The organism is Mesorhizobium sp. B1-1-1, from assembly GCF_006442955.1.
In the GTDB taxonomy this organism is placed as follows: domain Bacteria; phylum Pseudomonadota; class Alphaproteobacteria; order Rhizobiales; family Rhizobiaceae; genus Mesorhizobium.
Window position 1 is genome coordinate 229,350 of the sequence record NZ_VFWW01000011.1, and the last position, 56,840, is coordinate 286,189.

Genomic DNA, 56,840 nt, shown 5'->3' on the forward strand with positions numbered 1-56,840 from the left:
CAAGCCGGTACGCCAGCCCGCGACATCCTTGGTATAGAACGTGAACCCGGTGGCATGTGCTCCCAAGCGAGCCAGCATGGGTGCGAGCGGAGCTGCATCAATCGCAGAGATCGAACAGTGCAGGGCGACGTTTCTTCCTCCCGACCAAATCTGGCCCGCATCGTCCAATCCGACCTCAGATGACCACACAATGGCGCCGGCCTCACCTGGGGAAAGTCCGATAATCAAAGGACCGGCGGCGCCCGGAGGCGCGAGAGGATCGGGCTCTGCAGCCGGCGCAGGAGCGAGACCGGCAAAGCGTGCCGCGGCGCTAGCTGTGAGCGAAGGTGACTCAGGACGGATCGCCGAAAGCGGCGGATTCATCGCACCAGGATAATTGGCAAGGATGTCTTTGAACGGCTCGAGATTGCTTACGGAATCTGGGCCGAGCCGGAGAAAACGGCGGAGCGGCTCGAAGGGAGCCTGACCAACAATTCGGATCTCGCCGCGCTTTGGTATGCCGCCGTCGAACTCAGCGCCTGTCGTGACGGTAATCGCGTTGTTCCCCATCTCGCGGTCAGCCTCGAGCACGAGATAGACGCCCAGCCGATTGTGCAGTGCGCTGGTTTTTCGAAGCAGGCGCGGCTCGCGGGTGTGAAAATGAACGTGGACGCCAGGGCGAAGCCGTCCAGCAATCTCCTGCCACACAAGAGCCGGTATGAGCGGTCCAAGACGGACCCGATACTCGGCGAGGAGATCCAGATCCGCTCCCGCAGCCCAGGCCTCGGTCTCAATCGCCTCCAACTCCGCCCGCGCTGGTCCGAGATCAAGATCCATCAGCATCGCGCCGATCTCGTGATGCTCAAGCGCATTGAACGCCGCCATCAGGAAGTCCACCAGCCCGCCATCACCGTTGCCGGACACGAACAGTATCGGATTTTGGAGCTGCGTATGGATAGGCGCAGCAAGGCCAGAAGGAGACCAATAGGACGGAGTCTCACCATCAAGATGAGCCTCCAGGCCGAAGCCAACGGCCAAAATTACGATATCGTAGATGCGTCCAACGGCTGAGCGTTTGTCGACAACGACTCGTATTGGCCCCAACCTGCTAGGTATGAGATTGGTGACATTATTGTCTGCATGGAGCGTGAGAACGGAATTGTGCCGCGTCGCTTCGAATTCCGCTCGCAGGCTTGCGGCGACGTTACCAGCTGGTCCCGCGGTCCAGTTCATGATCGGCAGCCCGGCAGCGTCCGCGTTAGATCCGACTGCGGGCCAATCGTAGAAGTGCGGATGAAGAAACCGCCTGCTCCCGTGCTGCAGGGCAAGGATGACTGGGCTGCGCTCAAAAAGATCCAGCTTGTCAAGACCGGGGCACGTCCGAGCCAGGGCCACGGCGGCTGTGATGCCAGCGGCTCCTCCTCCGATGATCGCCACCTTTCCGCCCTCAGGTCGAACCAAATTCTCCGAGAGCATGGCATCGACAAGGTTAAGCGCTCGCACCTGCTGCGCGTAGACGGTGACTCGCTTCTCGAAGCTCCCCAGCACGAGAATGCTTTGCGTGCCTGGAATTCTAGCATTGTCGATGATCTGCTGTGGCGTCATGCGCACCAAGCTCGAAAATGTTGGAAGCGGACGTGGGCGCCGGCACGCACTGCCGATGTCGTGTTAGTAGTGGCGTCTCTTTCCATTTTGGCTTGATAGCAAGATGTCACGATTAGTTGAAGGTAAACTTCATTGGATTTGATAGCGGAAGATATGGGTTGATCAAGTTGTGCTTCAGCCGAGAGCCGCCGTGTCGCTTGTCACCCCGTGGCAACCGTGTGGCGGAGGAGACGATAGAAGGGCCGTACGCTGGCTACGTTCTGCATAGCGAGCCAACAATTCGGACTTTCTCACACTGAACCATCGCCGCGAATTTCGCCGCGATAATGTCGGTTTTCGCCGGCGCGGCTGCATCCAGTGCGGCGGCCCAGACCATCCGCCTCCGCCCGATTGTCGCGATGCGCCCGCTATTCCTCGCGCGCTGGAACGATAGGAAAATTCCGGCCCAGCTGCCACGCTTCGAAACAGCGCGCGATTGTGTCGGATGGCGCACGATTCCAAACCGCACCGCAGCACGCGTGTTTCCTGACACCACCAAGGTCAGTTTGGCGGGGCACTGGCGTCTGACTTAATCGGTCTGAGGGCCAGAAAAACAGCTTTGACTGCTTCCGTGGTGCTTCCGTAACGTGTTTATCGACCTCTTCTCGGGGGGAAAAGGACTTGTTCTCGGGGGGAAAAGGACTTGCTAACTAGCTGTTTCCAAACTATAAAACTGGCGCACCGCACCGGGTGCAGATGATAACTACGTCTACGCTATAGCCCTCTAATCGAGGCACGAGCGAATCTCCTATGGGGTGGAAAGCGGTCTGTCCGCTTCCGTGCGCGGCCGGCCTGGCAGCGGAGAGCTGCATCGCCAACTTCAAGGCTTGCGCTCATAGCAATTGGCGGCAAGATTAACGCGAACTTCGCCGGTGCAGCGCTCTTGCCCGGTCAAGTCATCCGTCAACGCCGTCGCGCTGGGCTATGAGGTCGCGGACGAATGCGCGTAGCGCGCCGGAATAGGCAAGATAACCGTCCCGAACCGGCTCGGGATTCAACGCGAATAGATTTGCGGTCAGGGTTGATGCGTCGACCAACGCTTTCGCGATTTGGGCCTTGGGCCGGTCAGCATGAAGCCCGGCGTTCATCTCACTGACTACCCGGTCCACCTCTCGTCCCAAGGTCGACAATGTCGTCTCGTCGCCCACAGTCCGATCCTCGATGAACGCCCACAACCGGTTGCGATAAGCCGCTTGATCAAGGACGCGCTTTCCGCGCTTGGTCTTGATCGCCGGAAATAGCGTATCGGCTAGCTGCTCCAGATACCGTCGGCCGGAGAGCGCGACCTGCGCGATCTCCTCTTCGGTATCAGCATCACGCAGCCGCTCGGCTGCTGCGCCCAGCGCGTTGAACAATCGCGGATTGACGTCCTCGAGCAACATGACAAGCTGATGGGCACCGTCCTCGCCCCCCGGAAGCGCCTCGGCAAGCAAGCTCCGGAACGCGGCGACCCGCTCGAAATGGCGGGGGGTGTCATAGTCGTCGAGGATGGTCCTGCTGGCACCGGTGTCCTCCCAGCCAATGTCGCGGTATCCGTAGCGCCGCATCTGCTTCAGATCGCCATCGTCGCGGCCGTCAAGATTGCCCATCGAATAGAAGCCGCGCAGCCTTGTGCCCTCGATCCGGTATTCTGGTGGCAAACGATTTCTATAAAGCGCCAGATGCGGGCCATAATCGAGATGAACCGACAAGGCACCAACATACCCTTTGTGCGCGCGCAACGCGTCGTGAAGCTCGGCAGCGAGCTCGCGCGGCATGTTCTCGAAGACCATGCCGAAAATCGTTGGAAACCCTTCTTGGAGGCGATCTTCGTAAAACAGGCGAAATTCGCTGTTGTTGAACAGCGCATTGAAAAGTTTTTCTGGGTCTTGCCCGCGCTCAATTCCGACCAAAACGTCGCCGACCGACAGTTTCATGTGACGGCCCGATCGCTGCACGATGCCCGGCGCGAACACCGCTCGCCTGATCGCGTGCCAGTAATTGCCGCTTTGCGGATAGCGGGCCCAATTGAACAACAGGCCAATCATCATAGCTGCGCTTGCCTTTCGTCTGGTCGAGCGAGATGTTTTGGAAGGGTCGTCTGCGGTCAACCGATATCCGTCAGTTAATGTAGCGCACTCTAAGCATGACGCGGACGCCGGATTTCGTCCGCGTAACGTATTCTTCTAGGATGGACTTGGGTAGTTTGAGGCCACTCGCAAAGCTGGCGATCGATGGCAGCTCTTCGATACAAACCTGACTTTCGCTGCGCTAGGTATGAAGTTCTGCTTCCGCAGGCGTCATGACACCCCATCTCGTGAAGCCGAAATGTCGTGCTCCACGCCTCCTCCCAGGTACCGTGTGGGATTGGAAAGGGTAGACTAATGACCAACGACCTTGAGCCTTCGAAGACGGTCGTAGTCTTCAATTGTTGGCAGAGCGATCTTTGCGCTGACACACACCGCAATGCCATCCGCAACGCCCTTCGCAAGGCCGCAAAAGCGCTTCAAAATAAGCTGCCAGGTACAAAGATCGAGATTGATGAAGCTCTACGTGGCAGCAGTGGCGCGCCCAATATTGCCGTTAACGTCCGGGAAAAGATTGAGAAGGCCGATATCGTAGTCGCAGACATCACCACGATCACGCCAATTGGAGCCGAACGACCCTGTCCGAACCCGAACGTCACGTTTGAGTTGGGTCTGGGGGTTGCCACCGTTGGCTGGGCTCGAACGGTGCTGTTCTTCAATGGGCTGCCGCACAAGGGAGAAGTGCCGTTCGACATCGCGCAGAACCGCCTGTCCAGTTACACGATGACGAACAAGTCGGATCAGTCTGGGCGCGACGCGCTAGAGAAACTGGTCGAGAAGGCGCTTCGTGATATCATCGAGCAAGATCCCAAACGGCCAGTGGAGGAACGCGGGCTTTCGCGCCATGAGATCAAACATCAACGCGACGTTCAAATGGTCCGATGGCTCATGGAGCATCTTTACGTTCCAGCGGTATCCCAGACGATCTCAATGCTTCCGAAGCACGTCCTGCACAAACACCTCTGGTTCTACGAACACTTCCGCGGAGTAGCACTTAGCACCTCGTTCCATCTTTACGACGAACGCCTCGCTGAAGCCGTTGCAGCTCTGCGGATTGCGTGGGAGCAGGCTTTTTCGGAGGGCGAAGCCTACACGGACATGGCCGGCGGTAAGGGATACATGTTCAGTAACCAAGTGTCGGGCGGACACGGCGATGTCGGGTCCGCTCGTTGGGATCGCATCGAAGCCGCGAGACGAGACATGCACTCTGCCCTCGACGGCGTTCTTACGCGTATCCGGAAAGACTACATAGAGATCGATATCGATGAGACCGACAAGACTGCTTGGGAGACGTATCGGACCGAGATGGCGGAAATCGACGGTTGAAGGCTCGAAGCGGACATTCGCTTAAAGTCTTCAGTACGACCGCAATGGGATCGGGAGTTGCCGTTTGCTGCCCTTCAAAATTGATCGGGCTGTAGCGCGGAATCGGTGCCCTTCCCGAGAGATGGGTGACAGTTCATTCCGGATAGATTGGTTACACTTTCGGCCCTTTGCAAGGAGAGCAAGGTGCCTTGGAAGGAGTGTAACGTCATGGAAGAGCGGCTGAAGTTCGTCGCCCGGTTGCTGGACGGCGAGAAGATGGCGGTGCTTTGCCGGGAGTTCGATATCTCGCGCAAGACCGGCTACAAGATCCTCACGCGCTACAATGACAGCGGCCTTGAAGGGCTGACGGATCGATCGCGCCGGCCCTATCGCCACGCCAATCAGCTTCCGTTTCAAATCGAGAAGCTGATTGTGCGCCTGAAGCAAGATAAGCCGACATGGGGGGCGCCGAAGATACGCGAGCGGCTGGCCCGGCTGTATCCCGATGTGCACCGGCCCGCGATCTCGACAGTGCATGCGGTGCTCGACCGGCACGGCATGGTCGAGCACCGCAAGCGAAGGCGCAACAGGGCGACGGGGACACCGCTTTCAAACGGCTATCGACCCAACGATCTTTGGTGTGCCGACTACAAGGGCGAGTTCATGCTCGCCGACCGACGTTATTGCTATCCCCTGACCATCACCGACTTCGCCAGCCGCTATCTCATCGCCTGCGAGGCGCTGTCGACCACCAAGGAAGCCTTTGCCTTCACCGTGTTCGAAAGCGTTTTCAAAGAGTTCGGCCTGCCCAGCGCGATCAGGACCGACAATGGCGTTCCCTTCGCCAGCCCCAACGCGCTGTTCAACCTCAGCAAGCTGTCGGTCTGGTGGCTGCGCCTGGGCATCGACATCGAGCGCATCAAGCCGGGCTGCCCGCAGCAGAACGGGCGCCATGAACGCATGCACCTCACCCTGAAGAGGGAAGCCACCAAACCGGCAGGCGCCAATTTCCTTCAGCAGCAGGCCAGGTTCGATGACTTCATCGACGAGTTCAACTCAGAACGCCCGCATCAGGCACTCGGCATGGACTGTCCGGCTGAGCGCTACACGCCCTCAACGCGCCCCTACACCGGCCTGCCGGACCTCGACTATCCGTTTCACGACAAGGCTGTCACCGTCACCACCTGCGGCCGCATCTGCTACAATCGCAAGAAGATCAATCTCAGTCTCGTCTTCGCCGGCCAGACCGTCGGCATCAAACAGGTCGAGGACCATATCTGGCTGGCTACCTTCATGGACTATGATTTGGGATATTTCGACGATGAGACATGCAGGCTCGAACCACTCCAAAACCCTTTCGGGCCAAAAGTGTTACCCATGGCTCCGGTATAAACCGTAACCTACGTGTCCGGAACGGACCCGGCGGTATTTGGCGCACCCGACAGGATTCGAACCTGTGGCCTCTGCCTTCGGAGTCTGTTTCTAGTTGAAGGTTTCAACGTCTCCCAGCGATCACAAATGTATGCCGGGGAGGAATAGCAAACGTCACGCAGCTTCCTTGAATGTGGCTTTACGCTTCTTCTTCACCAGGATATCGCGGATAAACTTGTCCCACCGCGCCATGGCGGCACGCTTTTCCGGCATGTAATTCCAGCGATCGTAGCTCTTGGAACTGACGTCCTGCAGAGTGTGGTTCTGTAATCGGTCTCGGATCTCTTTTGAGAGCCCAGCCTGGCCGGCAAGCGTCTTCCAGGTTCGCCGGAGATCGCGGTTTGTCACGACGGGGATGACCTCACGATCGCGTTGGCGCCACATGAACGAATAGAGCGTGCCATGGCTGACCGGTTTGGACGGGTCGGTTGCGGATGGAAAAAACCAGCCAAATTCATTCGGCTTGATCGACCCGATAAGTTCCGCCGCCATCTTGGGCACGGGGATGGCGTGAGGCTTTCCATTCTTGGTCTTGGACCAATCGATAATGCGCTCGGCCGCATCCCATTGATCGACGTGTAGCCGAGCGATCTCCTCGACGCGCTGGCCGGTCAGCATAAGAATTCTTACCGCGCGCGTGTAAGGGGGGTGGACCGGCGCATCGGGAGATTCGAGCCAACGATAAAGACGGATAAATTCCTCCTCGCCCAACCAGCGCGTTCCAACTTTTTTCGGTTCGGTTGGAATGCCCGCAGCTGGATTGTAGACGAGACGAAAGCGCCGGACCGAGGTTGTGCGGTAGTCATTCTCGGATTTCAGCCCCCAACTGTATGCCGATCGAATATAGCTGCGAACATGATCGGCCATAGACCGTTTGCCTCGCTGATAAATCGGGCGAATGAGGTCCCTGATCTCGTCAGGCTCGATGTCGCGGGCGGGGCGGTTGCGACCGAGCGAATCGGCGATCTTGTTCAAGCCCTTTTCGGCTTCCTTCCAAGAGGGTTTTCCATCTGCCTTAAGCGACGCGACGTAAGCCTCGAACAGATCGGCGACCGTGCCGGGTCGCGTGTCGCCGGCTATCTTGATGCTGCGTCCCTTCTGGATCATGTCGGCGAAGTCGCGTCTGAAAATCTCACGAGCCTGGCTGAGGCTCATTGACGGATACGAGCCGAGCTTTTTCTTGAGCCGCTTTTGGTCTCGCCATTGCTGGGCCATCCAGTCCGCTGTTATGCGGGTCGGCATTGGCTTTATCACTAGAACGAGGCGGCCTGTTCCATGACCCTCGCCATCGACAAGGTTCTGTTGCTTCCCGGTCTCCTCGACCTGCTTCAAAGCGTGGCGAATCTCTCCATCGGTAAGGCTTGGCACTGGGGTCTCCCGTAGGCTTTCGAGTGGGATCGGCTGACGGGTAGTAGGGGGCTGTGGTTGGGTTCAAAACGGGCTTCGATCCCCCTAAAACCGACCCCAATATGCCACAATGTCCGACTCTACGACAAGTCGAAAAGACTATATGTATCAGTGTGCTAAAGCGTGATCGTGCGTGATTGAAAAGGGCCGAGTGGGATGATTGTGCACCAGGATGATTGCCGTCGCCGACAGTTCGAGAGCGCGCTTGACCACCTCACGCGGATAGACGGGCGTATGGTCAACAGTGCCGGTCTGCTGCACCTCGTCGGCAATCAGCGTGTTCTTCTTGTCGAGGAACAGGATGCGGAACTGCTCGCGCGCCTCGAAGGCCATGGCTGACCGGCAATAGTCGAGAAGCTGCTGCCAAGAGGAGAGGATTTCGCGGCCATGGACCTCGCTGCGCGCCATGCGCTGGGCCGTCGCCGCAATGACCTTCAGGTCGAGCGCTACCACCGGGCCCACGCCCTTGACCTCCTGGAGGAGGCCGACGGGCGCGCCAAGCACCTCGGCCAGGGTACCGAAGCGGAAGAGCAGCGCCTTGGCGACCGGCTTGGTGTCGGCGCGCGGGATCAGGCGGAAGAGCAGGAGTTCCAGAAGCTCATAGTCGGGCAGGGCGTCGGGACCTGCCGAGGCGAAGCGTTCGCGCAAACGGTCGCGATGGCCGAGATAATGCGGCTTCTCCTCGATCCCCTTGGTCCTCGCGGCAGGCCCGGCTGTCCCAGGAGAGTGCATGGTCGCGGAAAGCTGCGCAGGCTTTTCTGCAAAGAAACTGCGCTCGTCGTCGTCACCTGACATCTCGTCTGCCCCCCAGCTCCCCGACCGCGAGCGCCGGGAGAACGAAACATTAGGCTGGCAGGCCGGGGCGGTCGAGCTTTTTGGGGGAGAGCGTGAAGATCTCGCAGCCGGTGTCAGTCACGCCGATCGTGTGTTCGTATTGCGCCGACAGCGAGCGGTCGCGTGTCACCGCCGTCCAGCCGTCCGACAGGACTTTCACATGCGGCCGGCCGAGGTTGATCATCGGCTCGACGGTGAAGATCATGCCGGGCCGCATCTCGACGCCCTCATTGGCGCTGCCATAATGCAGGATATTGGGCGCGTCGTGGAACAACTGGCCGACGCCGTGGCCGCAGAAGTCGCGCACCACCGAGCAGCGCTCGCCCTCGGCATAGCTCTGGATGGCCGCGCCAATGGCGCCGGTGCGGGCGCCAGGCCTGATCGCGGCAATGCCGCGCATCAGGCATTCATGGGTGACTTCGAGCAGGCGTTCCGCCGCGCGTTTTATGGTGCCGACGGGGTACATGCGCGAGGAATCGCCGTGCCAGCCGTCGAGGATGTAGGTGACGTCGATGTTGACGATGTCGCCATCCTTCAGCGGCTTGTTGTCGGGGATGCCATGGCAGACGACATGATTGATCGAGGTGCAGGAAGACTTGGTGTAGCCGCGGTAGTTGAGCGTCGCCGGCAGCGCGCCATGATCCATGCCGAACTCGAAAACGAAACGATCTATGGTGTCGGTGGTGACGCCGGGCGCAACCATCGGCACCAGTTCGTCGAGGCAGCGCGCCGTGAGGTCGCATGCCTTGCGCATGCCGGCAAAACCTTCCTCGCCATAGAGGCGGATCTGGCCGGTGTTTCTGAGCGGTGCCGTGGCGGCGTCGAGATAAGTGACCATTGGTGTCCGTCTTGCCGGTGTGGCTCTGCAAGGGAGCCGGCGTGAAAATCTCCCCAGATTTGGCACTTGAGGGCAAAAGGTTCAAGGAAGAACTGCCCGGACACGACCAAGCGGCAGGGATATTCGGCGCGCCCCGGTGTCCTTGACGCCCTTGTTCCTTCCCTTTCAGTCGACCGTGCGGTAGGGCGAGGGAGGTTTTTGGAGATTTCATGAGCGTCGAGCACGCCAGATTGCCTGAAGCGCCGTTGAAGGCGGCCTGCTCATTGCTGATGAGCCTTGTGCTGCTGGCGATGCTGTCGCTTGGCCGGGCGGAGGTGCCCGTCTTTGCCGGAGCAGCCTCCGGTGTCGCCAGCGCCGGCGTGGAGCGGTCCGGCGAAGCGGCGGCGCTGCTGCGCATCACCGGCAAGGCGCAGGCGCTGGAAGTTCGTTCCGGCCGGCCGGCCCTGGTTAAGTTCGCCGGCGGCCATCCGGCCCTGCCGGCTCGGGACACCGTCTTTTCCTGGTTTGTTTCGGTTCCGCCGGCAGAGGTCGTCGCCGCCGACGGGGACGCCCGCACACCGTGGGCGACTGCCAATCAGCCGCGCGCGCCGCCATCGGTTCCGGCCTGAGCGGTTTCAACCGCTCCTTCACTCTAACCACTTCCTGTTCGCGCCTCGATCCGCGCGGCGGCTTCGGTCGCGCAGCGGTGCGTAGCGCGTCATTTCCGGATTGTTTCCATGCAACGTATCAAGACACTCAAGAGCCTTTCGCGCGCGGCCTGCGCCGCCATTTTCCTTTCCGTCCAGGCGCTCATCTGTATCGGAACCGTCTACTGGGCGCTGACGGAGACGCTCGGCCTTTCGGCGACAGGGGCACTTGTCCTTGGCGGGATTTTCGCTGTGCCGTCTGCTCTCGTGCTGCTTACGGCGGTGCGCATGGCCTTCGATGCGGAGACCGATCCCGCCAACCAGTAGCCGGACCGCCAAGGCGCCCGCGTTCGACAAGGCCGGGCGCCTTGGCGCTTGCTTGCGGCGGCTGCGGCAAAACGTCCATGACCGCGGAGACGCCACATTCCTGCGGTAGCGACCGGCCAGAGCAACTTTTTACGACGGATGGCGTTGCCGCTGGTGACGACAGTTCGGGAGATGGCGGATGGACAGACTGCAATTCGAGGTGCCGGTGCGTATCGCGCCCGGACCCGGCCTGCCTGTCGAGGAGATCTACAGCGTCGAACAGGCCCTTGATTTTCTCCAGGCCTGGCCGCTGCGCCGGCAAGGCCCGATTTACCAGAAGGCCTTCAACGCCTGCTTCGGCGCCACCGTGGACGTGGTCAAGACCGAGGATGCCTGCCGGGCGTTCATGGCGTTCTGCCGGGTGACCGGGCTGATGGCCCGGGACATGATGGCGCCGCGCAAGCGCGGTGGCCAGGCGAGAGGGCTGCAAGCCTGAGGTGCGCTGCGCTCTTCGTTCTCCTGGCCGAACGGCGCATCGATGCCGATGCCATTAAGCTTCCGTTTCCACTTTCGCGGCTACGCCATGCTTGTTCGGCAATGGTTGATTCGTTGCGTCAGTCTCGTGGTTCGGAAGATGTCCCCAGAAAAAATCCGTGCATTCCCGATCGACCGTCAGGCATTCCTGGTTCGGGAGGTGGCTGCCAGGCTCGACAGTTTGCATGGCGACAGCGCCACCTCGTTCTGGAGGGCCAAGGCGACGGAGTTGTTCGATCTCGTCGTCAGGTCAGGCAGGGACAGGGCGGCGGCCAGCGACGAGGTGCGCAGGTTCTTCTTCGCCGTGCAAAAAGAGATATCGGCCGGCGCGGCCGCTGAGCCGATGCCAATTCTTTCCGCCTGAAGTGCTCCGCAAGGCGTCCCACAGCCGGTCCATGCCACCGCTAGCGGAACAGATATTTTGAAACTTCGGGGTTGCCGCGTCGCCACATGACGTTGTCAAGGAAGTAGTGGTGCACGTTGATGAAGATCAGCACTATGAAGAAGAACAGCGACGAACCCAGGACTTCCTTGTCGTAAGGGATCAAGGCAGTCAGTGCCGCCGGGATCAGCCAGAAACCGAGACCGCCGAGGACCCCGCCGGCGACGACGAACCCCAGGACTCGCGTCCTGTAGATCGGACCAAGAACGGACAGGATTCTGGAGTCCGGAACCTTTTGTGCATCGGGACCGTCACGCTCGACATTGCTTTGATAGCGCCAGACCACGGCCAGGTACTGCAGCGAATGGAGAGCCGGCACCACGAGCAGCCACAGCGGGTTTATTCTCACGACCAGGATCCAAAGATATAGGGACGCGATATAAGCGACGACGCCGTTATACGGCAGGCTGCCGCCATTTTTACTCCAGCGATTGATCAGCATCACGACGGTGGCGGCCGTGGAAGCGGCCGCGGCCGACAGCGCAATCGTGTTGAGCCACGCAGGCGTGGCAAACGTATAATATTCCAAGCCGTAATATTTTGCTTGGCTGACCGCCGTGTTCGTCTGAAGCCATGCGAACAGCCATACGGCATAGCTGTTGACCAGCAAGATTTTCTTGTCCGGATTGGTGAAGAACCTGCCCTTCAACACGGCGTCCACCATCAACATGCCGTAGCCTTGCTTGACGTAGTGCCAGCCCACGAAAAAGAACATCGCGTTGGCTGCGTTTCCGAGCAGCCGGGCGTTCGCCGTTATCGAGCCGTAAGCAAAAAACCCGACCATGAGCAGGGGAACGACAATGCCGGCGAAAATGTAGCGGATCTGGAGGCCCCTGTCGTATCCCTCGCCGCGCACCTTGCTTCCAAAATTGCGATAGAAAAGTTGGTAAGAGTGGGCGAAATGCGGATAGTTTATCAAGTAGGCCAGGAAAAACATCGCCGCCGCAACAAGGCTGTCGTATTTGGTAGGCACGAAGAACAGGGCCGGCAAAATCAGGAATGCGCTGCCGCCAAGCATGAGGAAGTCGGCCAGCGGGCCAAAGAGATATCTTTGTGGCGGCGTCGCCGCAGGAGCTCGAGCATCCGCCGAAAGGTGAACTGCCATATTAGCATCCCCCTGGGAAAGCCGATTTAACCATCGAGCCTTGCCCTCGACAAGGTCGAGGCGGCGGAATGGTCAACACGTAAAATGACGTTCCGGAAGGGGGTGTTACCCTGTCCGGCGCAATAGCTCTTGACGCCGAAAGGAGCGGAGGGGACATCGAGTGAAGCTGGTACGCCCAAGGGGAATCGAACCCCTGTTACCGCCGTGAAAGGGCGGTGTCCTGACCGCTAGACGATGGGCGCGCTCAGATGAAAGCGGCTTATACTGGCGTTGTGCGCAACCGGCAACCCGTCAGGTGCCGGCTTGGACAACTTTTTTCCTGCCTGCCGAAGCGAGTGATTCACGCAGCGCCAGCGGCAATTTTTCTGGCGGCCGTCACCAGCCGCTGCGTGGATTTCCGGGCACTTTTCAGACGATTGCGGAAGCGGCCCGATGCAAATGCATGTCGCTCAAAAGTGAGCTCCGTTTCAGCGCGACGCGCTTTGGCGCGTCCAGCCGAGCCGGCCCTGGTCAGCCTTCGCCACCGCTGCGCCGGCGGCAGCGCCAGTTCCAGTCGCGCTCGGGGCCGACGTCGACGTGGACCGATTCGGTGTGGCAGTAGGTGCCGACGCCGCCGCGGCCGGGCATCGTCCTGACGTAGCTCGCCAGCTCCCATTTCGAGACGCCCGGCACCTGGATGTCGGCGGCGGCGCAATACATGTGCAGCGAATTCTTGGCGCCGTTGGCACGGCGGTTGCGGGCGGGGTCGCGATAGCCGGAGGTGACGACCATCTTGCGGCCGTAGTGGCCTTCGATCGTCTTGAGCACGCGCACCAGCGAGGGCTTGAGGCACGCCACGTCGACACTCTCGTTCTGCTTCAAGAGCCCGTTGGGCGCCAGGCGCGCCATGCCGGCGGCGGAAGCTACCTGGTAGAGGCCGCCCGAACCTTCATCCTCGTTGAGGTCGACGTCGCTTTCGTCGTCGAGGCCGGATTTGCGCTTGATCTCGAACAGCGCCGTCTGGCGGACGCCCGGCAGGGCATCGCTGCCGGTGATGTGACCTGAGTCGTCGCCGAGCGAAGCCAGCTGCACCGGTTTCGCCGTGGAATCGGCCGAGGCCAGTGTAATGATCGGCTTTGCCGCCGCCGGGGCGGGCTTGGCCTGCACAGCCGGCTGTTCGCCTGCGCGCGTGTTGACCAGTGGAGCGGGCTTCGCCGAAGCCGGCGTGGCGCCAAACATCGAGGCCAGGAAACCCCTTTTCTTCGGCGCCTCCGCTTGCTGCGCCTCGCCAGCGGTCACATAGACCGGATTGTTCATCGCCGGTGTGGCGGCCTGCTTCGGCGCCGTCACGGCCGCGTCGGCGGCGGCGATCTTCTGCGCCGCAGCATCGGTCTGCTGCGCCGTCTGCGGCTGTTGCTCCAGCGATTGCGGCGTGTTTCCGGCAATCGTTTCAGCTTCAGCCGGCGCGGTGAGCGGGAAGGCCGCCTGCGGCTTGGTAATCGGCACGTAGGCGACCGTCTCGGGCAGCGCTGTGTCGCCTTCCGCCATCACGGTGGTCTGCGTGGTCGCCGTCTGCGACGACGAATCGCCGGCCACGATCGGCTTGTTTGTCGAGGCTGCATTGATGTCCGACGCGGAGGCATTGTAGCCGGGCATGCCAACCGACATTGTGGGGTCGCCGGCCGAGGTGCAGGAGGCCAGGAGCACGGAGCAGAGCGCCGCCGCAATGGTGCGGCGTTCTCCCTTCGCGAGGCTCCACCCTGCTGATTTCAAAGTCAAATTCCCCCTCGATATCCGATCGGTATATCCTTGGCGCGGCGTCCGAACGGCTGCGTCGAGGTGCCCCTTGTCTCCGATCCGGAAACGAGACCTGTGTCAAATCAGCAAGCCTGGAAGTATTTTTGCGGCAATTGCCGAATTTAGGCGGCAAGATGGTTGACGACACCATTTCGCCCGCTTTTACGGGTCCGTCAACTCACCAGACATTACAGTCGGTTACACACGCACCTTGACATAGGTGCCGGGGGCATCACCAAAAGTTTTCATATGCTTGCCTGCTTTGCGGGCGGGCACGCGATTGTTGTCCTTGGCCTCTATCCAGCTCTGCCAGTGCGGCCACCAGGAGCCAGGATGGTCGGTGGCCCTTGCGATCCACTCGCCGAAGTCGCCCTCCGGCTTGCCGCCGGTCCAGTACTGGTACTTGCCCGATGCGGGCGGGTTGACGACGCCGGCGATATGACCGGAGCCCGCCATCACGTATTCGACCTCGCCACCGAAATATTTCGAGCCGAGGAAGACGGACAGCGCGGGAGCGATGTGGTCTTCCCTGGAGGCGAGGTTGTAGATGGGGATCTTGATATCGGCGAGCGAAACGGTGCGTCCGGCAAGTTCCATCCTGCCGCGCGAGAGGTTGTTCTCGAGATAGCAGTTGCGCAAATAGAAGGAGTGGTTGGCCGCCGCCATGCGTGTCGAATCGGCATTCCAGTAAAGCAGGTCGAAGGGCAGGGGATCCTTGCCGCGCATGTAGTTGTTGACGACATAGGGCCAGATCAGGTCGCCCGAGCGCAGCATGTTGAAGGCGGTCGCCATCTTGGTGCCGTCGAGATAGCCCTTTTCGTTCATCGCCTTTTCCACCGCCGCGACCTGTTCCTCGTCGACGAACACCTTGAGGTCGCCGGCATAGGTGAAATCGACCTGAGTGGTGAAGAAGGTCGCCGATTTGATGCGATCGTCACCCTCCTGCGCCAGCAGGGCAAGTGCCGCCGCCAGCAACGTGCCGCCGACGCAGTAGCCGATAGCGTTGACCTCTTTCTCGCCTGTGGCCTTCTCGATAGTGTCGAGGCCGTATTGCAGCCCCTCTCTTGTATAAGCCTCCCAGTTCTTCATGCCGTGGCGTTCATCAGGGTTGATCCAGGAGATGACGAACACGGTGTGGCCCTGTTCGATCGCCCAGCGGATGAAGGATTTCTGCGGGTTGAGGTCGAGTATGTAGAACTTGTTGATCCAGGGCGGGCAGATCAGCAGCGGCCGTTTCAGCACCGTCTCGGTGGCGGGATCGTATTGAATGATCTCGGCGACGTCGCTGCGGCCGACCACCTTGCCGGGGGTGGTGGCGATGTTGCGGCCGATCTCGAAGGGCGAGTAGTCGGCCTGACGCAGCTTCAGGTCGCCCTTGCCGGCCGCGATGTCCTCGGCCAGCATCTTCATGCCGCGCACAAGATTTTCGCCGTTCGAGGCGATGGTTTCGCGAAACAGTTCCGGATTGGTCAGGATGAAATTCGACGGCGAGATGGCGTTGGACACCTGCTTGACGTAGAAGCTCGCCTTGTGGCGGGTGTGGTCATCCAGGCCTTCGGCGTGCTCGACAAGATCAGCCGCCCAGCGCGAGGTGACGAGATAGGCCTGTTTCAAGAAATCGAAGAAGGCGTTGCGGCCCCATTCCGGATCCTGGAAACGCTTGTCGCCGCGCTCCGGCTTGACCGCGTCCTCGGTTCGCTCGGCATCGGCGCTGACGCGCTGGATGGCGTTCGCCCAAACCGTCATATAGCCGGCGAACAGCCGCGTCTGCGCTTCGAGCGCGCGTTGTGGGTCGGCAAGCCAGTATTCGCTGAGCTTGGAGAAGGTCTTCACCATGTCGACGACCGGTTCGGCGACATGGTCGCGCACTTCGCCCTTCTCGCGCGGCTCGGCCCAGGCGGAAGCCGCCTTGCCGGCCTGCTCGATCATGCGCGCCATGTTCAGGGCGAAGCGTTCCGGGTCCTTCACCAGATATTGCTCGACCGTCGAAGGTCCGCCATCTTCCGCTTTGCCCGAATCGGGTGTTTTGGACATGGTGCGCGGGGTTCCTCCCGAAGCGTTTTCTTGACATATTACCATGGGACATCCGACTGGGTCCAACCTCGCTCTACCCCGGCTGCCAAGGAAACAATATGACGATTAACATTGGCGAGACTGTTTTTTTCGGCGCCGGTCGTTTTTGCCGCATCGGTGCGGCAATTGCCCTGCTGTGCCTTGGGGCCTGCTCGAGCACCAATACCAGCGGCCCGGTGCCCATCGCCACATCAGCGGGACCGAAGGATACCGGCACCTTTCCGAACCTGAACATCCCGCCGAAAGTAGCGGCCAAACAGTTCACCGATGCCGAGAGGAATGCCAGGCTCGCGGAATTGAAGGGGGACGAAAGCGCGCAGGCAGCCAATGGCGGCGCCCCCAACGTCACCAATCAGGCGGCGCTGACGGACCTGGCCAGCAAGCATGGCGCGCAGACGCTGAAGCAGATCGAAGGCAAATGCGACCCCACCCTCGACCCTACCTGCAAATAAGTATATAGCGCGCGCCCAAGGCACTTGCCGACACGGCGCGCCTTGCCAAACGCCAAGTGATGTCTGGAACTGCCATGGAAGAGTTTCACAAGGTCCGCCGGCTTCCGCCCTATGTCTTCGAGCAGGTCAACCGGCTCAAGGCCAGCGCCCGCTCGCGCGGCGCCGACATCATCGACCTCGGCATGGGCAATCCGGACCTGCCGACGCCCAAGGCAATCGTCGACAAATTGTGCGAAGTGGTGCGCGATCCGCGCACCCATCGCTATTCCTCCTCGCGCGGCATTCCGGGCCTGCGCCGCGCCCAGGCCGCTTACTATCAGCGCCGCTTCGGCGTGAAGCTTGATCCCGATACGCAAGTGGTGGCAACGCTGGGTTCGAAAGAGGGCTTCGCCAACATGGCGCAGGCGATCACCGCCCCTGGCGACGTGATCCTGTGCCCGAATCCAACCTACCCGATCCATGCTTTCGGCTTCATCATGTCGGGCGGCGTCATCCGGTCGCTGCAGGTGGAACCCGATGACGGTTTCATCCCGGCGGTCGAGCGCGGCATCCGCCATTCGATTCCGAAGCCGCTGGCGCTGATCCTCAACTACCCGTCGAACCCGACGGCGCTGGTCGCCTCGCTCGATTTTTACAAGGACGTGGTGGCGTTCGCGAAGAAGAACGACATCATCATCCTGTCGGACCTTGCCTATTCGGAGATCTATTTCGACGGCAATCCGCCGCCTTCGGTGCTGCAGGTGCCGGGCGCGATCGACGTTTGCGTCGAGTTCACCTCCATGTCGAAGACCTTCTCCATGCCCGGCTGGCGCATGGGCTTTGCGGTCGGCAACGAGCGGCTTATCTCGGCGCTGACCCGGGTGAAATCCTATCTCGATTACGGTGCGTTCACCCCGATCCAGGTGGCGGCCGCACACGCCCTCAACGGCGATGGCGCCGACATCGCCGAAGTGCGCGACATCTACCACAAGCGGCGCGACGTGATGGTGGATGCCTTCGGCCGCGCGGGCTGGACCATTCCGGCTCCGGCTGCGTCCATGTTCGCCTGGGCGCCGATTCCCGAGCCGTTCCGCCATCTCGGCTCGCTCGAATTCTCCAAGCTGCTCATCGAACATGCCGACGTTGCGGTGGCGCCAGGCGTCGGCTTCGGCGAACATGGCGATGATTTCGTGCGTGTCGCGCTGGTCGAGAACGAGCACCGGATCCGGCAGGCGGCGCGCAACATCAAGCGCTTCCTGGCGACCAGTGCCAAACAACCCAACAATGTCGTGCCGCTTTCCGCCCATCGGTAAGCTTTCCGCACACAATTTCGTTTGATCTTTCGGGGGACATCGCCGGCCATGGCTGAAGCTCTGCGTGTTGGAATTGCCGGCCTCGGCACAGTCGGCGCCTCGGTGGCGCGCGTGCTGCGCGACAAGGTGGCGGAGCTGACACGGCAGTGTGGGCGCGACATCGTCGTGTCGGCGGTTTCGGCGCGTGATCCCAAGCGCGACCGCGGCGTCGATCTCAATGCCGCGAAATGGTTCGACGATCCGGTCAAGATGGCGCAGGCCGCCGAGATCGACGTTTTCGTCGAGCTGATCGGCGGCGACGAGGGGCCGGCGTTCGCGGCGGTCAGGGCGGCGCTCGAAGCCGGCCGCCATGTCGTTACCGCGAACAAGGCGCTGCTGGCCAAACATGGTGTCGTACTGGCCGAGATCGCCGAGAAGAAGGGCGTGCTGCTCAACTATGAGGCCGCGGTGGCGGGCGGCATTCCGGTTATCAAGACGATGCGCGAGGCGATGGCCGGCAACTCGGTCACCCGCGTCTTCGGTATTCTCAACGGTACCTGCAACTATATCCTGACCCGGATGGAGGCCGAAGGCATCTCGTTCGACGCCTGCCTCAAGGACGCGCAGCGGCTGGGCTATGCCGAGGCCGACCCGACCTTCGACATCGAAGGCCATGACACCGCGCACAAGCTGTCGATCCTGACCAGCCTGGCCTTCGGCACCAAGATCGCCGCCAACGACATCTACATGGAAGGCATCTCGAACATCACCCAGGCCGATATCCGTGCGGCCGGCGATCTCGGCTACCGGATCAAGCTGCTTGGCGTTGCCCAGCGCACCGAGAGCGGCATCGAGCAGCGCGTGCATCCGACCATGGTGCCGACGGCCTCGGTGATCGCGCAGGTCCACGGCGTCATCAATGCGGTGGCGATCGAAACCGACATCCTCGGCGAACTGCTGCTCTCCGGCCCCGGCGCCGGCGGCAATGCCACCGCCTCGGCCGTCATCGGCGACATCGCCGATATAGCAAAGAGCCGTCCCGGCTTCCAGCACGGCCCGGTCTTCGGCAGGCCGGCGAGGGAATTGAAGCCTTACAAGAAGGCGCAGATGCGCAGCCATGCCGGCGGCTATTTCATCCGGCTGACCGTGCATGACCGCATTGGCGTGTTCGCGGCCATCGCCAAGCGCATGGCCGACAACGATATCTCGCTGGAATCGATCGTCCAGCACGCGATCAGCGGCGAAGCGGCGGCGCAAAAGACGGTGATCCTCGTCACCCACGAGACCACCGAAGCCGCGGTGCGCAAGGCCGTGGACGGTATCACCAAGGATGGCCACCTGACCGACAAGCCGCAGGTCATCCGGATCGAACGGGCAGGATAGATATTTCCTTCCGTCGTGTACCACTGGATTGCTGCGACGATACTGTTGCGGCCGATGCCGCTGCCTGGCTCGCCGGAACCAATCCCGGCCAGCGCCGTTCTCCCGAGGTGCAAACCGAGGGAATGCCAATGGCCGAAACATCGAAATCCGACACCCCCCAGATCGACGACATCCAAAAGACGCTCGAAAAGCAGATCGCCGATCTGCGCAAGGAGATCACCAGGATCAACAAGAGCCTTTCGGAGCGAGGTGCGGAACTGGTTGACGAGGCCTCGGCTCAGGCATCCGATGTCTACGACAGCGCGGCGAGCCGTGCGTCGCGAACGGCTCAGCAGTTGCGCAGCCAGGCGCAGGCGGTCTCGGAGGTCGCGCGGGAAAATCCGGGCACGACGACGGCTGTGGTCGGCGTCATCGGGCTGCTGGGTTTTCTGGCCGGCCTCGCCGTTGGCCAATCGATGAATGACACCCAGCGCCGCTGGTATTGATCCGGTAACGACCGAACCGGGTTTGCCAGCTTACCTGTCCATCGAGCAATTTCCAGGGGAGCACCATGGCTTCTTCCGTCCTGATCGGTATTCTGATCACGTTCCTCGTGATCATTCTGGTGCTTTATCTCATTCAGCGATTGCCGCTGGATGCCAGGATGCGGCAGATCGCGCAGATCATCGTCATCACCATCGGCATCGTTTCGCTATTGAAATATCTGGCCGTGTTTTAGATCTCGATACCTACTTTGAAAGCGGCCCAAGTTCGCCGGAATCGTGCTATCCATAGTTTAATCGATTGATATTGCAGGCTTTTCGAGAAAACCTTCGAGAGGTCTTGCCGTTGTCATGCTCGTTTGACACAAGAGGCGCGCCTCCGGCGGGAGGCGGCATGCGAACGAGGATCGACCTGATGAACGTGGCCCACAACATTATCGCCGGACTTGACCGGATACTCACCATGGAACTGGTACGCGTCACCGAGCGCGCCGCCGTCGCGGCCGCCAGGCTGCGCGGACGCGGTGACGAAAAGGCCGCCGACCAGGTCGCGGTGGACGCCATGCGCCAGGAGCTCAATCGCCTCGCCATCAAGGGCACGGTGGTGATCGGCGAAGGCGAGCGGGACGAGGCGCCGATGCTCTATATCGGAGAGGAGGTCGGCACCGGCAAAGGCCCGGCGGTCGACATTGCGCTCGACCCGCTGGAAGGCACCACGATCTGCGCCAAGAACCTGCCCAACGCGCTGGCCGTGATCGCCATCGCCGAGAAGGGCAGCCTGCTGTTCGCGCCCGACGTCTACATGGACAAGATTGCCATCGGCCCGGGCTTTGCCGAGGGCGTCATCGACATCGATGCCTCGCCGGCCGAAAACATAGCCAGCCTGGCAAAGGCCAAGGGCGTCGCGGTGTCCGACGTTACCGCTTGCATCCTCGACCGTCCGCGCCACGGCAAGCTGATCGACGCCGTGCGCGCCACCGGGGCGGCAATCCGGCTGATCGGCGATGGCGACGTCGCCGGTGTCATCCACACCACCGATCCCGAGGAAACCGGCATCGACATCTATCTCGGCATTGGCGGCGCGCCGGAGGGGGTGCTGGCCGCCGCGGCGCTGCGCTGCACGGGTGGCCAGATGCAGGGCCGCTTGATCCTCGACACGCCCGAAAAGGTCGCCCGCGCCGGCAAGATGGGTATTGCCGACCCGAAGCGGGTCTACCGGGCCGAGGACATGGCGCGCGGCGATGTGTTGTTCGCGGCCACCGGCGTCACCGACGGCAACATGCTGGCAGGCGTCAAGTTCGGCCGCAACTACATCACAACGCACACGATCGTGCTGCGCTCGTCGTCGCGCACCGTGCGCGAGATCAAGGCCCGGCATCAGGACCTGGAAAAGTTTTGATGCATTCCTGACTGGCCGTCGCATATTGTGGGCAATGATCATCCGCAAACGTCGCCTCGCATGACGGGCGAGAGACGCCTTTTTCTCGATGTCCGACAGTCGGCCACCGGTGTTTCCTGGGAACATCGGCTGACCGAGCGGCAGGACATGGTCGCGCTTGCCATCGCACAGGGGCACGGCGTGCCCGATATCGTCGCGCGCGTGCTTGCCGGACGTGGCGTGACGGCGGAACAGGCGGAGCGCTTTCTCGACCCGACGATCCGCGACCTGCTGCCGGACCCGGCTTCGCTGACTGACATGGACAAGGCGGCCATTCGAATAGCCGCCGCGGTGATGGCCCGGGAGAAGGTGGCGATCTTCGGCGACTACGATGTCGATGGCGCCGCCTCGTCGGCCTTGCTCAAACGCTTCCTCGCGCATTTCTCGATATCGTCGGAAATCTACATTCCCGATCGTATCTTCGAGGGTTACGGTCCCAATCCCGAAGCCATGCGCGAGCTCGTCTCGCGCGGCGCGACGCTGATCGTCACCGTCGATTGCGGCACCAACAGCGCGGCTTCCATCGACGCGGCCAATGCCGCCGGTGCCGATGTCGTGGTGCTCGACCATCACCAGGTCGGCGGCGCCTTGCCGGCGGCACACGCGGTGGTCAACCCCAACCGCGACGACGACCTTTCCGGGCAGGGCCATCTCTGCGCCGCCGGAGTGGTTTTTCTCGCGCTGGTGCAGACGGCCAAGGTCCTGCGCGGCCGGCTGGCCGACGCCACGCCGCCGGACCTGCTCTCGCTGCTCGATCTCGTGGCGCTGGCCACGGTCTGCGATGTGGTGCCGCTCACCGGCGTCAACCGTGCCTTCGTCGTCAAGGGCTTGCAAGTGGCGCGCCAGCAGAAGAACGAGGGAATGTCTGCGCTGGCGCGGGTCTCGCGCGTCGGCGAGCCGCTCAGCACCTTCCATCTGGCCTACCTGATCGGACCGCGCATAAACGCCGGCGGGCGCATCGGCGACGCCGCCCTCGGCAGCCGGCTGCTTGCGACCGACGATCCGGTCGAGGCCCGCACCATCGCCGAGACGCTCGATCGGCTCAACCAGGAGCGGCAGCTGATGGAACACGAGATGCTGGCCGCGGCGCGTGCCGAGGCCGATGCCGAGCTTGCCGGCGGCAGCGGGCCGGCCATCGTCGTTACCGCTAGCACCAACTGGCATCCCGGCATCGTCGGCCTGCTTGCCTCCAGGCTCAAGGACCATGCCCGACGGCCGGCCTTCGCCATCGCCTTCAACGCCACCGGCACCGGCACCGGTTCAGGTCGCTCGGTGTCGGGCTTCGATCTCGGCCGGCTGGTGCGCGAAGCCGCAGATGCCGGGCTGATCGTCAAGGGCGGCGGCCATGGCATGGCAGCCGGCATTACCGTCGAGCGCACGCGGCTCGGCGAGCTCAGGGCATTTTTCGAGGAGCGCGCAGCAGCCGACGTGTTCCGATTGCAAGACGAGGAAAGCCTGGCGATCGACGGCGCGCTTGCCGCCGAGGGTGCGACGCTGGCCTTGCTGGATGCGCTGGAAAAGGCCGGCCCGTTCGGTGCAGGGCATGTCGCGCCTGTTTTCGCGCTGCCTCGCCATCGGCTGGCCGACGCCCGGCTGGTCGGCACCAACCACATCCGCGCCGACCTCCAGTCGGGCAGTGGCGGTCGCATCCAGGCGATCGCCTTTCGTGCCGTCGACACCGTGCTCGGCGACTTCCTGTTCAAGAACCGCGGTAAGACGATCCACGTCGCCGGCTCATTGTCGGGCAATTACTGGAACGGCAATCGCAGCGTGCAGTTCCGCATCGTCGACGCGGCACGCGCCTGATGCGTCTTTGATCAGGCGAGAACCGTCTGAAGCCGGGTCAGTTCGCCGATCTGTGCCATCGTTGCCCTATAGCCGATCTGGATCGCCTCATCGGCGCGGTGGAATTCGGTCAGACCGATGTGGCTGAGCTTGGGCTGCAGCGACATGTCCGGCGGATCGCCGGCAAGCCTGGCGCGCGAGATTCGGTCCTGGATGATGTTGAAGGCCTCGACCATGACGCCGGTGATGCCAAGCCGCGTCTGATGCGCCCGGTGCTCCGGGTCGAATTGGCCACTGCGCGGTGCATCGTTCTCGACGACCAGTTCGCCGGCGCTATGCTTGATGACGGCGGCACGGCCGAACAGGTCGTAATGAAGGTTGACCGCGACAACCAGCGGCTGCTCATAGGCACGGCAGACCGACACCGGCACCGGATTGACCAAAGCTCCGTCGACCAACACGCGGCCATTGCAAGTCACCGGCTCGAACACGCCAGGCAAGGCATAGGAAGCGCGCATGGCTGTTATCAGCGAGCCGTTCGACAGCCAGATCTCATGGCCGGTGCGGATTTCGGAAGCGACCGCGACGAACGGCTTGGACAAATCCTCAAAGCGAATGCCGGCCACATGCTCACGCAGGCGAGCATCCAGCTTCATGCCGCCGAACAGACCGCTGCCGCGCAGGTTTAGATCGAGCAGGCCGAAGATGCGCCGCCTGGTCAGGCTGCGGGCGAACTCTTCCAACTCGTCCAGTTTTCCGGCGAGGTAACAGCCGCCGACCAGCGCGCCGATCGAGGTGCCGGCAATCATCGAAACCTCGATGCCGGCTTCATCGAGCGCGCGCAGCACGCCGATATGCGCCCAGCCTCTTGCGCAACCGCCGCCCAGTGCAAGCGAGATGCCAGTTTTCTTTGGTGATGTTGTTTCGGACGCGCCGCCGGACGAAGCGGGACCATTCGCCTCTCGTACGTCCGCTCTGTTACGCAATGACGCCCACTCGAGCATCATGATCTCCCTTGTCCCACAGCTAATATATAGGCGGGCCGTATCGAAATGGTGAATCTATGTGGTTGGCTGCGGGCAAAAGGTTCAAGCTGGTCATTCACGGGAGCTTCCGATACGTTTTTTCCGCATCAAACAAGGGCTCGCTGCCATCGTCGGCAAGCATCGCCTTGCCGTCGATCAGCCCCACCGTCCGATAGAAGCAGGAACGCCGGCCTGTGTGACAAGTTGCGTCGTGGCCTAGCACTTTGACGCGCAACCATATGGCGTCCTGGTCACAATCCGTGAGCACCTCGATGACATGCTGGAGATTGCCTGACGTTTCGCCCTTCTTCCACAGCGCATTGCGCGAACGCGACCAGTAGTGGGCGATACCTGTTTCAAGCGTCAACGCCAGAGCCTGCGCATTCATGTGCGCGACCATCAAAAGCATGCCGTCTGCCGCATCGGTGACGACGACGGTGACCAGGCCGGCGGCATCGAAGCGCGGTGAAAACACCGCGCCTTCTTCCAGCGCTTTCTTGTCTGAGGGAGCCTTCGGAAATTCCAGTGCCGACATCGCCGGGCTATCTTCCTGTTTGACCATGATTATCCGAAAACCGGTAGCCACTTTCGGAATCATGGTCCGGCGATGCCGGGCGAGGCGGCTTACACCCCACCGCCACGCACCATGGTGACGAAACGAACCTGTTCTTCGGGAGTATCCTTGAACACGCCGGTGAAGGTCGAGGTCAGCGTCGTGGAGCCCTGCTTGCGGATGCCGCGCATGGCCATGCACATGTGCTCGGCCTCGATCATCACGGCAACGCCGCGCGGATTGAGCACATCCTGAATGACGCCGGCGATCTGCGCGGTCATGGCTTCCTGGGTCTGCAGGCGATGGGCGAAGATATCGACCACGCGCGCGATCTTGGACAGGCCGACGACCTTGCCGTCCGGCAGATAGCCGACATGGGCCTTGCCGATGATCGGCACCATGTGATGTTCGCAATGCGAATGGAACTGGATGTCCTTGACGATGACAAGGTCGTCGTAACCAGCCACTTCCTCGAAGGTGCGGCCAAGCTCTTCGGCCGGGCACATGTCGTAGCCGCCGAACATTTCCCGATAGGCCTTGGCCACCCGCTTGGGCGTGTCGACCAGCCCTTCGCGATCGGGGTTGTCGCCGGTCCAGCGCAAAAGCGTGCGTACCGCAGCCTCGACCTCGGCCTCGCTCGGCCGGTCGGTGACGGGCTTTTCCATGTAGGCCGACTGGGGCATGAACTTCTTGATAACGGCATCCATAAAGGCGTCTCCCGTAGTCCCTCTCTCAGGAGGAACGAGTTGAACGGACCACGACCTTTCGGCGTCGGAAACTCGCCCGGTTTCCAGCCCCGTAAGCGGCGTGAGCAAACTGCGGCAAAGACGTGGGCTTTTCGTCGCCTTGTCGATACCGGACTGCCAGCATTATATATGGTCATGACGAGCGAAAGAAAGACGCGTCAGCGGCAAACGCTGTTCGCTTGGCGGCGACGGACCGGAAAATAATGATCAACGACGTCTACAATGCGAAAATTCTCGGTTTTGCCGGAAATATCACACGGATCGGCCGGCTCGATCATCCCGACGCCAGCGCGAGGGCACATTCCAAATTGTGCGGCTCTACCGTTACCGTCGATCTCAATATGGCGGACGGCGTGGTTACCGATTTCGCACATGACGTGAAGGCCTGCGCGCTCGGCCAGGCCTCGTCCTCCATCATGGCGCAGCATGTGGTTGGCGCTACGGCCGACGAATTGCGCGCGGTGCGCGAGACCATGCTGAAAATGCTGAAAGAGAACGGAGCGCCGCCGGAAGGCCGCTTCGCCGATCTCAAATATCTGGAACCGGTGCGCGACTACAAGGCGCGCCATGCCTCGACCATGTTGACCTTCGACGCGGTGGTCGACGCGATCGGTCAGATCGAGAAGAAGCGCGCCGAAGAAGCCGCCTGATAGCCCCTTTGGCGGCCTATCGGGGCCGTCTGCTTTCGGCGAATTCGCTTCTCACCCAGTCGGCGAACGCGGCGGCTGGCTCGGGGAGATCGCGCAGGCTTCTGGCCACCAGCCAATAGGCGCCGGACGCGACGTCGATGTCGAACGGCTTGACCAACGTGCCGGAGGCGAGCTCTTCGCCGATCTGCAGGAGATCGCCCAGCGCCACGCCGTGTCCGAGCAGGGCGGCCTGCTTCGAAAGCGATGCATCCGCCAGCATGGGACCGCGCGCGGGCACGGCGTCGGCAGGCACACCAGCCGCCTCAAACCAGCGCGCCCAACCCTGTCGGTTTTCCTCATGCAACAGCGTATAGCGGCCAAGGTCGGCCGGCTTGTCGAGGGGAGGCCCCGCGGCAAGCAGCGCCGGCGACAGAACCGGTGAATCGACCGTCGAGGCAAGCTGCTCGGCCTCGCTGCGCGGCCACGAGGCAGCATGCGCACTGAAGCGTAACGCAAGTTCAGGCTGGTCGCCGCGAAACTCAATCAGCCTTGGATCGACTTCGAGCGCGACGTCGATGTCGGGCCGCAATTGGCGAAAACGGTTGAGCCGCGGCACCAGCCATACCGATGCCAGAGACGGCTCGACGCTGACGCGAACCACTGTCTGCGCGGGAGCCGCCACCAACTCGGAAAGCAGGGCGTCGATGGCGTCGAAACTCCTGACCAGCTGACTGAGCAGCCGGCGGCCCGCATCGGTCAGTTCGACGCGGCGATGGTGACGTTCGAACAGGGGCCGGCGCAGAAAGATCTCGAGCTCGCGGATCTGCCGGCTGATCGCTGCCTGCGAGACGAAAAGCTCCTCGGCCGCCCTGCTGAAACTCAGGTGCCGCCCGGCTGCTTCAAAGCTCCTCAAGGCCGTCAGCGGCAATCGCCCACGCTTCATTCGCATAACCCAGGATTATCCGAAGTGGAAATTATACTCGTTTGAAGGCGAAGGCCAGCGGCGGTCTACTCGTCGTCAAGGAGATACGGCCATGGTCCAGTTGCTAGAGATTTTTGGCGATGTGATGCGGATTGCAACCTATCAGTGGCGTGACGAAAGGACCCGTCGGAAGCACCACGAAGAGCAGTCTAGCCCCCGCCGATGGGCACTGCCGGCTGATCGGCAGCCACTTCGCCGCTTCCGCCCGTGAAAGCTCAGCAAGCAGGGGCGGGATTGCGTTCTCCCGATGAAGCCCACATCTATCGTGTGGAAAGACGGAGATCGCAGTGGGCGACCAGCATGGGCATACACATACAGCCGGGCCGCCGCGGCAAGGCCGCAACTGGTCCGGCCCGTGGCGCAAGACCCCCGGCCGGGTGTTGGGCACGTCGCTGGTGCGCCTCTATCAACTGACGCTGTCCAGCTTCATCGGCAATTCCTGCCGTCACCTGCCGACCTGCTCGGAATACGCGCATGAGGCGATCGCCCGCCATGGCCTTTGGGCCGGCGGCTGGATGGGATTTTTCAGGGTTCTGCGCTGCGGACCAATCGGCACCCATGGCGTCGACCTTGTTCCGGAGGTTCTGGCGGATCGGTATGTCTGGTTTACGCCGTGGCGATATTGGCGGATCGGCGGCAACCACGACGAGGCGCGAAGCTGACTGCCGGTCAGTTCTTCAAGGCAACCGTTTACGATCTGGTAGGGTTAACGGCAGCCTGCACAATAACTGCGAATTTGAGACAAAATCGAGACAAGAGACCTCGCTAAGCCGCTCGCCGAACCCCCTCTGGAGCGAGCATCCAATGCGCAATGTCGACCGTCTTCCCTTCATCCTTGCCGGAGTCCTGTTCCTGCTTGCCTGGCTTCTGGGATTTCCGATGCGCGCGCAGTCGGCGCCGCTCGGGGATGTGCAATGCACGCTGATCGCCGATGCGCAGAGCGGCAAGACGCTTTACCAAAACGGCGTCTGCGATCAGCGGTTCAGCCCGGCCTCGACGTTCAAGGTGCCGCTGTCGCTGATCGGTTACGATGCCGGCATACTAAGCGACGAGCACACGCCGAGCTGGGACTACAAACCTGAATTCAAGGCGGTCAAGCGGGACCACAAGACCGTCGATCCGATGATCTGGGAGCGGGACTCGGTGCTGTGGTATTCACGCGAGATCACCCGCCGGCTTGGACCGGAGAGCTTTGCCGGCTACGTCTCGAAGTTCGGCTATGGCAATGCGGACGTTTCCGGCGATCCCGGCAAGAATGACGGCCTGACTCATTCCTGGGTGAACTCCTCGCTCAAGATCACGCCGGTCGAGCAGGTCGATTTCCTGCGTAAGCTCCTCGCCGGCAAGATGCCGGTCTCGGCCAAGGCTCACGACATGACGAAAGCCATCCTACCCAGCTTCAAGGCCGGCGACTGGACCGTCCAGGGCAAGACGGGCAGCACCAGGGTCGGCGAGGGCGGCAAGGACAGGCGTTCACTCGGCTGGTTCGTCGGCTGGGCGCAGAAAAACGGCCGCCAGATCGTGTTTGCCCGGCTCGTCGTCGATACGAAGCGGAGCGATATGCCGAAGGGGCTCGCGACGCGCGCGGCCTTCCTGAAGGACCTGCCGCTGCTGATTAAATAGCCGAGGCTTTACGGCGGCGGCATCTGCCCATAAAAGACTGCCGCCGCCGGACGCCTCCGGCTATCTGGCAGGCCGCAGCCTCGAACGGCTGACGACCTGCATTTCACCACCCGCGCTCGTTTGCGGGACTGGATAGGAGAATACCTGATGCTGAATGCCGTTTCCCTGACATTTCCCGATGGCTCCGTGCGCGACTACGATGCGGCGATGACCGGTGCAGGCCTTGCCGAATCGATCTCCAAGTCGCTGGCCAAGAAGGCCGTGGCCTATGCCATCGACGGTACCGTGCGCGATCTCTCCGATCCGCTCGGCAAGTCCGGCAAGATCGAGATCATCACCCGCGACGATCCGCGCGCGCTGGAACTCATCCGCCATGACGCGGCACATGTGCTGGCGGAGGCCGTGCAGGAGATATGGCCGGGAACGCAGGTGACCATCGGGCCGGTGATCGAGAACGGATTCTACTACGACTTCGCCCGCAACGAGCCGTTCACTCCGGACGACTTCCCGGTGATCGAGAAGAAGATGCGCGAGATCATTGCGCGCAACAAGCCGTTCACGAAGGAAGTCTGGTCGCGCGACAAGGCCAAAAAGGTCTTTGCCGACAAGGGCGAGCGCTACAAGCTGGAACTGATCGACGCCATTCCTGACGATCAGGATCTCAAGATCTACGCGCAAGGCGACTGGTTCGACCTTTGCCGCGGTCCGCATATGGCCTCGACCGGGCAGATCGGCAATGCCTTCAAGCTGATGAAGGTGGCGGGCGCCTATTGGCGCGGAGATTCGAACAACCCGATGCTGACGCGCATCTACGGCACGGCGTGGGCTGATCAGGCGCAGCTCGACGCCTACCAGACAATGCTGGAGGAAGCCGAAAAGCGCGACCACAGGAAGCTCGGCCGCGAGATGGATTTGTTCCATTTCCAGGAAGAGGGGCCCGGTGTCGTCTTCTGGCATGCCAAGGGCTGGAAGATGTTCCAGAACCTGGTCAACTACATGCGCCGCCGCCTCGACGAGCAGGGCTACCAGGAGGTCAACGCACCGCAGGTGCTCGACAAGAGCCTGTGGGAGACGTCGGGCCATTGGGGCTGGTACCGCGACGCCATGTTCAAGGTCACGGTTGCCGGCGACGACACCGATGACGACCGCGTGTTCGCGCTGAAGCCGATGAACTGTCCTGGCCATGTGCAGATATTCAAGCACGGGTTGAAATCCTATCGCGACCTGCCGGTAAAGCTTGCGGAATTCGGCAATGTGCATCGCTATGAGCCGTCGGGCGCGCTACACGGGCTGATGCGCGTGCGCGGTTTCACGCAGGATGACGCGCATATTTTCTGCACCGAGGAGCAACTGGCGTCGGAGTGCCTGCGTATCAACGATCTGATTCTGTCGACCTATGCCGATTTCGGCTTCGACGAAATCAGCGTGAAGCTGTCGACCCGGCCGGACAAGCGCGTCGGCACCGACGAAGCCTGGGATCACGCCGAAGCGATCATGAGCGGCGTGCTGGAGACGATCAGGACGCGATCGGGCAACCGCATCAAGACCTCGATCAATCCTGGCGAGGGCGCCTTCTACGGGCCGAAGTTCGAATATGTGCTGAAGGATGCCATCGGCCGCGAATGGCAATGCGGCACCACGCAGGTCGACTTCAACCTGCCGGAGCGTTTCGGTGCCTTCTACATCGGCTCGGATTCCGAGAAGAAACAGCCTGTCATGGTGCACCGTGCCATCTGCGGCTCGATGGAGCGCTTCCTCGGCATCCTGATCGAGAACTATTCCGGCCATTTCCCGCTGTGGTTCGCGCCGCTGCAGGTGGTGGTGGCGACGATCACTTCGGACGCCGACGGCTATGCGAACGAAGTGGTGGCGAAGCTGAAAGCCGCGGGCTTGTCCGCCGAGGCGGATCTGCGCAACGAGAAGATCAACTATAAGGTCCGTGAGCACAGCCTAGCCAAGGTTCCGGTCATCCTCGTCTGCGGCAAGCGCGAGGCGGAAGAGCAGACGGTCAACATGCGCCGGCTCGGATCGCGCGATCAGGAGTCGCTGGGTCTCGCCCAAGCGGTCGCGCAGCTGACCGAAGAAGCGATCACGCCCGATCGCCGACGCAAACCTGCGGCCTGACCCGGTAGTATTTCAAGCGGAATGGCGGTGGAGCAGTCCACCGCCATTTCCATATCGCACCGTCTTCACATCCCTCCATTTTCACATCCCTGTCACGGCAGTCTTGTAACAAGCCCTCATGCTCAAGCTGAAATTGCGTGAAAAACCGTTTCCCGAGCTTTCCTATGCTAATCCCCGACAGCCAGCGCTGACGCGGTGGGTCATCCATTCCATCGAAGGCCTGTCCGGACGCGACCGTTTTGCAGCGCTTTATGATTTTTGGCGCCGCCAGGTGGTCCCGTCCGGCGAGCGCGTGTTCAGCCGCATGCTCGAATTGATCGATGTGCGGGTGCGAACCCCCGACCAATGGCCGCCGCAGACCCTGCCTGACACGCCGCTGGTGATCGTCGCCAATCATCCCTTTGGCATCGGCGACGGGATTGCCGTGCTGTCGCTGGCCGAGCAGCTTGGGCGGCCGTTCCGGGTCATGATCCACAAGGATCTGCTCAAGATCAGCGAGATGGAGCCCTACTCGCTGCCGATCGACTTTTCCGAGACCAAGGACGCTCTGAAGAACAACATGGCGGTGCGTCACGAGGCTGTGCGGCTCTTGAAAGAACGTGTCACCATCGTGGTGTTTCCGGCCGGCGGCGTCGCCACCGCGCCGAAAGGTTTTGGCCAGGCACGCGATCTGCCATGGAAGATGTTTCCGGCCCGTCTCGTGCAGGATGCCAAGGCTTCCGTAGTGCCGATGCATTTCTCCGGCCAGAACGGCAGGCTGTTCCATCTGGTCAGCGGCCCCATGAACATGGCCGAGCGCGACGGGCGCGTGGCGAAGTTCGTCGGCAAGGCATCGCTGACGCTGCGCATTTCGCTGCTTATCCACGAGTTCGCCCGGCTTTCCGGCAAGTCGATCGACGTGCGTGTCGGCGATGTGCTGAACTGGAACGAACTGGAGCCCGTGCGCGACCGCAAGGCGCTGCTCGAGCGCCTCTATAGAGGCGTCTTCGATCTGGCGCCGCCGGTTCCTCGCCGCCGGATTCCATTCCTGCCGGCACGAGCCAAGCTGGCGGCGTAGGTCCATTTCGTGGAGATCCGAAGGGAAAGCGGCTCGAGGCTTTCCGGAATTGACTAATCCGCGCCTTCTTCCGGATCCATCGCGGCTGCTTCCGTCGCGAGAACCTCGATTTCCTGGTTCTGTCCGGCCACGACAGTGAAATCCTTCTGGTAGATCCGGTCGCGGTTCTTGGCGATGATGGTGTAGTCGCCTTCGGCCAGCACCATGGAGGCGAAGGCGCCGACGGTTTCCTTGATCGGATCGCCAGATTCGTTGAGCAGCGACCACGACGTGTCGGCGATCGCTTCGCCGCCCGCTTCACGCACCAGCTTCAAGGTAATCTCGGCGGCGTGATGCTCGACGGTGGCTTCGGTCAGCTTGCCGGCCTCGACGCGGATGTCGGAGCGGATGACGGCATTGACCGCGCCATAGGTCGAGACCACGTGGTAGATGCCGGCATTGAGACGCACGACGCTGTTGGGCTCGACGTCGGGAATGATCAGCGCGCGATCGCCATTGGGTTCGGCATTGCCCTCATAGATCGAAAAGCGCAACTTCTTTGGCGGGATGCGCGCCCCTCCGGAAAGAACGGCGTCGAGCTTCAGGCCGCCGGCATCGAGCACGAGGCTCTCGCGTTTGGCGTCCTTGCCGACAGTGATGCGCTTGGTGGCACCGGCCCGGCCGTAGGAAGCGTGAACCAGATAGCTGCCGGGTTCGAGCTGGAAGACCGCCGTGCCGCCATGGGCGGAAGCCACCATCGGCAATTTGCCGTTGACGGCCTCCGGCTTGAAGACGCGCCAGACGATACCGCGAGTGATATCGCCTCCCTTGTCGGTCAATTGCGCGGACAAGGTGATGGCGCCGCCGCCACCAAGCGCCAGCGATGTCTCGCCTTTCGGCGTCGCGTAGCTCGAAATTCCGGGAAGCTTCAGGTCGCTGACGCCATCCACGTTCTGTGCCACGGCAACGGAAACCGGCGCCATGAGCAGCAGGGTGCAGACCCAGATCAGGAAAAGACGCAAAGCCCCCTCAAACATGCCTTGCGTTGAAGCCCATGGCGGTGGCAATTTCAAGGCTTAAGAGTCCGACGGATACGACTCTCCAGCCTGGCGCGCCCGCGTCGATGCCCGAGCCGCCCCGCATTCCCATGGCGCGCTTCAGCTCAAAATCGAACTTAGGAGACTTGCGCCCATGGCGTCCCCGATCATCGACTTCCTGCTGACCCGCAATTCAGCGCCGATACCGGACTTGAAGGAGCCCGCGCCCGGCGACGCCGAGATCGCCACGATGATCGCCGCGGCCACGCGCGTGCCCGATCATGGCCGGCTCGAGCCCTGGCGCTTCATTCTTTATCGCGGTGATGCCCGCATCGAAATCGGCAGGAAGCTGGCGGCCCTTGCCGAACAGCGGGAGGGACCTTTACCGGATGGCCGCCGCAACCAGGAGCTGGCGCGCTTCTCGCGCGCGCCGCTGGTCATCGGCGTGGTGTCGGTGCCGAAGGAAAATCCAAAAATCCCGCAATGGGAGATGTTCCTGTCCGGCGGCATGGCGGCGATGAACCTGATGATTGCTGCCAACGCACTGGGCTATGGCACCAACATGATCAGCAACTGGTATTCGGACGTGCCGGAAGGCAGGGCGATCCTGGGGCTGGCGCCGCAAGAGCGCGTCATCGGCTTCGTCCATATCGGCTCCTATGGCGGCCCGGCGCCGGAGCGGCCGCGCCCCGATCCGGCAAAGCTTTATGCGGACTATGCCGGGCCCTGGGCGGGCTAAGTGTTCTACGAGCCGTCAAAGGGGCACGGACTGCCGCACGATCCGTCGAAGGCGATCGTGGCGCCGCGCCCGATCGGCTGGATCTCGACCCTGAACGGGGCCGGCGAGATCAACCTCGCGCCCTATTCCTTCTTCAATGCCGTTTCGACAAGGCCCTTCATCGTCTGGTTTTCCTCCGAGGGCGAGAAGGACAGCGCCTCCTTCGCCCAGGAGACCGGCGAGTTCGTCGCCAATCTGGTCGGCCGCGATCTCGCCGAGAAGATGAACCGGACGTCGGTCGACGCGCCGCGCGGCGTCAACGAGTTCGTTTATGCCGATCTCGCCATGGCGCCGTCGCGTCTTGTCGCGCCGCCGCGCGTGGCGGCCGCACCCGCCGCACTCGAATGCAAGGTGACCGAAGTGTTCCGGCCAAAGGCCCTGGACGGAACGCCGACCAGCGCCGTCGTCGTGGCCGGCGAAGTGATCGGCGTGCATATTGACGATGCCTGCCTGAAAGACGGCCTGTTCGATATCAGCAAGGCCGGCAATGTCGCTCGCCTCGGCTACATGGATTATGCCAGCGTCAACGAAGTGTTTTCGATGCGCCGGCCGCGTTGGGGCAAGGATTAGCCCGCAAGGGGGCCCAGTCACTGTGCTTTCCTGACGGCGAGCCGTCATCACGACGCGCCCTGAGCTTGATGACGCGGCATGACGAAACCTTCTGCACACCAGGACCGTTTCGTCCAGGCGCGGGATGGGCGATAGTCCGCTGAGGGTCGGCGGTAGTCTGTTGCTGGTAAATGCCGACGGCAAATATCATGGAAGGTTGATCATGGTCTCGAGATTGATCCTCCAGACGTTCGTGTGGTTCGGCGCCATGGGCGCGCTGCTTTTCCTGACAGCGGGTACGCTGACCTGGCCGGGAGCCTGGGTATATCTGGCGGTGATGATCGGGCTGAGCCTGACCCTTGGCGTGACGCTGGCCCGGCGCGATCCCGGGCTGATGAACGAACGGCTGAGCTCTCCCATCCAGAAGGACCAGACCGCGGCCGACAAGGTTCTGTTGAGCATACTCCTGCTCGGCATATTTGCCTGGCTGACCTTCATGGGTTTCGACTACCGCTTCGGCTGGTCCGTCGTTCCGGTCTGGGTACAGGTGATCGGTGCGCTGGTTCTGCTGGTCGGACTATGGATCAGCTATCTGACGATGCTGGAGAACAGCTTCGCGGCGCCCGTCGTGAAGATCCAGGCCGAGCGCGGACAGCAAGTGATCACAACGGGTCCCTATAGCTATGTGCGCCATCCCATGTATGCCGGCGCCATCCTCTTCTTTGCCGGCACGGCTCTCCTGCTCGGCTCCTGGTGGGGGCTGGCACTGGTCGTCGTGTTCATCGTTCTCTTGGCCATCCGCACATTCATCGAGGAAAAAACGCTTCGCACCGGCCTGCGCGGCTATGACGACTATGCGGCCCATGTCCGCTACCGCCTGATCCCGCTGGTCTGGTAGCGGTCAGGCGGAGATTCCGGCTGCCCGGGCGCGTGCCAGAAGCCGCTCGGCCAGCCGCAGATGCGGCCGGTCATACATCTTGCCGTCGATGCCGACGACGCCGGGATTTCCCGCCGCCTGGAATGCCGCGACAATTGCCGCCGACTGTTGCACCGCTTCCACCGAGGGCGTGAAGGCGGCGTTTATGACCGGCACCTGATCAGGGTGGATCGCCATCTTGCCGGTGAAGCCGTCACGTTCGGCCTCCCTGCATTCGGCCTCGAAGGCCGCCATATCGCGGAAATTCGGGAAGACGGTGTCGATCGCCGCGACTTCCGCCGCGCCGGCGGCGAGAATGGTCATGGCGCGAGCGAAGCGGAATATTTCGGTGTAACGGCCATGTTGGTCGCGGGTGTTGCGCGCGCCGATCGCCGCCGACAGGTCTTCCGCGCCCCAGGTCAGCCCGGCAAGTCGCGCGCTTGCCCCGGCGTAGCTCGCCGCCGCCTGCACGGCCGCCGGTGTTTCGGTAATGATCGGCAGGATTTTTGTCGCGCCGTCGGCCAGGCCGTTCTCCGCTTCGCGCAGCCTGAGCTTTGCCGAGAGGTGCTGGACATCCTGGCCGCCAGCCGATTTGGGCAGCATGACGCCGTCGGGTTTTGCCGGGATAAGCGCCGCAAGATCGTCGTCCGTCAATCCCGTCGAAAGGTCGTTGACCCTGACGTAGATTGCCGACCTTGTTTTCGCCCTGTGGCTGGCGATGAAGCGCGCCGCGGTCATTCGCGCCGATGCCTTGTTTTGGGGCGCCACCGAATCCTCGAGGTCGACAATGACCACGTCTGCGCCGGCGCCAAAGCCCTTCTCCAGCTTCCTCTCGGAATCGCCGGGAACGAACAGCAGCGAACGCATCAGGCTACCTTCTTCAGCATCATGGCCTGTCTCGTGCATTTGGCGACGAGGTCGCCGTTCTGGTTATAGGCCCGATGTTCGAACTCGACGATGCCGCGATCGGGCTTCGACCTGGATTCGCGCACCGAGACGACAGTGGTCTCGACGCGGATGGTGTCGCCATGGAAGACCGGATGCGGAAACACCGTTTCCTTCATGCCGAGATTGGCGACCGTCGTACCGACGGTGATGTCGTTAACCGAAATGCCGATCATCAGGCCGAGCGTGAACAGCGAGTTGACCAGCGGCTTGCCCCATTCGCTCTTGGCGGCGAAATCGAAGTCGATATGCAGCGGCTGCGGGTTCAGCGTCATCACCGAGAACAGCATGTTGTCGCTTTCGGTGACAGTCTTGCGCAGCGTGTGCTGGAAGACATGGCCGACGACGAACTCCTCGAGATAAAGCCCAGCCATTTCATTCTCCTCCGCTGCTGGACGGTTGATAGGCGCTGCATCCAGCGCTCGCAAGCCAGTTAACGAACATGGTGAACGCTTCATAAACCAATTCGGCCTAACGTTCGGCACGGGGTCGGAAACCTTCCGGCAAGGGGCGAAGCAGGCGGTATGGTTGTTGTCTCGCATTTCCTGAAATGGATCTACACGGCCAGGGTATCGGAGCGCGCCGCGGCGGCAAGCGCGCTCGCCCGCGCCTATGTCGACGCGGAATTGCCGTTCGAGGATCGCTGCGCCGCCGAGGCGGCGCTGACCTTGCTGCTCGACGACGCATCGTCGAAGGTACGGCTGGCGATGGCCGAGCCGCTGTCCATGAGCCATCACGCACCGCCCCAGATCATCAGCGCGCTTGCTTCCGACCAGCCGGAAGTCGCCGGCGTCGTGCTGACGCGATCGCCACTGCTTACCGACGCAGACCTGATCAATCGCGTGGCTTCAGGTCCGAAGGCGACGCAAAAACTGATCGCCGATCGGCCATTGGTCTCGATGGCGCTGTCGGCGGCTATCGCAGAGATCGGCGAGGCGGAGGCCTGCGCCGTGCTTTTGGCCAACAGCGGCGCCGATATCGCTTCGTTGAGTTTCCGCCGCATGGCCGAGCGCCACGGCCATCTGCCGCTGGTGCGCGAGGCGCTTATATCGGATGCACGCCTGCCTGCCGACTGCCGGCACATGCTGCTCGTCAAGCTCGGTGAGATGCTAAAGACCTCGCCGCTGGTCATGGCCTTGATGGGAGCCGCCCGGGCCGACCGCGTCATGCGCGACGCCTGCGTTAAGGCCTGCGTGACGCTGATCGAGGGCACGCGCCAGGAAGAACATGCAGCACTGATCGAGCATCTCAGGCTACGCGGCGATCTCACCGCGAGCTTCCTCATTCGCACCATCGCGCATGGCAAGGTCGACTTCTTCGGCTCGGCGCTGGTCGCGCTCAGCCAGCAGTCCGCCCAAAGAGTGAGGGCGCTGCTGGCCGGCGGACACGACGTGGCCTTGCAGGCGCTGTTCCGCAGTGCCGGCCTGGCTGCCGCCACGCACGCGGTCATCTTGCGCGCGCTGAAAATCTGGCGAGAGGTCGCCAACGGCAAGCGCGTCGCCGGCGTGCAGGAAGTCAGCTGGCTGATGCTGAAGGAATTGGGCGGACAGTCCGCGGAAGGCGATCTCGCCGCGCTGATCAAGTCGATCCATCTCGCTGCGTTGCGTGAAAATGCGCGCGGCCATGCGCTGGCGATTGCCGCCGCTTAGCCCCTTTGGGCGGGCTTGATGCCATTGCGTTGTCGGCGCAAAAGAATGGTATTATGTTTCGCGCATGAGCCACTCGTCCTCAAAGCATCTTCCGGTGCCGATCGAGATCAGGCCGCTGATCGATGAAATCAGGATCCGCATGAATCCCGATTCTATTTGGCTGTTTGGAAGCCGAGCACGCGGCGACAATCGACCTGACAGCGACTGGGATATCCTCGTGGCTTTGCCAGATGATGCCAGACCAGAACTTCTCGACCCACTCATTGGCTGGACCATTCAGCACGAAATCGGAATTCCGGCGACAATCCTTTCCACGACATCGGGCGCTTTGGCTGCAAGTTGGGATTCGCGAAATACGATCGCGTATGACATCGCTCGGGACGGACGTCGATTAGATGTCTGATCAGTGGACTATCGCCAGCGCGCTTCGGTTGGCGAACGGCTGTATGAGTGATGCGCGTATTCTGGTCGCAACAGGGTCTCGCAACGCCGCTTATCTCAGCCAACAGGCCGTTGAGCAGATCATCAGGGCGCTGGCGACGTCGGAGGCCATTCACATCGAACGTCATGATGCACACCAACTCGACAAGATTCTAAGACGCTTTCCGGACGACCACGCCGAGAAAACGGCGTTGGGATCACTCGTTTGGCTGGAGGCTTATGCCACCACTTTCAGATATACATTGCCTTCGGGCCAGATACCTCGTGCGCCTGACAGGGAAAAACTTCAGAAAGCCATCGACGATATCGCAGCCCTTATCTCGCGGGCCGCGGGGCACTTCAAAGTCGATCTTGCCGATGATGCAAAGCCCGCCCAAGCAGTGACGCCCATGCGCAGGTCCAAACCGCGTTGAGGTTCGCCTAAGCTCTGCCCCTGGAAAAAAAATCCGGAAAATCCTCCATCGCCGCCGCGACAATCCGTAGTGACGCCGCAATCTGGAGCATTTCACCAGTGGCGTTTCGCTGGGCGATGCCGGCGGCATACTGCCGGGCGACGGCAATGGTGGCTGTCTGCGGGTCGCCCGGGGCGCGGAAGAGCAGTTCGCGTGCCAGTCCACGCAGGAAGTTGGCGATCGAAAGCGACGTCTCGGCCGGAACGGCGTGCGCCTGCTGCGCGGCACGCAGCCGCAGGATCTCCAGACCGACGGTGACGGCGGCGACACTGCCGCCCAGAACCGCTTCACCCTTCCTGCCGCTGGTCTGGACCAGCGGCATCAGCTGGTTGATGCGGTCATAGGCGAGGCTCTCGAAGGCTGAACGCCGCGGCACGCGCTCGTGCAGGCAAAGCCGCGCCAGATCCTCGCGCATGGCCCGCACGATGCGGTGCGCCGCGAGCCATGGGTCGGCGGGCAGCACGATGATGAAGACGCCGATTGCCAAAAGGATGCCGACCAGGATCGAGGCCGAGCCGGCGAAGAACGGGCCCGGGTCGTAGGTCATCGCCTGGTGCGGGCTGAGGAAAGCAAGAAAATTGATGGCGAAGGCCGTCGCCACGCCGACATAGCGGGGATTGGCCATGGCGAGCGCCGCCGGCACCAGGATCGGTACGACGAACAGCATGAACCAGCCGAAACCAGGAAAAACGGGAAGCGCGATCTGGCCGACGAGAAAGGCAAAGGGCAGAGCCAACAGCGTTCCCTGGAAGAACCCCCAGGCTACCCGCACCGGATCGGGGCGGGCGGCAAACAAGCTCGACACGACGGCGACCAGAATGACCGTGCCGGCGGCTTCCGACCATCTCATCGTCAGCCAGAAAGCGGCGACCAGCAGCGTTGCAAGTGCCGCGCGGATCGCGTTGCGGCTCGCCCCGTGATAGTCGCGATGTACAACCAGCGCCGGGGGGCTGCGTTCGCGTGAAGGCCGCGTGACGGGCGCACGCAAGGCATCGAGACCGCGCAGCGTCTGCTTCAGCGCTTCGGCGAAATCGGCGGCGATGGTGAGCCGGGTGACGGTGCCGACTCTGTCGCCGTCCTGGTCGGCCAAGGCGTCGGGCATCTGCGTCGCTTTGGCGCCGATCGCGTCGAGCCGTGCCAGCCAGGGCGCCGTGTCGTCGAGCGCGCCCGGCGTCGCCGCCATTTCAGTGACGAGGGCTTGCAGCTCCGAGCGCACCGGAATGAGCGCCGCGTTCTTCGGTGCGGCGTGTGAATGCAGCGCGCGGGCCGCGGACAGGGCTGAAAGCAGTTGTCCGATGGTGCGCCGGACCGGATGGGCGCGCGGCGCGAAGCTCGGGGCCTCCAGCCTGGCATAGGCGCGCATCTCGGCGAGCGTCTGGGTGTCGGCGACCAGCTTCCGGTGCAGGCCGGAAAGCATTGCCGTGTCGCCACCGGAAAAGGCGCCGCCGGCATAGGTGGCAAGGTCGAGAATGCTGCGCTTCAGCCGCGAGATGATGGCCTCGCTGGCCAATTTGGGCAGGATCAGCCGACTGGTCAGGCCGGCGCAGACAATGCCGAGTACGATCTCGGCACAGCGCGCGACCGCGAGGTCGACGACGAGATGCGGCTGGCCAAACGCCGGCAAGCCGATGATCATCGCGGTATAGCCGGCCAGCGCCGCCCCGTAGGCTTCCGGGTTACGCAGCAGCGACGAGACGAAGGTGCAGAGGCCGATCCATAGGGCAAGCACCGTCACCAGCACCCAGGGATTCGTGCCGAAGACAGTGGCGATGGCAATTGCGGCAACACCGCCCGCCAGCGTGCCGAGCAACCGATAAAAGCCTTTCGCCAACACCATGCCGGCGACCGGCTGGGCAACGATGAACACCGTCATCATCGCCCATTGCGGGTGATCGAGCTTGAGGGCGTAGGCGGCCATAAGCGCGATCAGGCCGGCCGAGACCGTGCGCAAGGCGAAGATCCAGTCCGACCGGGTCGGCTGTGTCAGCCCGGCAAGAGCCGCTTCGAAATAGTCTTTCAGCCGTTGCCAGCTCACACGCGCGTCTCCGCAAGCCTTGATCGACCGGCCTGCGCTCAGATATCCAGCACTTCCGTTTCCGCGAATTCGGCGCGTTCCTGGATGAACCGAAAACGAGCCTCCGGCTTGGTGCCCATCAGCGCATCGATCGCGTCCTTGGTGGCGGCCTCGGCATCGATCACATCGACCCGGAGCAGCGTACGCTTCCTCGGGTCCATTGTGGTCTCCTTGAGCTGCGCGGCCATCATTTCGCCCAGGCCCTTGAAGCGACCGATCTCGACCTTGCCGCGCCCGGTGAACTCGGTGCGCAGCAATTCGTCCTTGTGCGCGTCGTCACGCGCATAAGCGACCTTGCCGCCCTGCCGGATCGAGTAGAGCGGCGGCACCGCCAGATAGAGATGTCCGCCGCGAACCAGGTTCGGCATCTCCTGGTAGAAGAAGGTGATCAGCAGCGAGGCGATGTGAGCGCCGTCGACGTCGGCGTCGGTCATGATGATGACGCGGTCGTAGCGAAGATCCTCGTCGCGGTATTTCGACCGCGTGCCGCAACCAAGCGCCTGGATCAGATCGGAAATCTGCTGGTTGGCGGCCAGCTTGTCGTTGCCGGCGCTGGCGACGTTGAGAATCTTGCCGCGCAGCGGCAGCACCGCCTGGCTGGCGCGGTCGCGCGCCTGCTTGGCAGAGCCGCCGGCCGAATCGCCTTCGACGATGAAGAGTTCGGCGCCGGCGGCCGCATTCTGCGTGCAATCGGCAAGCTTGCCCGGCAGGCGCAGCTTGCGCACCGCACTCTTGCGCGACACTTCCTTTTCCTGGCGGCGTCGTACCCGCTCGTCGGCGCGTGCGATAACCCATTCGAGCAGCTTCGACGCTTCCTGCGGATTGTCGGCCAGCCAATGGTCGAACGGGTCGCGGATCGCCGTCTCGACTATGCGGATCGCCTCGATCGTCGCCAGCCTGTCCTTGGTCTGGCCGACGAATTCAGGCTCGCGGATGAACACCGACAGCATGCCCGCCGCCGAGATCATGACATCCTCCGACGTGACGATCGAGGCGCGCTTGTTGCCGACGAGGTCGGCATAGGCGCGCAGGCCGCGCGTCAAGACGTTGCGGAAGCCGGCCTCGTGGGTGCCACCTTCGCCGGTCGGGATGGTGTTGCAGTAGGAGTTGATGAAGCCGTCGCCGCCGAACCAGGTCACTGCCCATTCCAGCGAGCCATGGCCGCCTTGCCTGTCGCTCTTGCCGGCGAAGATTTCGCGCGTCACCTGGAATTCGTCGCCAAGCGACGCTTTCAGATAGTCCTTGAGGCCGCCGGGAAAATGGAATTCGGCCTTGGCCGGAGTGGTGTCCTTTTCCTTGATCAGGGAGGGATCGCAGGTCCAGCGGATTTCGACGCCGCCGAACAGATAGGCTTTCGAGCGCGTCATGCGGTAGAGCCGCGCCGGTTCGAACGCGGCGCCCTTGCCGAAGATCTGCTCGTCGGGGTGGAAACGGGTCCTGGTGCCGCGCCGGTTGTGAACTTCGCCAAGATGCTCGAGGCCGCTGACCGGAATGCCGCGCGAGAAGCGCTGCCGGTAAAGTTGCCGTCCGCGCGCGACTTCGACTTCGAGATGATCCGACAGCGCATTGACCACGGAGACGCCGACGCCGTGCAGGCCGCCCGAGGTTTCATAGACCTTGCTATCGAACTTACCGCCCGAATGCAGCGTCGTCATGATCACTTCGAGCGCCGGCTTCTTGAACTTCGGATGCGGATCGACGGGAATGCCGCGGCCATTGTCGGTGACGGTGAGAAAGCCGTCAGCCGAAAGCTCGACATCGATGAATGTGGCATGGCCGGCAACCGCCTCGTCCATCGAGTTGTCGATGACCTCGGCGAACAGATGGTGCATGGCCTTGTCGTCGGTGCCGCCAATATACATGCCCGGACGGCGCCGCACCGGCTCCAGGCCTTCGAGTACCTCGATATCGGCGGCGCTGTAGCCCTCTGAGCCGTCACGAGACGCCGCCGCCGGACGCTTGGCTGCCGCCTGCACCAGCGGATCGGCCGGACGCGCCGGTGTGCGAACCGGTTGCGGCTGCTTCTCCAGATTGCCGAAAAGATCGTTGTTGTCGTCCATGCCTGCCATAGAGCCCAAGCTGCGAATCACCCGCCGATACTGCCACGCTTTTCAGCGCCAAGCGACGGAGGTTCCTGTTACGTTCGGGGATTAACCCCCTCTTATCCTAAAACCATTCGATAACCAAGCCGGCGGAAATCAGGCGGATAGCCAGCGAGAAGATTCCTGATTCTTTAACAATGCCGCCTAGCGTGAGCCAACATAACAAGAAACTACGGGCATCAGGGGTTTGGGCGTGAGGGGCAAGGCCATAACGATGATCGGCATCGCCGCCGTTTTCGGCGCGATCTCGATCTTTGCCGCGGATTTCTGGGTCAAGCGCCAGGCCAGGGCCGACGCCGAGGAGAAAACCGCGTCGATCGCGGCGCCCGCCGCGCCGACGGTCGAATTCAAGACCATCGTGGTGGCGAATGCACCGTTGCGGTACGGCATGGATCTCGACCGCGCGAAACTCAGCGAAATTCCGTGGCCGCAGGATTCGCTGCCGCAGGGCGCCTTCGCCACCATCGATGGACTGCTCGGGGACGGCAACCGCGTGGTGCTGTCGCCGATCGAGGTCAACGAACCGGTGCTGCTTACAAAGCTGTCCGGCCCGAATGGCCGCGCCACGCTCTCCAACATGCTGACGCCCGGCATGCGGGCCGTCACCATCCGCACCGACGAGATCGCGGGCGTCGGCGGCTTCGTCACGCCGGGCGACCGGGTCGATGTCGTGCTGACGCGCGATGCCGGCGAAATCCAGGAAGTGGCCAAGAATGCGCAAGGCGCCGCCGGTTCGACCATCACCTCAGAGATCGTCGTTGCCGACGCGAAGGTGCTGAGCGTCGGGCAGGGCGCCGACGAGCGCCAAACGACGCCGCAGGTGGCCAATTCCATAACCATCGAGGTGACCACCGAAGGCGCGCAGAAAGTGGCGCTGGCCCGCACTGTCGGCACGCTGTCGCTGTCGCTTCGCTCCGCCAGCGAGGGCGGCGAGGGCAAGGACGGTGTCACCACCATCTCCTCCTTTGGCGGATCGGTGGCGGGCAAGGCGCAGGCCGCGGCCGGCTCGCTGTTCGACGCCATGGCAAAGGAGCCTGAGAAGCCGAAATTCAAGACGGTCATCGTGACGCGTGGAACGACGGCCGAGGAATATCAGGTTCCTGCGCGGGACCAGAAATAGGAATATCAGGTTCCTGAGTGGAACCAGAGCAGGACCGGTGGGGACCGGACGGGACGGGAACAATGTTCAGGCAACTTCAATATCGAACGACAGGCCGGTTGCACGTCGCGCAGGCGATGGCGATGGCGGTGACGATGGCGGCGGCCGGCATCTTCGCCGGCCCGGCCAGGGCGGACAACGACATCGTCTATGTCTCGGCGACCAAGAACGCCTCGATCAAGGTCGCCAAGGGCAAGCCAAAGACGATCATGACGAGCGCGGCCTTCTACCAGATCGTCATCGGCGATCCGGAGATCGCCAACGTCAACCCGTTGACCGACAAATCCTTCTATGTGCTGGGCAACAATCTCGGCACCACTGGCATTGCGCTGTTCGACGAGAACAAGCAGCTCGTCGGCACCGTAGACATCGAAGTGACGCTCGATACCGACCAGTTGGCCGACACCATCCGCGCCAGCGTGCCGGACGCCAAGATCAAGGTCGGCTCCGCCAATGGCCGCGTCGTGCTGTCGGGCGAGGCGGATGACGCGGTCGCCGCCGAAAAGGCAAACAAGATCGCCACCCGCTTCTCCGGCAATGAGGAGGTGATCAATTCGGTCAACATCTCGTCCTCGCAGCAGGTCCAGCTCAATGTCCGCTTCGTCGAGATCAACCGCCAGGCGGGGCAGGATCTCGGCGCCAAATACAGTGCCAATTTCGCTTATGGCATGGGCGGACGCGACGTTACGATTGCTCCCGGCACCATTGAGCCGGCGGGGACCGGCGAGATCATCGGCAAGCTGCTGTCGAACGGCGTTTCCATCGACATCGCCATCAAGGCACTGGAAGAGCGCGGCCTGGCTCGTCGGCTGGCCGAGCCGAACCTGATCGCCCGGTCCGGCGAGACGGCGAGCTTCCTGGCCGGCGGCGAGTTTCCGATCCCGGTTTCCGAAGACAACGGCAAGATTTCCGTCAGCTACAAGAAGTACGGCGTCAGCCTGGATTTCACGCCCACCGTTCTGAAGGACGGGCTGGTCAGCCTCGACATCGCGCCGGAAGTCTCCTCGATCGACGCGTCGGCTTCCTACAATATCGGCAGCATCTCGGTGCCCGGCTTCATCGTGCGCCGCGCCAGGACGTCGGTCGACCTGAAGAACGGCCAGAGCTTCATGATCGCGGGGCTGCTGCAGTCGCAGAACGACATCACCACCTCGCGCATACCGGGCCTCGGCAAGATGCCTGTGCTCGGGGCCCTGTTCTCGTCGAAATCCTACCAGCGGCGCGAGACGGACCTGGTGATCATCGTCACGCCTTACCTGGTCAAGCCGGTGGATCCATCGAAGAAAATGGCCGAGCCGACCGATGGCACGCAGCCTGCCAGCAATGTCGACTATTTTCTCAACAACACCGAGGAGGTGAGGGCGTCGGACACCAATCGCGCATTGGCGCTGGCTGACGGCAGCGCCGCGCGTGCCGCTCCCGCCACCAAAGTCGGGCATTTCCTCGACCTGCCGAAGGACTGAAGCCATGCGTCTGGTCTTGAGCTCGAGCGTCGCCTTGCTGCTTGCCGGCTTCACCGCCGGCTGCACGAGCGACGATTATGTGCGCAGCGAAGGCGTGACGAGCGGCGCCGGGGATGCCCAGGCCGCCAACACCGTCATGCAGATGGTTGATCCCTGGAAATACGGCGTCCAGAACACCAGGCTTCTCGTGCCTGCCCAGCGCGGCAGCACGGAACCCGCCACCGCCGAGCAGGCGGCCAGCGCCAAGGCATCGCAAGCCAGCGCCGACAATTGATCCGAGATCATAGGCTGACAAGTAATGGCAAACCGCATCAAGACCAGGAAAATCCTGCTCATATCGACGGACAGAACCTTCGCGCAGGACACCCGGACGGCGTTTGCCGCCTCGGAGATCATCCAGCTCTCGACGGTGGAAAAGAACATCACCGAACTTCGCGGCGAGGTCCAGGAGGCCGATCTCGGCGCGATCATCGTCGATATGGACGCAGCGAAGCTTGAGGAGATCGATGCGCTGCAACGCGTCATGCGTCGGCTGGAAGGCAAGGCGCCGGTCGTGGTCGTCACCCAGGAATTCAACGCCGCCGCCGCGCGCATCCTCGTGCAGCTCAAGGTCGCGGATTTCCTGGTCAAGCCGATCACCACGGCCGATCTCGTACGTTCGGTGGTGCGTGCGCTGCAAGGGCCGGGGCGCGAGGAAAACACCGAGTCGCAGATCTACACCTTCATGCCCGCGGCTGGCGGCGTTGGCACCACGACGCTGGCTTTGCAGACCGCGTTCCAGCTGCATCATTCAGTGACGCGCGGCGCCTCGACCTGCGTGGTGGACCTCAATTTCCAGCAGGGCGCCTGCGCCGAATATCTCGACCTGGAGCCGCGTTTCGACATCACCGAAATCGAGAACCAGCCGGAGCGTCTCGACAGGCAATTGCTCGACGTGATGCTGTCCAAGCATGCCAGCGGGCTTTGTGTTCTGGCCGCACCGACGCAGCCGGCGGAGATGCGCTCGTTCAAGACCGATGTCGTGGTGCGGATGCTGGACCTCGTCTCGGCCTATTTCGACAATGTCGTCATCGACATGCCGCGCACCTGGTTTCCGTGGACGGAGACGGTGCTGCTCGGCTCCAACAAGCTCTACATCGTCGCCGAAATGACGGTACCGTGCCTGCGCCACACGCAACGCCTGATCCAGGCGGTCTACGAGACCGCCGGCAAGGAAGTGAAGCCGAACGTCATCGTCAACCGTTTCGAGCAGAAGATGTTTGACAGCGGCATCAAGCAGGCGGACGTCCAGGAAATCCTCGGCGAGCATTTCGTCGGCGGCATCGCCAACAATTACCGGCTGGTGCGCGAGGCCGTCGATCGCGGCGTGCCGCTGCACGAGATCGATGCCAATGCCAACGTCGTCAACGACCTCAAGAGGATCATCCTTCCGGAGGAAGTGGCGGCGGCGCCGGGCAAATCGAAATCGCTGTTCGGCTTCGGCAAGAGCCTTTTGAAGAGGAAGGCCGGATGAGCAGCCGCTTTTCCACCTTGCAGAACCGCGATGCGCGTCCGCAGCGCTCCGCCGAGCCGACGGCGGTTGCGCACCACGCGGTCGTCATCCCGACGAGCCGGAAGGTCTTGCCGGCGAAAGTCGAAGCCGTGCCGGGCAAGAGCGCCAACAAGGTGCTCGATGCGCGCGTGCGCATCCACCGGTTGCTGCTCGAGGAGATCAATCTTGTCGCGCTGGAGCGGCTGCCCAGGGACGAGATGCGCCGGCAGGTGCATGATTTCGTGTCGGAAAAGACGCGCGAAGAGCGGATGGCGATCAACACCGTCGAACTCGATGCCCTGGTCGACGACATCGTCGACGAGATGGTCGGGCTCGGCCCGCTCGAGCCGCTGCTCAAGGACCCCGATATCAACGATATCCTGATCAACGGCCATCAGAACTGCTTCGTCGAAAAGAAGGGCAAGCTGCAGCAGGTCCACATTCCGTTCAAGGATGAGGCGCATCTGCTTAGAATCATAAACAAAATCGTTGCCGCGGTCGGCCGCCGCGTCGACGAATCGCAGCCGATGGTCGACGCCCGCATGCTGGATGGCTCGCGTTTCAACGCCGCCATCCGTCCGGTGGCGGTCGACGGGCCGCTGGTGTCGATCCGCAAATTTTCCAAGAACAAGCTCGGCCTGCACCGGCTGGTCGAATTCGGCGCCATCACCCAGAACATGGCCGAAGTGCTTGCTGCGGCAGTACATGCCCGCAAGACGACGATCATTTCGGGCGGCACCGGTACCGGCAAGACGACCATGCTCAACGCGCTGTCGGCCTTCATTCCCGAGGACGAGCGGCTGATCACCATCGAGGACGCGGCGGAGCTTCAGTTGCAGCAGCCGCATGTCGCGCGCATGGAAACCCGGCCGGCCAACATCGAAGGCCATGGCGAGCTCAAGCAGCGCGACCTCGTCAAGAACGCGCTGCGCATGCGGCCTGATCGCGTCATCCTCGGCGAGTGCCGCGGCGAGGAGGCCTTCGACATGCTGCAGGCCATGAACACCGGCCATGAAGGGTCGATGGCCACCATTCACGCCAATACGCCGCGCGATGCCATTTCGCGGCTCGAGCAGATGCTGGGCATGACCGGCATGCCGATGACGGTGCAGTCGATCCGCAGCCAGATCGCCAGCGCCATCGACATCATCGTCCAGTTGACCCGGCTCTCCGACGGCAAGCGCAAGGTGACGAGCGTCGCCGAGGTGACGGGCATGGAAGGCGACGTCATCCAGATGCAGGAGATCTTCCGCTTCGTGCGCACCGGCATGGACGCCGATGGCACGATCCTCGGCCATTTCGAAGCGACCGGGATCCGGCCGCGCTTCCTGGAGGATCTTCGCGCCATGGGCATCGAGTTTCCCGGGCGTTATTTCGAACCCGGCCGGCCGCAGGAGTAACCAGGTGTTGGATGGGTTCAGCGCGATCTATGTCGTCTATGCCGGGGCTGCATTGACCGGCATCATGATCGCCGAGGCCGTTTACCTGCTCTATGCCGGCCGCAGCGACAGGCGCACCGCCATAAACCGGCGCATGAAGCTGCAGGAAAACAGGATCAGTCAGGAACAGGTGCTGATCCAATTGCGTAAGGAGCGTGGTCTCGATGCGGGCACGTCGCTGTTCTCGCCTGACCGTTTTCGCGCGCTGCGCGCTCAGTCGGGCATGATCATGCCGCTTTCGAAGTTCCTGATGATCACTTCGGGGATGGCGTTGGCAGCGGCCCTTGTCGCCATCTGGTATGGCTTGCCGCTGCTGATGGGCGCCATTCTGTTTGTCGTCGTGGTGCCGGTGCTGCCGGTGATGGCGATGCGCTCCATGCGCAAGCGCAGGCTGAAGCGGTTCGGCATGCAGTTGCCGGAAGCGCTGGAACTGATTACGCGCGGCCTCAAGGCCGGCCATCCGGTGCCGGTGGCCATCGCCATGGTGTCGCGCGAAATGCCCGACCCGATCGGCACCGAGTTCGGCGTGATTGCCGATGAGGTGACCTTTGGTTCGGATCTGGTTTCGGCGCTGAATTCGCTGTTCGACAGGGTCGGCCATGAGGATCTGCCGCTGTTCGTCACCGCCGTGTCGATCCAGACGAGTTCTGGCGGCAATCTGCGCGAAATCCTCGACGGACTGTCGACGACGATCCGCGAACGCGGCAAGCTGCGCCGCAAGGTGCGCGCCATTTCAACCGAAGGCCGTCTGTCGGCCTATATCCTGACGGCCGTGCCGGCGCTGCTGTTCACGACCATCATGGCATTCATGCCTGGGTATTACAGCGACGTCTGGGGCGTGCCTAAGACGTGGTACATGGTTGGTGGCTCGGTCACCTGGCTGATGCTGGGCAATCTGATCATGTTCAAAATGTCGAACTTCAAATTCTGACATGCAGAAGGTCGTCGAATTCCTCGCCTCGCTCGCGCCGACCTCGCTGATGCCGGTGGCTGTCCTGCTGCTGGCCGTGGGCGCTGCCGCTTTTGCCTGGCCGATGGTGGTGGCAAAGGGCGATCGCAACGAAGTCAGGCGCAGACTCAAGGTCGACGAGGGTCCAGTGGCCGCCAGGCCGGAACCGGCCCAGAAGAAGAATACCGGTGTCGTTCGCGAGAAGGCGGTGAAGAAGGCGCAGGAGTTCTACGCCAAGAGCGATCCGGAAAATGTCGCCCGCCTGCGCTTGAAACTCATCCAGGCGGGCTACATGGAGCCGCGCGCCGTCGGCATGTTCTTCCTCATCCGTTTCACGGCGATGGTGGGCATCGCGCTCGCCGTCTTCGTGCTCAACCGCTGGATGGCCAGTCCCGACGCCACGGTGACCAGCCGCTGGGCCTTCGTCGTGTTGTCGGGCGTGGCCGGCTATTTCCTGCCAGGGCTGGTGCTGACCCAGAAGATACGGGAAAAGATGCGCGAATACCGCAACGGCTTCCCCGATTTCATGGACCTGATGATCGTCTGTTCGGATGCCGGCATGAGCATGGAAGCGGGCGTCGAGCGCGTCTCGAAGGAACTCGCAAAGACCTACCCGTCGCTCAGCCAGAACCTGCAGCTCGTGTCGCTGGAGTTGCGGGCCGGGCGCGGCCTCGACGATGCACTGAAGGCGCTCGCCGATCGCCTGAGCCTGGACGAGGTGCGCTCCTTCGCCACGCTGCTGCAACAGTCCAAGGAGCTTGGCACCAGCCTGTCGGGGGCGCTGCGCGTCTTTTCCGACGAGATGCGCCACAAGCGCATGTCGCTGGCCGAGGAAAAGGCGCATGCCTTGCCGGCCAAGATGTCGGTGCCGGTCGTGGTTTGCATCCTGCCGGTGGTGCTGATGATCGCGGTCATTCCGATCATCGTCAAAATGACCGGCCACTAGGATTTGCTGATATTCAGTGAGGCCGGCCTGAGCGACCTGCGAAGTCCGTAAATGAGTGAGAAGTCCATGCGAATGCTGTTGCTCGTCCTCGGCCTTGCCGGGGCCAGTCTGTCGCCCGCCTGGGCTGCGGCCGATGATTGCGGCGATGCCGCTGCCCTGGTGCAGCAGGCCTATCCCAACGCCCGCAAAAGCGCTGACGGTGCCTCGTTCACGCTCGAACCCTACACCAGCATCGCCCTGACGTCTGCATTTGGCGACCCGCCGGGGCTGGTCTGCAAGATATGGCCCGCCCATGACGACCTGCTGTTGGTCGCGGTGCCGCTGATGGACAGCTCGCAACCCAGCGACTACGCGCATGCCGGCGATATCGAGCTTCTGGTCATCGACAGGAAGAGCCGGCAGGTGCGCCAGCGCCTGCTGCAGCCCGGGCTGATGAATGATGATGCCATCGCCATCCGCAAGGTCGAACTCGATACCGGCCGGTATGCGCTGGCGCCCGATGTCTCCGCCTTCGGCCTGCGCATCGAAATGGCGAACAATTCGCTGCCTAACCCTTTCAGTGAAATCGACCTGCGGCTCTATGCCATCGACAACGATGCCCTGCGGATGGTTCTCGATGGCCTGGTCGTGGCCGGCAATGGCGGCGAGGGCGATACCAATTGCGCCGGATCCTTCCATACCAGTCAGGTGAGCCTGGCGATGAGCCCGGCCAAACATCATGGCTACCACGACATGGTGGTGGTCGAACGGATGGACACCGACAATCCGTTGCCCGACAACAATGGCGAGTGCCAGTCCCATCCCGGCAAGTCCGTGAGCCAAACCTACCGGCTGCGCTATGACGGCAGCCGGTATACGGTTCCGGCGGGGCTCAAGGCCCTGGAACCGTGAGAACGCCGCTGGCCATGGCTGAGGCGTTGCGGCCTGGTGGTTAATAGGTGGTGTACCCAAGGCCTAATTTTGGCGGCGTTTCGGCACCTAAGTTTAATTGCTTCGGTATAGTGTGTTTCCTGAAGAACGACCCGGCAAAAACCGGGCGATGGGGCAGGGGCATGCGTCACAGTAATTTCACGGCAATGGCCGCGATGGCGGCCGTCTTGATGATGTCTGGTTGTACGACGAGTGGCGTCGACACCACCAAAACCACCGGCATTCAACCGGCCGCGAAGGACGTCAGCACATCCGATCTGGCGGAAGGCAAGGCGCAATTTCGCGACGCGAATTACGGTCTTGCCGAACAGCATTTCCGCAAGGCCGTCGAGTTGAAGGCCGACAATCCGGAAGCCTGGATGGGCCTCGCCGCTTCCTATGACGAACTCGGCCGCTTCGACTTCGCCGATCGTGCCTACGATCAGTTGCTCAAGGTCGCCGGGCGCAAGCCGCAGATCGTCAACAATATGGGCTATTCGCAATTGCTGCGCGGCAACAGGAAAAAGGCAAGGGCGCTGCTGCTCGAAGCCAAGGCCGGCATGGCCGACCCCACGGTCGTCGATGCCAATCTTGCCCTCCTGAACAAGGGCTGACGGCTGTCTGGTGGCCACGATCGTCGCGAGGACGATTTTGGGACACTCGGCGTCGACGCTTTGTAAACTCTATCCGAAGGTCTCAGCCGGAAGATCAGTTGAAAATCATGTCTGATGGCTGTCGTTGACCTAGAATGCAGCGGTAAGGCCGACGCTCAGGGAACCCCCGCCCAATATGCTGGATTTCAGTTCGCTCCTGCTCGCAGCCGCGCTGTCGGGCATCTGCCTCAGCATCACCATGTTCGCGATCTGGTTCGCCGCGCCCCGGGCCAGCTTCGTGCTGACGGTGGGGTGCGGCATTCTCGTGCTCGTTGTGCATGTCATCCTGTTCTGGCGATACACGAAGGAGCCTGATCCGCTGCTTTGCCAGGTCGCGCTTGCATTGCTCAGCCTCGGTTTCCTGGTCATCTGCCTCTCGGCCATGCAGTATCTCGGCGTGCCGGATTACCGGCGTGCCATTTTGCCGACATTGGCCGCCATGACGATCTGCGCGGCGGTGACTTCCCTCGGTCTCGACGGGGTAGGCTTCATCGTTACCTATGTAACGGTGACTGTGCTGCTCTCGGCGATCGGAACCATGTTCTGGCTCAACGGCAGTCATGATCGCAAAATCCTGCTGGTGGTTTCGTTCCTAGGCGGCACCTGTGCGGTGTCGTTTGCACTTTGCGCGGTCGTCCTGGTGGCCAAGGGGCAATGGACGCTCGGGGCAGCCCCCGATAACTGGGCCGAACGCCTGAATTCGGTCGTGGCCGTGGCCTGCATGACCGGTCTCGGCGCATTGACGCTTTCCCTGCATCACCTGCAGGCGCAGATCGAGCTGAAGGCCGAGACGATGACCGATCCGTTGACCGGGCTGATGAACCGCCGGGGATTGATGTCGCTCCATGGCGAACGTGCCTTCGGTCCGTTCATGGCTGTCGTCATGTTCGACCTCGATCATTTCAAGAAGACGAACGACATCTATGGTCACCCGGTGGGGGATCAGGTTCTGTGCCGCTTCGCCGCAGTCATCAGAAAATATGCCAGAACGGGCGTCGACGCCTTTCGTCTCGGCGGCGAGGAATTCGCGATCGTCATGTCCCGGGTGACCGAAGAGAGGGCTTACGAGCTCGCAAGCAAGATCGGCGTCGCCTTCGGCACCGAGATCGTTGCGACCTCCCACGGTCCCTTGCGCAGCACTGTCAGCGGAGGCATCGGCTTTGGCGGCGCCAACGGCAACAGCCTCGGCGAGGTGCTGGCCGAGGCGGACGCAGCGCTCTATGCCGCCAAGCGCGCGGGCCGCAATTGCGTCGTCAGCCACAAAAGGATGGGCAAGGCCGAGCCGATCAAGCCGGCCTTGCGCTCAGCATAGTTTGCGAGACTATTCGGCCGCGCCCAAATAGTCCGACAGCGGCGGGCATGAACAGACCAGGTTGCGGTCGCCGGCGACATTGTCGATGCGCGATACCGGCGGCCAGTATTTCGCCGCCATGTCGGCGTCTCCGGCGGGGTAGGCCGCTTCCAGGCGCGAATAGGGATGGCTCCACTGGCCGGCCAGCGCCTCCGCGGCGGTGTGCGGCGCATTGACCAGCGGATTGTCAGCCAGGGGCCACTCGCCCCTCGCAACCTTGGCCGCTTCGCCCGCGATGGCGATCATCGCCTCGCAGAAGCGGTCGAGCTCGCCCTTGGGCTCGGATTCGGTCGGCTCCACCATCAGCGTGCCGGCGACCGGGAACGACATGGTCGGCGCATGGAAACCGTAGTCGATCAACCGTTTGGCGATGTCCTCGACACTGATGCCGGCGCTCTCCTTGAGCACGCGGGTGTCGAGGATGCACTCATGGGCAACGCGGTCGCTCCTGCCCTTGTAAAGGAGCGGGAAGTGTGGGGCGAGCCGCGTCGCGACGTAGTTGGCCGAAACGATCGCCGTCTCGGTCGCCTGCTTCAGGCCGGAAGCGCCCATCATGCGGATGTACATCCAGGTGATGGGCAGGATAGAGGCACTCCCGAAAGGGGCGGCGGCCACGGCATGCGCGGAGCCTTCGGTGACATGGCCCGGCAGATAGGGCTTCAGATGCGCCCTGACGCCGATCGGGCCGACACCCGGGCCGCCGCCGCCATGGGGGATGCAGAAGGTCTTGTGCAGGTTCATGTGGCAGACGTCGGCGCCGATGTCGCCCGGGCGGGCGAGGCCGACCAGAGCGTTGAGGTTGGCGCCGTCGAAATAGACCTGGCCGCCATGCTCATGGATGAGGGCGCAGAGATGTCGCGCGCCCTCTTCATAGACGCCATGCGTCGAGGGATAGGTGAACATCAGCGCCGCGAGATTCCTGGAATGCTCGTTGGCCTTGGCCCTCATGTCGTCCATGTCGATATTGCCGTCCTCCAGGCAGCGAACGACGACCACGCTCATGCCGGCCATCGCCGCGCTCGCCGGATTGGTGCCGTGCGCGGAGGACGGGATCAGACAGACCGTGCGATGGCCCTCGCCGCGCGAGCGGTGATAGGCGCGGATGGCCAGCAATCCGGCATATTCGCCCTGGCTGCCGGCGTTGGGCTGGAGGCTTACCGCATCGAAGCCGGTAATCTCCGAAAGCCAGCCTTCCAGATCGTCGATCATGGCGCGGTAGCCTGCCGAGTGCGCGGCCGGCGCGAAGGGATGCATGTTGGCGATTTCAGGCCAACTCACAGGCATCATCTCGGCCGCGGCATTGAGCTTCATGGTGCAGGACCCCAGCGGGATCATCGCGCGGTCGAGGGCCAGGTCCTTGTCGGCCAGCCGGCGTAGGAAGCGCATCATCTCGGTTTCCGACTTGTTCTCGTGGAAGACGGGCTGGGTGAGAAACTCCTTGCCGCGCGGCTTGCCGGGCGTGGTGGCGGCGGCCTCCGCGCTTGGCTTGGCCCCAAACAAGGCGGCAATGGCTTCCAGGTCGGTTTCGTCAGAGGTCTCGTCGAAGGCGATGCCGACACGGTCGGCATCGACGACGCGCAGAAGCCGGCCGCCCTTTTCGGCGGCGGCGGCAATCTGCGCGGCCTTTCCCTTCGTCTCCACCGTCACCGTGTCGAAGCGGCTCGTGCCGATCACCGGCAAGCCTGCCGCCTTGAGCCCGGCTGCCAGGCGGCTGGCCAGCGCGTGGATGCGCCCGGCGATTGCCTGAAGGCCGGCGGGGCCGTGCCAGATGGCGTAGGCTGTCGCCATGTTGGCAAGCAGCGCCTGGGCGGTGCAGATGTTGGACGTTGCCTTGTCGCGGCGGATGTGCTGCTCGCGCGTCTGTAGGGCAAGCCTGTAGCCTGGACGGCCCTTGCTGTCGGTCGACTGGCCGACCAGGCGGCCGGGCATCAATCGGGTCAATTTGTCGGCAACCGCGCAGTAGGCGGCGTGCGGGCCTCCAAAGCCCATCGGCACGCCAAAGCGCTGCATTGGACCGACGGCAATGTCGGCGCCGAGCCTTGCCGGCGTGTCGGTCAGTGTCAGGCCGAGCGGGTCGGCGATGAAGACGACCAGAGCGCCGGCCGCGCGCGCCTTGTCGATGGCCGCCTTGTGATCACCATAGACGCCGAAAGTGTCCGGCCAGGAGACGAGCAGGGCGGCTGTGTTGTCGTCGATCGTCTCGCCGTCAATCTCGATGCCGAGCGGCTCGGCGCGGGTGCGCGCCACATCCAGCGTCTGCGGGTGCGGCGTGCCGGCGAGAGCCACCTTGGTGCGCTTGTCGCGGTGATGGCGCAATGCGATGCCGATCGCTTCGGCGACCGCTGTCGCTTCGTCGAGCAACGAAGCCGATGCCACAGGCAGGCCGGTCAGTTCCGCAACCAATGTCTGGAAATTGAACAGCATTTCCAGGCGGCCCTGGCTGATCTCCGCCTGGTAGGGCGTATAGGCCGTGTACCAGGCCGGGTTCTCGAACATGTTGCGCTGGATGACCGGCGGCACGTGCACGCCGTGATATCCGGCGCCGATGAAGCTCTTCAGAACCGTATTCCGGGCCATGGTCGCCGACAATTCGGCCAGCGCTTCGGCTTCGCTGGCCGGCGCGGGCAGGGACAGCGGCTGGTCGAGGCGGATCGATCTCGGCACGGCCTGGCTGATTAACGTCTCCACTGAGGGCACGCCGATGACGGCCAGCATGGCTCTCACATCGGCAATGCCGGGTCCGATATGGCGGGCCGAGAAGGGGTAGGGTGCTGCGGTCATGTCAATGCGTCCTGATTTCAGCCGATATGGGCTTTGTAGGCGGCCTCATCCATGAGGCTGGCGAGCTGGCTTTCGTCGGCAAGCTTCATTTTCCACAGCCATCCGGCGCCGGTCGCCGCCGAATTGACCAGCGACGGGTCGGACGACAGCATCGCGTTGGCCTCGGTGATCTCGCCGTCGACCGGCGCGTACACGTCGGAGGCCGCCTTGACGGATTCGACCACGACGGCGGTGTCGCCCTTGGCGAGCTTCTTGCCTGTTTCCGGCAGTTCGACGAAGACGAGGTCGCCCAGCTGCTCCTGCGCGTAGTCGGTGATGCCGACGGTGGCGATGCCGCCCTCGACGCTGAGCCACTCGTGATCGGCGGTGAAATAGGTCTTTGCCATCTGAAAATTATCCTTTGCGGTAGCGATGCGGGAGGAAGGGCAGGGAAGAAACGTCGACAGGTATCTTCGTTCCGCGCACGTCGGCGAAAACCCGAGTTCCGGGTTTTGCCAGCGGTGTCGGGACATAACCCATGGCGACGGGATGGCCGGCAGACGGACCGAAGCCGCCCGAGGTGACGTGGCCGGCGGGATTGCCGTCGGCATCGAAGAGCGTGGCGCCGGCGCGCACCGGCTGGCGGGAATCCGGCCTCAGGCCGACGCGCTTCTGGGCGGAGCCGCGCTCGACGGCGGCGCGCAGCGTGTCGGCACCGATGAAAGTGCCGTTGGCGCGGATGTCCTTCGGGATGGCCCACATCAGCGCCGCGCTTGCGGGATCGGTTTGCGTGGTGATGTCCTGGCCGTGTAGGCACAGGCCGGCTTCCAGCCGCAGACTGT

Annotated in this window: 54 protein-coding genes and 1 tRNA gene (2 of these 55 cut by a window edge); 34 read left to right on the plus strand and 21 right to left on the minus strand. The window is 62.6% G+C overall.

All coding sequences use genetic code 11. The annotated features are described in order from the left end of the window. Positions 1 to 1,584, minus strand: partial view of an ABC-three component system protein gene (locus tag FJ986_RS23550; protein ID WP_140675920.1) — the 5' portion only. Its footprint begins 846 nt before the window's first position; 1,584 of the gene's 2,430 nt are visible here — the first part of the coding sequence; it begins with the start codon at positions 1,582 to 1,584; the stop codon falls past the left edge of the window. Between the two features lie 935 nt (positions 1,585 to 2,519). After that, positions 2,520 to 3,653, minus strand: a complete 1,134-nt coding sequence (locus tag FJ986_RS23555) for a hypothetical protein (RefSeq protein WP_140675923.1) — start codon at positions 3,651 to 3,653, stop codon at positions 2,520 to 2,522. A 333-nt stretch (positions 3,654 to 3,986) separates the two neighbouring features. Between FJ986_RS23555 and FJ986_RS23560 the strand changes: the two genes are divergently transcribed. Both FJ986_RS23560 and FJ986_RS23565 read left to right on the plus strand, forming a co-directional pair. Then, the gene (locus FJ986_RS23560; protein WP_140675927.1) at positions 3,987 to 5,015 is read left to right on the plus strand and encodes a hypothetical protein; all 1,029 of its coding nucleotides are present in this window, start codon (positions 3,987 to 3,989) and stop codon (positions 5,013 to 5,015) included. 207 nt (positions 5,016 to 5,222) lie between these two features. Then, positions 5,223 to 6,386, plus strand: coding sequence for an IS481 family transposase (locus FJ986_RS23565; RefSeq protein WP_140675930.1), 1,164 nt, complete (start codon positions 5,223 to 5,225; stop codon positions 6,384 to 6,386). Between the two features lie 153 nt (positions 6,387 to 6,539). Here the strand turns inward: FJ986_RS23565 and FJ986_RS23570 are convergent, their stop codons facing one another. From FJ986_RS23570 to map, 3 genes are all read right to left on the minus strand, one after another. Further along, the gene (locus tag FJ986_RS23570; protein ID WP_140675933.1) at positions 6,540 to 7,793 is read right to left on the minus strand and encodes a site-specific integrase; all 1,254 of its coding nucleotides are present in this window, start codon (positions 7,791 to 7,793) and stop codon (positions 6,540 to 6,542) included. Positions 7,794 to 7,940: 147 nt separating this feature from the next. Beyond that, positions 7,941 to 8,627, minus strand: a complete 687-nt coding sequence (radC, locus tag FJ986_RS23575; RefSeq protein ID WP_140675936.1) for a DNA repair protein RadC — start codon at positions 8,625 to 8,627, stop codon at positions 7,941 to 7,943. Positions 8,628 to 8,676: 49 nt separating this feature from the next. Beyond that, positions 8,677 to 9,504 carry a type I methionyl aminopeptidase gene (gene map, locus FJ986_RS23580; protein ID WP_140517079.1) on the minus strand — a complete coding sequence of 276 codons (828 nt, stop codon included), beginning with the start codon at positions 9,502 to 9,504 and terminating at the stop codon, positions 8,677 to 8,679. Between the two features lie 209 nt (positions 9,505 to 9,713). Here map and FJ986_RS23585 point away from each other — a divergent pair, with 209 nt between their 5' ends. The 4 genes from FJ986_RS23585 (at position 9,714) to FJ986_RS23600 (ending at position 11,334) form a co-directional block, all read left to right on the plus strand. Beyond that, the gene (locus FJ986_RS23585) at positions 9,714 to 10,112 is read left to right on the plus strand and encodes a hypothetical protein (protein WP_140564083.1); all 399 of its coding nucleotides are present in this window, start codon (positions 9,714 to 9,716) and stop codon (positions 10,110 to 10,112) included. Between the two features lie 108 nt (positions 10,113 to 10,220). After that, complete coding sequence (locus FJ986_RS23590) at positions 10,221 to 10,457, plus strand: hypothetical protein (protein ID WP_140547213.1); 237 nt, start codon at positions 10,221 to 10,223, stop codon at positions 10,455 to 10,457. A 178-nt stretch (positions 10,458 to 10,635) separates the two neighbouring features. Continuing rightward, the gene (locus FJ986_RS23595; protein WP_140517077.1) at positions 10,636 to 10,932 is read left to right on the plus strand and encodes a DUF982 domain-containing protein; all 297 of its coding nucleotides are present in this window, start codon (positions 10,636 to 10,638) and stop codon (positions 10,930 to 10,932) included. A 138-nt stretch (positions 10,933 to 11,070) separates the two neighbouring features. Further along, positions 11,071 to 11,334: a DUF6074 family protein gene (locus FJ986_RS23600; protein WP_140521256.1), complete on the plus strand. Its 264-nt coding sequence runs from the start codon at positions 11,071 to 11,073 to the stop codon at positions 11,332 to 11,334. Between the two features lie 40 nt (positions 11,335 to 11,374). Here FJ986_RS23600 and FJ986_RS23605 read toward each other — a convergent pair whose 3' ends face one another. The 4 genes from FJ986_RS23605 to phaC form a co-directional block, all read right to left on the minus strand. Continuing rightward, positions 11,375 to 12,517, minus strand: a complete 1,143-nt coding sequence (locus tag FJ986_RS23605; RefSeq protein ID WP_140675939.1) for a hypothetical protein — start codon at positions 12,515 to 12,517, stop codon at positions 11,375 to 11,377. A 167-nt stretch (positions 12,518 to 12,684) separates the two neighbouring features. Then, positions 12,685 to 12,759, minus strand: a tRNA-Glu gene (locus FJ986_RS23610). Between the two features lie 268 nt (positions 12,760 to 13,027). Beyond that, positions 13,028 to 14,275 carry a YcbK family protein gene (locus FJ986_RS23615; protein ID WP_140495817.1) on the minus strand — a complete coding sequence of 416 codons (1,248 nt, stop codon included), beginning with the start codon at positions 14,273 to 14,275 and terminating at the stop codon, positions 13,028 to 13,030. A gap of 216 nt (positions 14,276 to 14,491) precedes the next feature. Further along, positions 14,492 to 16,327 carry a class I poly(R)-hydroxyalkanoic acid synthase gene (phaC, locus tag FJ986_RS23620; RefSeq protein ID WP_140495818.1) on the minus strand — a complete coding sequence of 612 codons (1,836 nt, stop codon included), beginning with the start codon at positions 16,325 to 16,327 and terminating at the stop codon, positions 14,492 to 14,494. 98 nt (positions 16,328 to 16,425) lie between these two features. Between phaC and FJ986_RS23625 the strand changes: the two genes are divergently transcribed. The 7 genes from FJ986_RS23625 (at position 16,426) to recJ (ending at position 23,198) form a co-directional block, all read left to right on the plus strand. Then, complete coding sequence (locus FJ986_RS23625; RefSeq protein WP_140495819.1) at positions 16,426 to 16,818, plus strand: hypothetical protein; 393 nt, start codon at positions 16,426 to 16,428, stop codon at positions 16,816 to 16,818. Between the two features lie 74 nt (positions 16,819 to 16,892). After that, on the plus strand, positions 16,893 to 18,110 hold the full coding sequence (locus FJ986_RS23630; protein WP_140495820.1) for an LL-diaminopimelate aminotransferase: 1,218 nt from the start codon (positions 16,893 to 16,895) through the stop codon (positions 18,108 to 18,110). Positions 18,111 to 18,158: 48 nt separating this feature from the next. Next, positions 18,159 to 19,472, plus strand: coding sequence for a homoserine dehydrogenase (locus tag FJ986_RS23635; protein ID WP_140675942.1), 1,314 nt, complete (start codon positions 18,159 to 18,161; stop codon positions 19,470 to 19,472). Between the two features lie 128 nt (positions 19,473 to 19,600). Further along, complete coding sequence (locus FJ986_RS23640) at positions 19,601 to 19,957, plus strand: hypothetical protein (protein WP_140517065.1); 357 nt, start codon at positions 19,601 to 19,603, stop codon at positions 19,955 to 19,957. A 65-nt stretch (positions 19,958 to 20,022) separates the two neighbouring features. Further along, positions 20,023 to 20,190, plus strand: coding sequence for a Thivi_2564 family membrane protein (locus FJ986_RS23645; RefSeq protein ID WP_140675945.1), 168 nt, complete (start codon positions 20,023 to 20,025; stop codon positions 20,188 to 20,190). A gap of 179 nt (positions 20,191 to 20,369) precedes the next feature. Further along, positions 20,370 to 21,353, plus strand: coding sequence for a class II fructose-bisphosphatase (gene glpX, locus FJ986_RS23650; RefSeq protein WP_140675984.1), 984 nt, complete (start codon positions 20,370 to 20,372; stop codon positions 21,351 to 21,353). A gap of 60 nt (positions 21,354 to 21,413) precedes the next feature. Continuing rightward, the gene (gene recJ / locus FJ986_RS23655; protein ID WP_140517061.1) at positions 21,414 to 23,198 is read left to right on the plus strand and encodes a single-stranded-DNA-specific exonuclease RecJ; all 1,785 of its coding nucleotides are present in this window, start codon (positions 21,414 to 21,416) and stop codon (positions 23,196 to 23,198) included. 11 nt (positions 23,199 to 23,209) lie between these two features. Here the strand turns inward: recJ and FJ986_RS23660 are convergent, their stop codons facing one another. From FJ986_RS23660 to folE, 3 genes are all read right to left on the minus strand, one after another. Then, positions 23,210 to 24,181, minus strand: a complete 972-nt coding sequence (locus FJ986_RS23660) for a patatin family protein (protein WP_140517059.1) — start codon at positions 24,179 to 24,181, stop codon at positions 23,210 to 23,212. 97 nt (positions 24,182 to 24,278) lie between these two features. Further along, positions 24,279 to 24,737, minus strand: coding sequence for a phosphoribosyl-AMP cyclohydrolase (hisI, locus tag FJ986_RS23665; protein WP_140675987.1), 459 nt, complete (start codon positions 24,735 to 24,737; stop codon positions 24,279 to 24,281). Positions 24,738 to 24,826: 89 nt separating this feature from the next. Continuing rightward, a complete protein-coding gene (folE, locus tag FJ986_RS23670; protein ID WP_140517057.1) occupies positions 24,827 to 25,462 on the minus strand; it encodes a GTP cyclohydrolase I FolE in 636 nt (211 codons plus the stop codon). A gap of 242 nt (positions 25,463 to 25,704) precedes the next feature. On the opposite strand from folE, the gene FJ986_RS23675 reads away from it, so the two are divergent. Then, the gene (locus tag FJ986_RS23675) at positions 25,705 to 26,151 is read left to right on the plus strand and encodes an iron-sulfur cluster assembly scaffold protein (protein WP_140495827.1); all 447 of its coding nucleotides are present in this window, start codon (positions 25,705 to 25,707) and stop codon (positions 26,149 to 26,151) included. Positions 26,152 to 26,167: 16 nt separating this feature from the next. On the opposite strand, the gene FJ986_RS23680 is transcribed toward FJ986_RS23675, so the two are convergent. Further along, complete coding sequence (locus FJ986_RS23680) at positions 26,168 to 27,073, minus strand: LysR substrate-binding domain-containing protein (protein ID WP_140675948.1); 906 nt, start codon at positions 27,071 to 27,073, stop codon at positions 26,168 to 26,170. A 326-nt stretch (positions 27,074 to 27,399) separates the two neighbouring features. On the opposite strand from FJ986_RS23680, the gene yidD reads away from it, so the two are divergent. The 4 genes from yidD to FJ986_RS23700 all read left to right on the plus strand — a co-directional run bounded on the left by yidD (position 27,400) and on the right by FJ986_RS23700 (position 31,916). After that, a complete protein-coding gene (yidD, locus tag FJ986_RS23685; protein ID WP_140675951.1) occupies positions 27,400 to 27,774 on the plus strand; it encodes a membrane protein insertion efficiency factor YidD in 375 nt (124 codons plus the stop codon). A gap of 142 nt (positions 27,775 to 27,916) precedes the next feature. Next, positions 27,917 to 28,735 (plus strand): class D beta-lactamase, encoded by an 819-nt coding sequence (gene blaOXA / locus FJ986_RS23690; protein WP_140495830.1) that lies wholly within the window; start codon positions 27,917 to 27,919, stop codon positions 28,733 to 28,735. 147 nt (positions 28,736 to 28,882) lie between these two features. Beyond that, positions 28,883 to 30,859: a threonine--tRNA ligase gene (gene thrS / locus FJ986_RS23695; RefSeq protein ID WP_140520999.1), complete on the plus strand. Its 1,977-nt coding sequence runs from the start codon at positions 28,883 to 28,885 to the stop codon at positions 30,857 to 30,859. Positions 30,860 to 30,977: 118 nt separating this feature from the next. Further along, a complete protein-coding gene (locus tag FJ986_RS23700; protein WP_140517049.1) occupies positions 30,978 to 31,916 on the plus strand; it encodes a GNAT family N-acetyltransferase in 939 nt (312 codons plus the stop codon). Between the two features lie 53 nt (positions 31,917 to 31,969). On the opposite strand, the gene FJ986_RS23705 is transcribed toward FJ986_RS23700, so the two are convergent. Beyond that, positions 31,970 to 32,932: a hypothetical protein gene (locus FJ986_RS23705; RefSeq protein WP_140517047.1), complete on the minus strand. Its 963-nt coding sequence runs from the start codon at positions 32,930 to 32,932 to the stop codon at positions 31,970 to 31,972. Positions 32,933 to 33,086: 154 nt separating this feature from the next. On the opposite strand from FJ986_RS23705, the gene FJ986_RS23710 reads away from it, so the two are divergent. The 3 genes from FJ986_RS23710 to FJ986_RS23720 all read left to right on the plus strand — a co-directional run bounded on the left by FJ986_RS23710 (position 33,087) and on the right by FJ986_RS23720 (position 35,157). Continuing rightward, positions 33,087 to 33,671, plus strand: a complete 585-nt coding sequence (locus FJ986_RS23710; RefSeq protein WP_140495834.1) for a nitroreductase — start codon at positions 33,087 to 33,089, stop codon at positions 33,669 to 33,671. Next, entirely contained in the window at positions 33,672 to 34,280 is a 609-nt protein-coding gene (locus tag FJ986_RS23715) for a flavin reductase family protein (protein WP_140675953.1), read from the plus strand. Positions 34,281 to 34,482: 202 nt separating this feature from the next. Then, positions 34,483 to 35,157 carry an isoprenylcysteine carboxylmethyltransferase family protein gene (locus FJ986_RS23720; protein WP_140564052.1) on the plus strand — a complete coding sequence of 225 codons (675 nt, stop codon included), beginning with the start codon at positions 34,483 to 34,485 and terminating at the stop codon, positions 35,155 to 35,157. Between the two features lie 3 nt (positions 35,158 to 35,160). Here the strand turns inward: FJ986_RS23720 and FJ986_RS23725 are convergent, their stop codons facing one another. Next, positions 35,161 to 36,042: a CoA ester lyase gene (locus FJ986_RS23725; RefSeq protein WP_140675956.1), complete on the minus strand. Its 882-nt coding sequence runs from the start codon at positions 36,040 to 36,042 to the stop codon at positions 35,161 to 35,163. Continuing rightward, entirely contained in the window at positions 36,042 to 36,494 is a 453-nt protein-coding gene (locus FJ986_RS23730) for a MaoC family dehydratase (protein ID WP_140623417.1), read from the minus strand. Before FJ986_RS23730 ends, FJ986_RS23725 begins: the two co-directional genes overlap by 1 nt. Positions 36,495 to 36,644: 150 nt before the next feature. Here FJ986_RS23730 and FJ986_RS23735 point away from each other — a divergent pair, with 150 nt between their 5' ends. From FJ986_RS23735 to FJ986_RS23745, 3 genes are all read left to right on the plus strand, one after another. Continuing rightward, positions 36,645 to 37,769 (plus strand): DUF2336 domain-containing protein, encoded by a 1,125-nt coding sequence (locus FJ986_RS23735; protein WP_140495839.1) that lies wholly within the window; start codon positions 36,645 to 36,647, stop codon positions 37,767 to 37,769. Positions 37,770 to 37,863: 94 nt separating this feature from the next. After that, a complete protein-coding gene (locus tag FJ986_RS23740; protein WP_224646996.1) occupies positions 37,864 to 38,172 on the plus strand; it encodes a nucleotidyltransferase domain-containing protein in 309 nt (102 codons plus the stop codon). Beyond that, positions 38,165 to 38,623, plus strand: coding sequence for a HEPN domain-containing protein (locus tag FJ986_RS23745; RefSeq protein WP_140495841.1), 459 nt, complete (start codon positions 38,165 to 38,167; stop codon positions 38,621 to 38,623). Before FJ986_RS23740 ends, FJ986_RS23745 begins: the two co-directional genes overlap by 8 nt. Positions 38,624 to 38,630: 7 nt before the next feature. Here the strand turns inward: FJ986_RS23745 and FJ986_RS23750 are convergent, their stop codons facing one another. Both FJ986_RS23750 and parE read right to left on the minus strand, forming a co-directional pair. Continuing rightward, positions 38,631 to 40,697, minus strand: a complete 2,067-nt coding sequence (locus FJ986_RS23750; RefSeq protein ID WP_140675959.1) for an FUSC family protein — start codon at positions 40,695 to 40,697, stop codon at positions 38,631 to 38,633. Positions 40,698 to 40,735: 38 nt separating this feature from the next. Continuing rightward, entirely contained in the window at positions 40,736 to 42,796 is a 2,061-nt protein-coding gene (parE, locus tag FJ986_RS23755) for a DNA topoisomerase IV subunit B (RefSeq protein WP_140517037.1), read from the minus strand. A 235-nt stretch (positions 42,797 to 43,031) separates the two neighbouring features. On the opposite strand from parE, the gene cpaB reads away from it, so the two are divergent. The 10 genes from cpaB to FJ986_RS23805 all read left to right on the plus strand — a co-directional run bounded on the left by cpaB (position 43,032) and on the right by FJ986_RS23805 (position 53,199). Beyond that, positions 43,032 to 43,958, plus strand: a complete 927-nt coding sequence (gene cpaB, locus FJ986_RS23760) for a Flp pilus assembly protein CpaB (RefSeq protein ID WP_246671066.1) — start codon at positions 43,032 to 43,034, stop codon at positions 43,956 to 43,958. A gap of 116 nt (positions 43,959 to 44,074) precedes the next feature. Continuing rightward, complete coding sequence (locus FJ986_RS23765; RefSeq protein WP_181167416.1) at positions 44,075 to 45,460, plus strand: type II and III secretion system protein family protein; 1,386 nt, start codon at positions 44,075 to 44,077, stop codon at positions 45,458 to 45,460. A gap of 4 nt (positions 45,461 to 45,464) precedes the next feature. Beyond that, positions 45,465 to 45,734, plus strand: a complete 270-nt coding sequence (locus FJ986_RS23770; protein WP_140555357.1) for a hypothetical protein — start codon at positions 45,465 to 45,467, stop codon at positions 45,732 to 45,734. 24 nt (positions 45,735 to 45,758) lie between these two features. After that, positions 45,759 to 46,973: a response regulator gene (locus FJ986_RS23775; RefSeq protein WP_140555359.1), complete on the plus strand. Its 1,215-nt coding sequence runs from the start codon at positions 45,759 to 45,761 to the stop codon at positions 46,971 to 46,973. After that, complete coding sequence (locus FJ986_RS23780) at positions 46,970 to 48,391, plus strand: CpaF family protein (protein ID WP_140564048.1); 1,422 nt, start codon at positions 46,970 to 46,972, stop codon at positions 48,389 to 48,391. Before FJ986_RS23775 ends, FJ986_RS23780 begins: the two co-directional genes overlap by 4 nt. Before the next feature lie 4 nt (positions 48,392 to 48,395). Continuing rightward, a complete protein-coding gene (locus tag FJ986_RS23785) occupies positions 48,396 to 49,361 on the plus strand; it encodes a type II secretion system F family protein (RefSeq protein ID WP_140648879.1) in 966 nt (321 codons plus the stop codon). 1 nt (position 49,362) lies between these two features. Further along, the gene (locus FJ986_RS23790; RefSeq protein WP_140648880.1) at positions 49,363 to 50,325 is read left to right on the plus strand and encodes a type II secretion system F family protein; all 963 of its coding nucleotides are present in this window, start codon (positions 49,363 to 49,365) and stop codon (positions 50,323 to 50,325) included. A gap of 72 nt (positions 50,326 to 50,397) precedes the next feature. Continuing rightward, entirely contained in the window at positions 50,398 to 51,216 is an 819-nt protein-coding gene (locus tag FJ986_RS23795; protein ID WP_224681051.1) for a hypothetical protein, read from the plus strand. A gap of 161 nt (positions 51,217 to 51,377) precedes the next feature. Continuing rightward, a complete protein-coding gene (locus FJ986_RS23800) occupies positions 51,378 to 51,848 on the plus strand; it encodes a tetratricopeptide repeat protein (RefSeq protein WP_140623425.1) in 471 nt (156 codons plus the stop codon). A 175-nt stretch (positions 51,849 to 52,023) separates the two neighbouring features. After that, positions 52,024 to 53,199, plus strand: a complete 1,176-nt coding sequence (locus tag FJ986_RS23805; protein WP_140495851.1) for a diguanylate cyclase — start codon at positions 52,024 to 52,026, stop codon at positions 53,197 to 53,199. Between the two features lie 9 nt (positions 53,200 to 53,208). Here the strand turns inward: FJ986_RS23805 and gcvP are convergent, their stop codons facing one another. The 3 genes in view from gcvP to gcvT are tightly spaced (at most 17 nt apart) and all read right to left on the minus strand, a layout consistent with a single transcriptional unit that may run on beyond the window. Further along, a complete protein-coding gene (gcvP, locus tag FJ986_RS23810; RefSeq protein WP_140623427.1) occupies positions 53,209 to 56,019 on the minus strand; it encodes an aminomethyl-transferring glycine dehydrogenase in 2,811 nt (936 codons plus the stop codon). 17 nt (positions 56,020 to 56,036) lie between these two features. Next, on the minus strand, positions 56,037 to 56,405 hold the full coding sequence (gcvH, locus tag FJ986_RS23815; RefSeq protein ID WP_140623429.1) for a glycine cleavage system protein GcvH: 369 nt from the start codon (positions 56,403 to 56,405) through the stop codon (positions 56,037 to 56,039). 7 nt (positions 56,406 to 56,412) lie between these two features. Further along, on the minus strand, positions 56,413 to 56,840 hold the 3' portion of the coding sequence (gene gcvT, locus FJ986_RS23820) for a glycine cleavage system aminomethyltransferase GcvT (RefSeq protein WP_140623431.1). It continues 670 nt past the right edge of the window; the window shows 428 of its 1,098 coding nt (coding positions 671-1,098); its start codon lies off the right edge, out of view — the gene reads right to left on this strand; the stop codon is at positions 56,413 to 56,415.

Coding starts and splice junctions, on each gene's coding strand:
- FJ986_RS23775 (WP_140555359.1), top strand. CDS start 45,759: ATGGCAAACCGCATCAAGACCAGGAAAATCCTGCTCATATCGACGGAC.
- FJ986_RS23590 (WP_140547213.1), top strand. CDS start 10,221: ATGCAACGTATCAAGACACTCAAGAGCCTTTCGCGCGCGGCCTGCGCC.
- blaOXA (WP_140495830.1), top strand. CDS start 27,917: ATGCGCAATGTCGACCGTCTTCCCTTCATCCTTGCCGGAGTCCTGTTC.
- FJ986_RS23675 (WP_140495827.1), top strand. CDS start 25,705: ATGATCAACGACGTCTACAATGCGAAAATTCTCGGTTTTGCCGGAAAT.
- FJ986_RS23680 (WP_140675948.1), bottom strand. CDS start 27,073: ATGAAGCGTGGGCGATTGCCGCTGACGGCCTTGAGGAGCTTTGAAGCA.
- FJ986_RS23800 (WP_140623425.1), top strand. CDS start 51,378: ATGCGTCACAGTAATTTCACGGCAATGGCCGCGATGGCGGCCGTCTTG.
- folE (WP_140517057.1), bottom strand. CDS start 25,462: ATGGATGCCGTTATCAAGAAGTTCATGCCCCAGTCGGCCTACATGGAA.
- FJ986_RS23585 (WP_140564083.1), top strand. CDS start 9,714: ATGAGCGTCGAGCACGCCAGATTGCCTGAAGCGCCGTTGAAGGCGGCC.
- FJ986_RS23705 (WP_140517047.1), bottom strand. CDS start 32,932: ATGTTTGAGGGGGCTTTGCGTCTTTTCCTGATCTGGGTCTGCACCCTG.
- FJ986_RS23770 (WP_140555357.1), top strand. CDS start 45,465: ATGCGTCTGGTCTTGAGCTCGAGCGTCGCCTTGCTGCTTGCCGGCTTC.
- FJ986_RS23560 (WP_140675927.1), top strand. CDS start 3,987: ATGACCAACGACCTTGAGCCTTCGAAGACGGTCGTAGTCTTCAATTGT.
- FJ986_RS23700 (WP_140517049.1), top strand. CDS start 30,978: ATGCTCAAGCTGAAATTGCGTGAAAAACCGTTTCCCGAGCTTTCCTAT.
- gcvH (WP_140623429.1), bottom strand. CDS start 56,405: ATGGCAAAGACCTATTTCACCGCCGATCACGAGTGGCTCAGCGTCGAG.
- glpX (WP_140675984.1), top strand. CDS start 20,370: ATGAACGTGGCCCACAACATTATCGCCGGACTTGACCGGATACTCACC.
- hisI (WP_140675987.1), bottom strand. CDS start 24,737: ATGTCGGCACTGGAATTTCCGAAGGCTCCCTCAGACAAGAAAGCGCTG.
- thrS (WP_140520999.1), top strand. CDS start 28,883: ATGCTGAATGCCGTTTCCCTGACATTTCCCGATGGCTCCGTGCGCGAC.
- FJ986_RS23805 (WP_140495851.1), top strand. CDS start 52,024: ATGCTGGATTTCAGTTCGCTCCTGCTCGCAGCCGCGCTGTCGGGCATC.
- FJ986_RS23630 (WP_140495820.1), top strand. CDS start 16,893: ATGGAAGAGTTTCACAAGGTCCGCCGGCTTCCGCCCTATGTCTTCGAG.
- parE (WP_140517037.1), bottom strand. CDS start 42,796: ATGGACGACAACAACGATCTTTTCGGCAATCTGGAGAAGCAGCCGCAA.
- phaC (WP_140495818.1), bottom strand. CDS start 16,327: ATGTCCAAAACACCCGATTCGGGCAAAGCGGAAGATGGCGGACCTTCG.
- recJ (WP_140517061.1), top strand. CDS start 21,414: ATGACGGGCGAGAGACGCCTTTTTCTCGATGTCCGACAGTCGGCCACC.
- gcvP (WP_140623427.1), bottom strand. CDS start 56,019: ATGACCGCAGCACCCTACCCCTTCTCGGCCCGCCATATCGGACCCGGC.
- FJ986_RS23730 (WP_140623417.1), bottom strand. CDS start 36,494: ATGGCTGGGCTTTATCTCGAGGAGTTCGTCGTCGGCCATGTCTTCCAG.
- FJ986_RS23555 (WP_140675923.1), bottom strand. CDS start 3,653: ATGATGATTGGCCTGTTGTTCAATTGGGCCCGCTATCCGCAAAGCGGC.
- FJ986_RS23720 (WP_140564052.1), top strand. CDS start 34,483: ATGGTCTCGAGATTGATCCTCCAGACGTTCGTGTGGTTCGGCGCCATG.
- radC (WP_140675936.1), bottom strand. CDS start 8,627: ATGTCAGGTGACGACGACGAGCGCAGTTTCTTTGCAGAAAAGCCTGCG.
- map (WP_140517079.1), bottom strand. CDS start 9,504: ATGGTCACTTATCTCGACGCCGCCACGGCACCGCTCAGAAACACCGGC.
- FJ986_RS23745 (WP_140495841.1), top strand. CDS start 38,165: ATGTCTGATCAGTGGACTATCGCCAGCGCGCTTCGGTTGGCGAACGGC.
- FJ986_RS23660 (WP_140517059.1), bottom strand. CDS start 24,181: ATGCTCGAGTGGGCGTCATTGCGTAACAGAGCGGACGTACGAGAGGCG.
- FJ986_RS23765 (WP_181167416.1), top strand. CDS start 44,075: ATGGCGATGGCGGTGACGATGGCGGCGGCCGGCATCTTCGCCGGCCCG.
- FJ986_RS23645 (WP_140675945.1), top strand. CDS start 20,023: ATGGCTTCTTCCGTCCTGATCGGTATTCTGATCACGTTCCTCGTGATC.
- FJ986_RS23600 (WP_140521256.1), top strand. CDS start 11,071: ATGTCCCCAGAAAAAATCCGTGCATTCCCGATCGACCGTCAGGCATTC.
- FJ986_RS23605 (WP_140675939.1), bottom strand. CDS start 12,517: ATGGCAGTTCACCTTTCGGCGGATGCTCGAGCTCCTGCGGCGACGCCG.
- FJ986_RS23790 (WP_140648880.1), top strand. CDS start 49,363: ATGCAGAAGGTCGTCGAATTCCTCGCCTCGCTCGCGCCGACCTCGCTG.
- FJ986_RS23595 (WP_140517077.1), top strand. CDS start 10,636: ATGGACAGACTGCAATTCGAGGTGCCGGTGCGTATCGCGCCCGGACCC.
- FJ986_RS23710 (WP_140495834.1), top strand. CDS start 33,087: ATGGCGTCCCCGATCATCGACTTCCTGCTGACCCGCAATTCAGCGCCG.
- FJ986_RS23625 (WP_140495819.1), top strand. CDS start 16,426: ATGACGATTAACATTGGCGAGACTGTTTTTTTCGGCGCCGGTCGTTTT.
- FJ986_RS23780 (WP_140564048.1), top strand. CDS start 46,970: ATGAGCAGCCGCTTTTCCACCTTGCAGAACCGCGATGCGCGTCCGCAG.
- FJ986_RS23795 (WP_224681051.1), top strand. CDS start 50,398: ATGCTGTTGCTCGTCCTCGGCCTTGCCGGGGCCAGTCTGTCGCCCGCC.
- FJ986_RS23565 (WP_140675930.1), top strand. CDS start 5,223: ATGGAAGAGCGGCTGAAGTTCGTCGCCCGGTTGCTGGACGGCGAGAAG.
- FJ986_RS23635 (WP_140675942.1), top strand. CDS start 18,159: ATGGCTGAAGCTCTGCGTGTTGGAATTGCCGGCCTCGGCACAGTCGGC.
- FJ986_RS23640 (WP_140517065.1), top strand. CDS start 19,601: ATGGCCGAAACATCGAAATCCGACACCCCCCAGATCGACGACATCCAA.
- FJ986_RS23735 (WP_140495839.1), top strand. CDS start 36,645: ATGGTTGTTGTCTCGCATTTCCTGAAATGGATCTACACGGCCAGGGTA.
- FJ986_RS23725 (WP_140675956.1), bottom strand. CDS start 36,042: ATGCGTTCGCTGCTGTTCGTTCCCGGCGATTCCGAGAGGAAGCTGGAG.